52 protein-coding genes and 1 tRNA gene (1 of these 53 running past the window's edge) are annotated in these 56,461 nt (G+C 38.4%); 43 read left to right on the top strand and 10 right to left on the bottom strand.

Features of this window, described 5'->3' with window-relative positions:
- The 3 genes from B2V22_RS08250 to B2V22_RS08240 form a co-directional block, all read right to left on the bottom strand.
- The coding region (locus tag B2V22_RS08250; protein WP_290491863.1) for a PTS transporter subunit EIIC at window positions 1–1,187 on the bottom strand (1,187 nt) is incomplete at its 3' end.
- A gap of 435 nt (window positions 1,188–1,622) precedes the next feature.
- The gene (locus B2V22_RS08245; RefSeq protein ID WP_290491861.1) at window positions 1,623–3,038 is read right to left on the bottom strand and encodes a putative glycoside hydrolase; all 1,416 of its coding nucleotides are present in this window, start codon (window positions 3,036–3,038) and stop codon (window positions 1,623–1,625) included.
- A 29-nt stretch (window positions 3,039–3,067) separates the two neighbouring features.
- Window positions 3,068–3,691, bottom strand: a complete 624-nt coding sequence (locus B2V22_RS08240; protein ID WP_290491859.1) for a YkyA family protein — start codon at window positions 3,689–3,691, stop codon at window positions 3,068–3,070.
- Between the two features lie 292 nt (window positions 3,692–3,983).
- Between B2V22_RS08240 and B2V22_RS08235 the strand changes: the two genes are divergently transcribed.
- The 3 genes from B2V22_RS08235 to B2V22_RS08225 all read left to right on the top strand — a co-directional run bounded on the left by B2V22_RS08235 (window position 3,984) and on the right by B2V22_RS08225 (window position 6,824).
- On the top strand, window positions 3,984–4,997 hold the full coding sequence (locus tag B2V22_RS08235) for an alpha/beta hydrolase (protein ID WP_290491858.1): 1,014 nt from the start codon (window positions 3,984–3,986) through the stop codon (window positions 4,995–4,997).
- A gap of 61 nt (window positions 4,998–5,058) precedes the next feature.
- Window positions 5,059–5,757 carry a zinc metallopeptidase gene (locus B2V22_RS08230; protein ID WP_290491856.1) on the top strand — a complete coding sequence of 233 codons (699 nt, stop codon included), beginning with the start codon at window positions 5,059–5,061 and terminating at the stop codon, window positions 5,755–5,757.
- Between the two features lie 233 nt (window positions 5,758–5,990).
- Window positions 5,991–6,824 carry a DUF975 family protein gene (locus B2V22_RS08225; protein WP_290491854.1) on the top strand — a complete coding sequence of 278 codons (834 nt, stop codon included), beginning with the start codon at window positions 5,991–5,993 and terminating at the stop codon, window positions 6,822–6,824.
- A gap of 259 nt (window positions 6,825–7,083) precedes the next feature.
- Here the strand turns inward: B2V22_RS08225 and glnA are convergent, their stop codons facing one another.
- The gene (gene glnA, locus B2V22_RS08220; RefSeq protein WP_396159041.1) at window positions 7,084–8,424 is read right to left on the bottom strand and encodes a type I glutamate--ammonia ligase; all 1,341 of its coding nucleotides are present in this window, start codon (window positions 8,422–8,424) and stop codon (window positions 7,084–7,086) included.
- A gap of 203 nt (window positions 8,425–8,627) precedes the next feature.
- On the opposite strand from glnA, the gene B2V22_RS08215 reads away from it, so the two are divergent.
- The 18 genes from B2V22_RS08215 to B2V22_RS08130 all read left to right on the top strand — a co-directional run bounded on the left by B2V22_RS08215 (window position 8,628) and on the right by B2V22_RS08130 (window position 26,322).
- Window positions 8,628–9,320, top strand: a complete 693-nt coding sequence (locus B2V22_RS08215; RefSeq protein ID WP_290491850.1) for a DUF554 domain-containing protein — start codon at window positions 8,628–8,630, stop codon at window positions 9,318–9,320.
- A 67-nt stretch (window positions 9,321–9,387) separates the two neighbouring features.
- Window positions 9,388–9,993, top strand: a complete 606-nt coding sequence (locus B2V22_RS08210) for a cyclodeaminase/cyclohydrolase family protein (protein ID WP_290491849.1) — start codon at window positions 9,388–9,390, stop codon at window positions 9,991–9,993.
- Window positions 9,994–10,349: 356 nt separating this feature from the next.
- Window positions 10,350–11,885, top strand: a complete 1,536-nt coding sequence (locus B2V22_RS08205) for an AbgT family transporter (protein WP_290491847.1) — start codon at window positions 10,350–10,352, stop codon at window positions 11,883–11,885.
- A 125-nt stretch (window positions 11,886–12,010) separates the two neighbouring features.
- A complete protein-coding gene (locus B2V22_RS08200; protein ID WP_290491846.1) occupies window positions 12,011–12,691 on the top strand; it encodes an NAD(P)H-dependent oxidoreductase in 681 nt (226 codons plus the stop codon).
- Window positions 12,692–12,704: 13 nt separating this feature from the next.
- Window positions 12,705–12,917, top strand: coding sequence for a hypothetical protein (locus B2V22_RS08195; RefSeq protein WP_149358105.1), 213 nt, complete (start codon window positions 12,705–12,707; stop codon window positions 12,915–12,917).
- A 560-nt stretch (window positions 12,918–13,477) separates the two neighbouring features.
- A complete protein-coding gene (gene tyrS / locus B2V22_RS08190; RefSeq protein ID WP_290491843.1) occupies window positions 13,478–14,743 on the top strand; it encodes a tyrosine--tRNA ligase in 1,266 nt (421 codons plus the stop codon).
- 186 nt (window positions 14,744–14,929) lie between these two features.
- Window positions 14,930–15,451 carry a C40 family peptidase gene (locus B2V22_RS08185; RefSeq protein WP_290491841.1) on the top strand — a complete coding sequence of 174 codons (522 nt, stop codon included), beginning with the start codon at window positions 14,930–14,932 and terminating at the stop codon, window positions 15,449–15,451.
- Window positions 15,452–15,657: 206 nt separating this feature from the next.
- On the top strand, window positions 15,658–17,676 hold the full coding sequence (gene metG, locus B2V22_RS08180) for a methionine--tRNA ligase (protein WP_290491839.1): 2,019 nt from the start codon (window positions 15,658–15,660) through the stop codon (window positions 17,674–17,676).
- Between the two features lie 62 nt (window positions 17,677–17,738).
- Entirely contained in the window at window positions 17,739–18,536 is a 798-nt protein-coding gene (locus B2V22_RS08175; protein ID WP_290491837.1) for a TatD family hydrolase, read from the top strand.
- A complete protein-coding gene (gene rnmV / locus B2V22_RS08170; protein WP_290491835.1) occupies window positions 18,537–19,166 on the top strand; it encodes a ribonuclease M5 in 630 nt (209 codons plus the stop codon).
- 9 nt (window positions 19,167–19,175) lie between these two features.
- The gene (rsmA, locus tag B2V22_RS08165) at window positions 19,176–20,072 is read left to right on the top strand and encodes a 16S rRNA (adenine(1518)-N(6)/adenine(1519)-N(6))-dimethyltransferase RsmA (protein ID WP_290491833.1); all 897 of its coding nucleotides are present in this window, start codon (window positions 19,176–19,178) and stop codon (window positions 20,070–20,072) included.
- Between the two features lie 119 nt (window positions 20,073–20,191).
- Complete coding sequence (locus B2V22_RS08160; RefSeq protein ID WP_003143068.1) at window positions 20,192–20,425, top strand: Veg family protein; 234 nt, start codon at window positions 20,192–20,194, stop codon at window positions 20,423–20,425.
- Window positions 20,426–20,591: 166 nt separating this feature from the next.
- Window positions 20,592–21,473: a 4-(cytidine 5'-diphospho)-2-C-methyl-D-erythritol kinase gene (gene ispE / locus B2V22_RS08155; RefSeq protein WP_290491814.1), complete on the top strand. Its 882-nt coding sequence runs from the start codon at window positions 20,592–20,594 to the stop codon at window positions 21,471–21,473.
- A gap of 148 nt (window positions 21,474–21,621) precedes the next feature.
- Window positions 21,622–22,611: a metal ABC transporter solute-binding protein, Zn/Mn family gene (locus B2V22_RS08150; protein ID WP_290491812.1), complete on the top strand. Its 990-nt coding sequence runs from the start codon at window positions 21,622–21,624 to the stop codon at window positions 22,609–22,611.
- A gap of 32 nt (window positions 22,612–22,643) precedes the next feature.
- Window positions 22,644–23,339: a metal ABC transporter ATP-binding protein gene (locus tag B2V22_RS08145; protein ID WP_290491811.1), complete on the top strand. Its 696-nt coding sequence runs from the start codon at window positions 22,644–22,646 to the stop codon at window positions 23,337–23,339.
- Entirely contained in the window at window positions 23,297–24,097 is an 801-nt protein-coding gene (locus B2V22_RS08140; RefSeq protein WP_290491809.1) for a metal ABC transporter permease, read from the top strand. Before B2V22_RS08145 ends, B2V22_RS08140 begins: the two co-directional genes overlap by 43 nt.
- A gap of 161 nt (window positions 24,098–24,258) precedes the next feature.
- Window positions 24,259–25,080, top strand: a complete 822-nt coding sequence (gene purR, locus B2V22_RS08135) for a pur operon repressor (protein ID WP_290491807.1) — start codon at window positions 24,259–24,261, stop codon at window positions 25,078–25,080.
- 198 nt (window positions 25,081–25,278) lie between these two features.
- A complete protein-coding gene (locus B2V22_RS08130) occupies window positions 25,279–26,322 on the top strand; it encodes an acyltransferase (RefSeq protein WP_290491805.1) in 1,044 nt (347 codons plus the stop codon).
- Window positions 26,323–26,365: 43 nt separating this feature from the next.
- Here B2V22_RS08130 and B2V22_RS08125 read toward each other — a convergent pair whose 3' ends face one another.
- Window positions 26,366–27,481: a glycosyltransferase family 4 protein gene (locus B2V22_RS08125; RefSeq protein ID WP_290491803.1), complete on the bottom strand. Its 1,116-nt coding sequence runs from the start codon at window positions 27,479–27,481 to the stop codon at window positions 26,366–26,368.
- 172 nt (window positions 27,482–27,653) lie between these two features.
- On the opposite strand from B2V22_RS08125, the gene B2V22_RS08120 reads away from it, so the two are divergent.
- The 10 genes from B2V22_RS08120 (at window position 27,654) to B2V22_RS08075 (ending at window position 38,893) form a co-directional block, all read left to right on the top strand.
- The gene (locus B2V22_RS08120; protein WP_290491801.1) at window positions 27,654–28,820 is read left to right on the top strand and encodes a nucleotide sugar dehydrogenase; all 1,167 of its coding nucleotides are present in this window, start codon (window positions 27,654–27,656) and stop codon (window positions 28,818–28,820) included.
- Window positions 28,821–28,960: 140 nt separating this feature from the next.
- Window positions 28,961–30,130, top strand: a complete 1,170-nt coding sequence (locus B2V22_RS08115) for a glycosyltransferase (protein ID WP_290491800.1) — start codon at window positions 28,961–28,963, stop codon at window positions 30,128–30,130.
- Between the two features lie 42 nt (window positions 30,131–30,172).
- A complete protein-coding gene (locus B2V22_RS08110) occupies window positions 30,173–31,459 on the top strand; it encodes an O-antigen ligase family protein (RefSeq protein WP_290491798.1) in 1,287 nt (428 codons plus the stop codon).
- Window positions 31,460–32,569 (top strand): hypothetical protein, encoded by a 1,110-nt coding sequence (locus tag B2V22_RS08105; RefSeq protein ID WP_290491796.1) that lies wholly within the window; start codon window positions 31,460–31,462, stop codon window positions 32,567–32,569.
- A 12-nt stretch (window positions 32,570–32,581) separates the two neighbouring features.
- Window positions 32,582–33,343, top strand: a complete 762-nt coding sequence (locus B2V22_RS08100; RefSeq protein WP_290491795.1) for a glycosyltransferase family 2 protein — start codon at window positions 32,582–32,584, stop codon at window positions 33,341–33,343.
- A 36-nt stretch (window positions 33,344–33,379) separates the two neighbouring features.
- Window positions 33,380–33,452, top strand: a tRNA-Arg gene (locus tag B2V22_RS08095).
- A gap of 37 nt (window positions 33,453–33,489) precedes the next feature.
- Window positions 33,490–34,857 (top strand): polysaccharide biosynthesis protein, encoded by a 1,368-nt coding sequence (locus tag B2V22_RS08090; RefSeq protein ID WP_290491793.1) that lies wholly within the window; start codon window positions 33,490–33,492, stop codon window positions 34,855–34,857.
- 44 nt (window positions 34,858–34,901) lie between these two features.
- The gene (locus tag B2V22_RS08085) at window positions 34,902–37,526 is read left to right on the top strand and encodes a YfhO family protein (protein WP_290491791.1); all 2,625 of its coding nucleotides are present in this window, start codon (window positions 34,902–34,904) and stop codon (window positions 37,524–37,526) included.
- Window positions 37,527–37,535: 9 nt separating this feature from the next.
- Complete coding sequence (locus B2V22_RS08080) at window positions 37,536–38,486, top strand: glycosyltransferase family 2 protein (protein ID WP_290491789.1); 951 nt, start codon at window positions 37,536–37,538, stop codon at window positions 38,484–38,486.
- 2 nt (window positions 38,487–38,488) lie between these two features.
- Window positions 38,489–38,893: a GtrA family protein gene (locus B2V22_RS08075; RefSeq protein WP_290491787.1), complete on the top strand. Its 405-nt coding sequence runs from the start codon at window positions 38,489–38,491 to the stop codon at window positions 38,891–38,893.
- Window positions 38,894–38,972: 79 nt separating this feature from the next.
- Here the strand turns inward: B2V22_RS08075 and B2V22_RS08070 are convergent, their stop codons facing one another.
- The 4 genes from B2V22_RS08070 to B2V22_RS08055 form a co-directional block, all read right to left on the bottom strand.
- Window positions 38,973–39,290 (bottom strand): hypothetical protein, encoded by a 318-nt coding sequence (locus B2V22_RS08070; RefSeq protein WP_290491785.1) that lies wholly within the window; start codon window positions 39,288–39,290, stop codon window positions 38,973–38,975.
- A gap of 49 nt (window positions 39,291–39,339) precedes the next feature.
- Window positions 39,340–40,587: an aminopeptidase gene (locus B2V22_RS08065; RefSeq protein ID WP_290491935.1), complete on the bottom strand. Its 1,248-nt coding sequence runs from the start codon at window positions 40,585–40,587 to the stop codon at window positions 39,340–39,342.
- Window positions 40,588–40,603: 16 nt separating this feature from the next.
- Entirely contained in the window at window positions 40,604–41,059 is a 456-nt protein-coding gene (locus B2V22_RS08060; protein ID WP_003143035.1) for a flavodoxin, read from the bottom strand.
- Between the two features lie 106 nt (window positions 41,060–41,165).
- Complete coding sequence (locus B2V22_RS08055; RefSeq protein WP_290491783.1) at window positions 41,166–41,873, bottom strand: GntR family transcriptional regulator; 708 nt, start codon at window positions 41,871–41,873, stop codon at window positions 41,166–41,168.
- Window positions 41,874–42,109: 236 nt separating this feature from the next.
- Between B2V22_RS08055 and map the strand changes: the two genes are divergently transcribed.
- The 6 genes from map (at window position 42,110) to B2V22_RS08025 (ending at window position 49,263) form a co-directional block, all read left to right on the top strand.
- Entirely contained in the window at window positions 42,110–42,865 is a 756-nt protein-coding gene (gene map / locus B2V22_RS08050) for a type I methionyl aminopeptidase (RefSeq protein ID WP_290491781.1), read from the top strand.
- Window positions 42,866–43,077: 212 nt separating this feature from the next.
- Complete coding sequence (locus tag B2V22_RS08045) at window positions 43,078–44,691, top strand: LCP family protein (RefSeq protein WP_290491780.1); 1,614 nt, start codon at window positions 43,078–43,080, stop codon at window positions 44,689–44,691.
- A 69-nt stretch (window positions 44,692–44,760) separates the two neighbouring features.
- Window positions 44,761–45,753 (top strand): LCP family protein, encoded by a 993-nt coding sequence (locus tag B2V22_RS08040; protein WP_290491778.1) that lies wholly within the window; start codon window positions 44,761–44,763, stop codon window positions 45,751–45,753.
- Window positions 45,754–45,877: 124 nt separating this feature from the next.
- Window positions 45,878–46,774, top strand: a complete 897-nt coding sequence (gene rbsK, locus B2V22_RS08035; RefSeq protein ID WP_290491775.1) for a ribokinase — start codon at window positions 45,878–45,880, stop codon at window positions 46,772–46,774.
- Between the two features lie 345 nt (window positions 46,775–47,119).
- Window positions 47,120–48,088 carry a GMP reductase gene (locus tag B2V22_RS08030; protein ID WP_003143027.1) on the top strand — a complete coding sequence of 323 codons (969 nt, stop codon included), beginning with the start codon at window positions 47,120–47,122 and terminating at the stop codon, window positions 48,086–48,088.
- Window positions 48,089–48,273: 185 nt separating this feature from the next.
- Entirely contained in the window at window positions 48,274–49,263 is a 990-nt protein-coding gene (locus B2V22_RS08025) for a DNA/RNA non-specific endonuclease (RefSeq protein ID WP_290491773.1), read from the top strand.
- Between the two features lie 53 nt (window positions 49,264–49,316).
- Here B2V22_RS08025 and B2V22_RS08020 read toward each other — a convergent pair whose 3' ends face one another.
- Entirely contained in the window at window positions 49,317–50,837 is a 1,521-nt protein-coding gene (locus tag B2V22_RS08020) for an FAD/NAD(P)-binding protein (RefSeq protein ID WP_290491771.1), read from the bottom strand.
- A gap of 260 nt (window positions 50,838–51,097) precedes the next feature.
- Between B2V22_RS08020 and brnQ the strand changes: the two genes are divergently transcribed.
- From brnQ to B2V22_RS07990, 6 genes are all read left to right on the top strand, one after another.
- Window positions 51,098–52,453, top strand: a complete 1,356-nt coding sequence (gene brnQ, locus B2V22_RS08015; RefSeq protein ID WP_290491769.1) for a branched-chain amino acid transport system II carrier protein — start codon at window positions 51,098–51,100, stop codon at window positions 52,451–52,453.
- A 384-nt stretch (window positions 52,454–52,837) separates the two neighbouring features.
- Window positions 52,838–53,707: a DegV family protein gene (locus B2V22_RS08010; protein ID WP_290491767.1), complete on the top strand. Its 870-nt coding sequence runs from the start codon at window positions 52,838–52,840 to the stop codon at window positions 53,705–53,707.
- 92 nt (window positions 53,708–53,799) lie between these two features.
- Window positions 53,800–54,672, top strand: coding sequence for a DegV family protein (locus B2V22_RS08005; RefSeq protein ID WP_290491765.1), 873 nt, complete (start codon window positions 53,800–53,802; stop codon window positions 54,670–54,672).
- Between the two features lie 11 nt (window positions 54,673–54,683).
- On the top strand, window positions 54,684–55,139 hold the full coding sequence (locus B2V22_RS08000; protein WP_290491763.1) for an NUDIX hydrolase: 456 nt from the start codon (window positions 54,684–54,686) through the stop codon (window positions 55,137–55,139).
- Window positions 55,140–55,342: 203 nt separating this feature from the next.
- Window positions 55,343–56,119: a tyrosine-protein phosphatase gene (locus B2V22_RS07995; protein ID WP_290491761.1), complete on the top strand. Its 777-nt coding sequence runs from the start codon at window positions 55,343–55,345 to the stop codon at window positions 56,117–56,119.
- Window positions 56,120–56,190: 71 nt separating this feature from the next.
- Window positions 56,191–56,461, top strand: the 5' portion of a protein-coding gene (locus tag B2V22_RS07990) for a polysaccharide biosynthesis protein (RefSeq protein WP_290491760.1). The gene runs 1,565 nt beyond the window's last position; 271 of the gene's 1,836 nt are visible here — the first part of the coding sequence; its start codon is at window positions 56,191–56,193; its stop codon lies beyond the right edge, outside the window.

Raw genomic sequence — 56,461 nt, 5'->3', positions numbered from 1 at the left:
ACTGCAGTAATCATAGGTTTTTTTAGACGGAGGTTAGCCCCATATATGGCAGGTTCTGTAATGCCAACTAAGATTGCAGAAATAAAGGCAGAATAACTGATACTTTTTAAGTCTTTGTTTTTTGTTTTCAACGCTACCCCTAGAACGGCGCCACCTTGGGCAAAGTTTGCAGCTCCAGCAAATGCGAGGAGATTTTGTCTACCTGTTAAAGCAACATCGTTCAGACCAACGGGTAAAAGTGCACGATGGGCTCCGAAGATAACGAAAACACCCCATAAGCCTCCAACCATAGCACCACCTAACGTTGGACTGAAATCAATAATAGCGTTATATGCAGTTTGAATCATATTACCCAGATATATTCCAATAGGTCCTGTAACAGATAACATAATTGGTAGCATAATAATGACAGACAATCCTGGAACTAATATAATTTGAAGAATCTCAGGTGTAACTTTCTTTAAACCCTTTTCTAAAAAGTAGAGTGCTATTACAGTTAAAATGATAGGGATAACAGATTCTACATACGAAAATACACGCACATTATCTCCAGTTCCCCATGCACCTTTAATAAAGGGTAGTCCGAAAATTGAGGTTTGGGTTTGATAATCTAACATCATCTCATTGATTTGTGGATATACAAGAAATCCACCTAATAGCATTGCCGTAAATTTATCAGTTTTTAAAGCTTTTGCAGTTGTGTAAGCCAAAAAGATCGGCATGAAGTAGAAGATAATTTGACTAGCGGCAAATAATAAAATGTAAGTATCAGATGTCGAAATGTCTATAGAAAAATATATTGACAACAGCATATTTGCAGCAGTTAGTAATCCTTTAATTAGCCCTGAAGCGGCAATAGCAGGTACAATTGGGGTGAAAATTTGTGTAATTAGGATGAGCGTTCTATCTAAGACTGATTTTTGAACGTCCTCAGTCTTAAGATCATCGAGTGCCTCTTGAACAGCGTTAAATACTTTCTCAACTTTACTTCCTATGACAACTTGATATTGCCCACTACTATAGACAGTTGAAATCACCCCCTCAACTTGGTTAAGCAAAGCACTATCCGCCTTATCTTTATCTTTTAACTCGAATCTTAAACGAGTGAAACAGTGGGTTAGGTCATTGATGTTTTCTTTACCACCAACACCCTTTATTATATCGCGACCAATTTTATTGTAATCCAAAACGATACTTCCTTCCCGAAGGTTTATCAGAAGTATAGCATATAGAGTTCTTAATTTTACAAAAGCACTTTATATTGGCAATTATTTCATGAATTCAAAAATTCACTCTTCAAACAGTTTCTCTAACATAAACTCAAAATATATTAGTAAGAAGAGATGTGAGATAAGAGAGGATTAGAATAATTTCAGGGACATTTGGTTTTCACGCCTCATTGTAAAGAAATCAATTGCAAGAACATTGGCTGCATTTTCGTTAACCTCAGACAATTCGCTATCATGTTGAATATTATTTATATAATAGGTTAATTCCTTAAAACCTGACGAACCCATTTTTTTAGCTAGTCGAAAGATATTGTTTTAAAATCAAAATCTTTAATGTAAAACCAAACAAAAAACTCGACGTCAGCTGGCGTCGAGTTTTAGCTACCATAAGTTCTATTTGTAATCTACACCTCTTGTGTAGGTGTTTGAGGCATCCCAAAGTAAGTATTCGTTGGCGCCACTTTCAATGACGGCGTTGATTTGTTCTTGTACTTCGTTCGCACCATATTCGGCGTAAGTGCCTTCTGCTAGGTATGAGGCGGTAAAGTCTTGTAACCAAGGTCTTGATACTGGTGCTTCTTCAAGCTCAGCGTTTAAAGCATTTTCTTTTTCCATATATGCTTGTACAACTTCATATGGGTATAAGTCTGGGTAGTCTAAGCCGAAGTAGCCAGGACCCCAGTGAGAAGGGTAGATCATTGATGAAATGACATCGACATTTTCTGCAATCATGTTGTAGTTTTGACCGATACCAGGTGTTGCGACAACATCTGTCACGTATCCAAAGATATCTGCAGAAACATCTACGCCGTATGGCTCAAGCTCTTCGTGGGCATAAGCTAGGAAGTCAGCGATAACCATTTGACGGGCTTCAGTTGAAGCTTTTCCATATTCAGCGTAGTCACCCATATCGTAAGTTAGGGTTTCACCAAAAGTTTCAAATCCTTCTGGGAAGCGGACATAGTCAAATTGGATATCTTTATAACCAGCGCGAGCGGCTGATTTAGCGACTTCTACAAGGTAATCCCAGTTATCTTTGTTGTATGGGTTTAAGAAGGCGTCGCCACCACCGTTAGTCCATACTTCACCAGATGCTGTTTGGAAGGTACGTGATGGATCAGCATTGGCTAGGTTGGTATCTTTAAAGGTTGTGATACGAGCGATTGGATAGATTTGTTTGTCTTCGAAGGTTTGCATGATGCCTTCGCCGTCAATGCTATCTGTTTCGTTGTTGTTGACCGTATCGTCTTCTGACGGTAGGTCCATAGTGATGTTCCCGTAGTCATCTTTAACATCAAGTACAACTGAATTTAGATTTGTTTCATCTAATAGGGCCATATTCTCATCAAACAGAGCTTGGTCAGTGGCACCGGCTGCTGATAGATAAATTCCTTTTACCCCATCTTCAGGATAGGCAATGTCATAACCTGAATCGTATTGGAATTTTGAGGGTAAATTTTTTGGTTGGTTTAATAAAGTGGTTGCTTCTGTAGAAATATTTGGTAGTTGTGCGCTGTCACCTTCACCGCTTGTTGCTGCAACGCTAGCATCTTCACCACTTTCTTCACCAGATTCACTGGTAGCTTCACCATTTTGTTCAGACGAACTTTCATTACTTGCTGTTTGTTCTTGGTTATTTTCATTGGCTAAGCCATACCAGTCTGTTCGAATCCCAAAGATTAAGGCTAAACCTAGCACAATAGCTGTGAGTAAGCTTAAAACGAGCTTCCAATTGAATTTCGGCCCTTCGTTTTTTGGGTCTAAAGTTTTCTTATTATCCGGATTTGGATTAGATTGATTGTCTTTCAAGGTTCTGGCCTCCGTTCTATTTGATTTTATTATGATTGATTTTCTGTTTGAGAAAGTTTGGCTAATGCCGTTAAGTCAGGCAACATTTCAGATAAAGCTGTTTGTGACGTTTCAAAATTGCCGTTAATTTCAGCTAGGCCGTCAGAGAAGGCTGCTGAGTCACTATCTTCAGCCGCCAAACTCGTGTAATAAGCATCTTCTTTTTCCAAAACCGCTTGGTAGTTTTCAATATATGCGCTCATTTGCATGTTGATGCTAGCAGCTAATTGGCGAGACGCATCAAAGTTGGCGAAATCTTCCTCAGCAGTGAAATCAGTTTCGTCAAATTCATTTAAACTTTCAACCTGACCTTGGAAATCTTCAAAAAATGATTTTAATTCATCAAATTCTGCTTGTCTTGTTTGTAAGTTTTCCCGTGTTGCACCCGTACCTGATTCAGCGAAGTTAGCTAGACTTTCGTCAGCTGCCAAATCTGCTTCAAAAGCATCTTGTAAGGCCATTTCCTGCTTCTGGATGGCCTCTAATTGGCCCATCATAGCGTGGGCGTTTTCAGATGACTTCGTCACAACTTGGTCTGGTGTGGCTGAGCAAGCTGCTAATACCCCAATACTCGCTCCAACGATTGCAAGGGTGGGTAGTTTCTTCAATACCATTATCTATCTCCTTATTCTTTTTAACTTTGTTGATCAATGAATGCCATATGCATTTTGGCATAAAGTAACCCAATGATAACCCATAAAGTATAATGCTCCCTTAATGATACGAGACTTAAGCAAATTACTCAAGAAATTAATATAATTTTTAGAAAAAGCTAAGTAAAATGTAGGAATTCTTTTGCCAGAAATTAGGACTTTAGTCCCTATCCAAAGCTTGGTGTTCGGTTATAATAGACTAAAGAACTGGTGCAAGTTTTATGATAAAGAAAGTGGGAAGGAGCGTGCGAGAATGAGTAAGAAGGACAACAACCGACTGTGGCGACTGGGGTTAGCAGCTGCTGCAACAGGCATTGGCTATGTTTATCATGCCATGAGTCAAGAGCGGTCGGTGCGCAGCAAAGTGATACAAGATGGTATGCGGCTTATGCGAGAAGCCAATCGCCTAACCCCTGCTATTAGTAAGAAACAAGCAACTGAAGACCTAGCTAAACGTAGTATTAATCACGAAAACTTATTCTTTATTACCCGAGACCATGCTTCAAAGATTCACCGTGGCCAGAAGGGTGTCATGGTCGAGATGACGGATATTGATACGGAACCAACCTTGGACACTCAAGGTGATTCCCAAGAGACAGGCAATGCCTGGATTATTTATTTCCATGGTGGAAGCGGGATTCATACCTTACAAGAGCGTGAATGGGCCTTCGCCCGAAAAATAGCTAACCGCTTTGAAGATGAGGCGAAGGTGTCAATTCCCTTGTTGCGTTCATTCGCTAATTACGACTTAGCTAGTGAAACAGGACGGTTGACCAATTTGATAGAGGAAATCGCTAAAAAAACAGGGCGTTCTCTTCGAAATGTCTATTTCCTTGCCTCAGACACTGGCGCGATTCCAGCCTTACTGGTTGCGGATCGGATGGACCAAATAGGCAGTCCAGTGAAACGGGTGATTTTACTATCACCATGGTTGAATACAAGCTTTGATGACGTCAATATCAACCCAAACGATGTTCAATTTGATGCCACCAAGGTCAATGCCTTAAAAACTATCTGGCTAGAGAAAAATCCAGCTCTAAATTATGCTAAAATGCCAACTGACTCAATGCCAGCAGTCGATTTTATTAACGGAACCCATGACAGCCACGCCTGCGACGGCCGTTGGTTACACCGCCGATTACGTGCCCATAATCATACTAGTAACTACTACCAGTTTGATTACATGCACCATGAATTTTACCTGAATAACCTACCAGAAAGTCAGGAAGTTATCGACATCATCTACCAACAAATTATAAACCCCTAACCAGCATACGCATTGGTCAGGGCGGCGTTAGCTGTTATAATATAAAAGAAGGAGTGATTCAATGTTTTTCCCCATGATGTTTGACTGGACTTATATCTTAATTATTATTGGTGCTGTAATCGCGTCAATCGCAAGTGCCAACGTAAATCGAACATTTACTAAATATAGTAAATATGCCACTGCAAAGGGGATGACCGGTACCCAAGTTGCCGAATACATCTTACAATATTCAGGCATTACCAACGTTCGAGTTGAGCGTATTTCTGGGAACTTAACCGACCACTATGATCCAAGCAATAAAGTATTGCGTTTATCTGACGCCACAGCCGATTCAAAATCGATTGCTGCTATCGGTGTTGCGGCCCATGAGTGTGGCCATGCTGTTCAAGATGCCCAAGGTTATTTCATGATGACCCTACGTCAAAAAATTGTACCTGTTGTGAGTATCGGTTCAAAACTGTCTTGGCCAATCTTAATCCTTGGTGCCATGGCTGGGTTTAACGAGACCTTTATCAATATTGGGATTATTTTGTTCTCCCTAACCTTACTTTTCCAATTGGTGACTTTACCAGTCGAATTTGACGCCTCTAAACGTGCGTTACAAATTATGGAAGACGGGAATGTCTTAACTGCAACGGAATTACCATATGCCCGTAAAACCCTAAACGCTGCGGCCATGACTTACGTTGCTTCAGCAATTGCAGGTGCCTTGTCACTACTACGTGTCTTGATATTGTTTGGCGGTCGTTCTCGCGACTAAGATGTAACCATTATTACAGGCAAAAAGACGGCCTTGAGTACAGCGGTATTCAAGGCTATTCTTTTGTTTGAAATAGGTCCTAAGGTGGATGGCGAAACTTTAGAATTTGATAAAATACTTATATAAGGTTAGCTGGTCTGAAAGGCAATTATTGGTGTCTACCAGTTCATCGATCAGATAAGTATTATATGCACATAATCAATTGATAATTTTTAATGAGGAGGTGACTGTGATTGAGAAGAAATCTGAAAGCGAAAGCTAAAGAGACATTAAAGCAAAATACAGGGTGGTTTGTCTTATTTACCATTATTTATTGGGCAATCGTTTGGATTATTGGAACCGTACCAACAGCGGTGTCCTTTGTCCTTTTCCCCATCAGCATCCTGATTATTATCATCGAGATCGTTTTTATTGCCGGAGCTGAAATGGCTTATCTACGGTCATTAATGGTGAAGAACAACCAACGACCGATACGAATCCACCGTGACATCATTGGACCCATTATGCGTGATTCAATCAAATTTGCTTGGGCAGGATTCCTACGAGGCTTTTACCTACTTATGTGGTCATTGTTGTTATTTTTTCCAGCGGTTTACAAAAGTATAGGATATGCATTGACCGATTATTTAATCGTCGACTTCCCAATCCTAACAGCCTCTGAGGCCATCACAGAATCTCGCCGGATGATGCGCGGCCGGAAATGGCGATTTATCTGGATAAACCTACGCTTCATCGGATGGTACCTATTGATTCCATTCACGCTAGGATTAGCCTACTTCTACGTCAAACCCTACCATAGCCTAGCCTTAATCAACTTCTATGAAGAAGCATTAGATGAAACTGGCTACCCAGAAAAAGTATCCCGACTTAGTAAAGCTAGAAAACACCGGACCAAAGAAGTTCTTGTAGAAGAAGACGAGTGCACGCCGAGATCAAACCACAATGCTAAAAAACAAGGCAACACATACCGCGGATTTACAAGAAAAGAAAAACCGTCCATATACAAAACCAACCACAGTTTTGTGGATGACAAGTATACAGACGATAAAAACTGGAACGACTTTTAAAAAGAGGGTGCGAGCTTTGGCGTTTAGGTAGCACTGGAAGACTAGTAACGTGACACACACCGGGTGGTGCAAACTAGTCTGAAGTGGAGACCTGACTGCCAAAGTGAACCCGACTAGGGTGCGACACAAACTGTTAAGGAATGAATAACCTTAATTTAACACATGATCTGGATTCCTTTCTAGGTCATGTGTTTTTTTTATTCGTATACAATAAAAAACACGACCTAGCTTTCGCCAAGTCGTGTCCATTTTAACTAAATTAGTATTGTTCTAAGTATGTATTCAATTCCCAGTCAGTTACTTGGTGTAAGTATTCTTGGCATTCAATACGTTTGCTTGAGATGAAGTTTGCAGTAATGTGTGCACCTAAAGCATGTTGTACAACGTTGTCGATTTCTAATTCGTCTAAAGCGCGAGATAGAGAGCTAGGTAATTTATCAATGCCACCGTTAACTAATTCATCAGCAGTCATTTTGTATACGTTACGAGAAATTGGTGCAGGTGCAACTGTTTCGTCTTCGATACCTTTAAGACCAGCACCTAAGATAGCTGCAAGTGCTAAGTAAGGGTTAGCAGCTGGGTCAACTGAACGTAATTCAACACGAGTTGATTTCCCGCGAGCTGCTGGGATACGGATTAGTGGTGAACGGTTACGTGCAGACCAAGCAATGTTTACGGGTGCTTCATAGCCTGAAACTAAACGCTTGTATGAGTTTACAATTGGGTTAGCAACTGCAGTGATTGCTTTAGCATGTTCTAAGACACCAGCGATAAATTGCATAGCTGTTTCAGATAATTGAGTTTCAGAATCTGCATCAAAGAAGACGTTTTCGCTTCCTTTGAATAAAGACATGTTACAGTGCATACCAGAACCATTGATACCGTAAATAGGTTTTGGCATGAAAGTAGCATGCAAGTTGTATTTACGCGCAACAGTTTTAACGATTAACTTGAATAATTGAATCTTATCGCAAGCATCTACAACATCAGTGTATTTAAAGTCGATTTCGTGTTGGCCAATCGCAACCTCATGGTGAGAAGCTTCTATCTCAAAACCAAGATCTTCAAGTACCAATACGATTTCACGTCGACAGTTTTCACCTAAATCAACAGGCGCAACGTCAAAGTAACCGCCAACATCATTTACGCGAGTCGTTGGGTTGCCGTCTTCTGCAAGTTTGAACAAGAAGAATTCTGGCTCAGGACCTAAGTTGAAAGCAGAAAAACCTAAATCATCTAATTTTTCTACCATACGTTTTAAGTTACCACGAGGATCACCTGCAAATGGCTCACCATCAGTTGTATAAATATCACAAATCAAGATGGCAACTTTTCTGTCATCAGAACCCCAAGGGAAAACAGTCCAAGTATTCAAGTCTGGGTGTAGCTTCATATCAGCTTCTTCGATACGGACAAATCCATCAATAGAAGAACCATCGAAGGCCATTTCGTTATCTAAAGCTTTGTCTAGCTGTGAAACAGGGATTTCAACATTTTTCAAAATTCCGTTAACATCTGAAAATGCTAAACGAATAAAATGTACATTTTTCTCTTTTACGTCTTCAAAAATTGCTTCTCTAGTCCATGTTCGCATAAAAATTGCTCCTTTTTTGTCGTCCTAAATTTAACTACTTTTTTATTATGAATGTATTTTTAATAGAATGCAAGGGCAAATTGACGTTTTGTGTCATAAAATATCACATGAAAACCGGGTTTAACAAAATGTTAACAATTTCCACATAAAATTCTCATTATTTGTTATAATCAAATTCAAAAGAAAACGAAGATAAGAGGAGTTAGGACATGGTCATATTGGGGGCAATTGTGAACGCAATTAGTGTAATATTTGGGGCAGGTGTAGGGACGACATTCGGTCACCTCTTAAAAAATAACACACGAAAAGGCATAATGACAGCTGTCGCGTTGGTCGTTATATTTATTGGTATCCAAGGTGCCCTTGAAACAGACAATCTAATCGTCATGGTGCTGTCCTTAGTGATTGGGACCTTAATCGGTGAAACAGTTGACTTCGACGGGAAATTTAATCATTTTGCCTTAAAACTCCAAGAAAGAGTAGCTGACGAAGGTGAATCTACCTTTCAAGAGGCCTTTGTATCGGCCACTTTATTCGTTGTAGTCGGCGCAATGGCCATCATTGGGTCCCTGCAGTCTGGTTTATTTCTAGACCACAACACCATGTACGCCAAATCTATCTTAGACTTTGTGTTCGTCTTTGTCTTGTCTTCAACACTTGGGATTGGGTCAGCCTTTGCCGCTATCCCATTATTTATTTATGAAGCAGCCTTATCGCTACTATCCGCATCCATCGCGCCCTTATTAGGAGACGTCGTAACCTCAGAAATCGGTGCAGTAGGGTCCCTCATTATTATGGGCTTAGGATTCAATCTCTTACAAATTACTGACATTAAGGTCATGAACATCGCACCATCCATGTTTGTACCAATCGTTTTAATTCCACTATTCAACTTGTTTTAACACTATTCTATAATAGAAGAAATTATTCAAACATCACTCAAAAAATGATTAAAAGGGAGAAAATATCATGGAAATGTATACTTATATCGAAGCATTAGCCTCAAGCCAATCAGCACCAGGGGGCGGGTCAGCAGCAGCATACGCCGGCACAATGGGCGCTGCCTTAGGTAACATGGTCCTAAATATTACTATTGAAAAGCAAAAAGGGGCGGATATTAATTTGTTGGCGGGTCTAGTCAATCAAATGACTAGCCATCAAGAAGCACTGTTCGCTTTGGTGCAAGGGGATGAAGAAGCATCAAACCAACTATTCGGTGCATTCAAATTGCCAAAAGCTACTGACCAAGAAAAGGCTGAACGCGTACAAGCGATTCAAGCGGGCTTAAAAATTGCCACAGAAGTGCCATTGGAAATCATGGACCACGCAACAGAAGCCTTAGAAATCATGACTCAAGTCGCAAGCCTAGGACGCAAGTCAGTCATGGCCGATGTTACCGTTGGGACAACTATGCTGAAAACGGCTATCCAAGCAGCTAACGAAAATGTTGAAGAAAACGTCTTATTATTAAAGGACGAAAACCTACAAGCAACATTGGGTGCCAAAGGAAAAGACTTGATTCAAAGAAGTGAAGCCGCAATTCAAACAATCACAGAAACCGTAGCTAACCGCTAAAAGTTCTATAATTTACAAACACCTCTTTCACAGGAAATACAAATCCAATAATGGAAAGAGGCGAGTATTATGAATAGAAATAATTGCAAATCATTAAGATCCATACATCAATACGGTAGGATTGAAACAAGTACAAGGTACTTATACTAAAAAACGGTATTTAGCCGTCAATAAATCTAACAAATAGATCCATATAAAGGTGATATGGGTCTATTTTATTTGGGAAAATGGAGATTACCTTCCAAGAAAAGGTTAAAAATTAACAAACACTTGAAGAATTTTAATCAAATCTTTATAATTTAAAAAGAACAGTGAAAAGCTAGGCAAGAATTACAATAAGAAAAGAGATGAAATAAGTGGAAGAAAAACAACAAGAAACACGGTTGCTCCGTATTCTTAACGGAATTGAGCGTGTAGGGAACAAAATGCCTTCACCAATTATGATTTTCATTTACCTGAGTATTCTAGTCATTCTAGCGTCATGGGTAATGAGTATGTTAGGGGTCTCGGTTGTCAATCCTATAGATAATTCAGAGGTTGCAGTAAATAACTTGTTAACTGGTGAATACTTTGCCCGCATGATATCAGAAGCAGGGGCCAACTTTGCTGGATTCCCAGCCTTGTCAGCCGTATTAGTTATTATGCTTGGTGTTGGTATGGCTGAGAAATCAGGTTACTTTGAAGCCGTTTTAACTAACGTAGTGGAAAAAGCGCCCAAGCGATATATCTTACTGATCATCATTTTTGCAGGGGTAATTGCCAACATCGCTGGGGACGCTGGTCCAATCGTATTGCCACCGTTAGTAGCCTTAACTTTCTTGAAAATTGGTTTAAACCCAATGGCCGGTGCAGTGCTAGGTTATGTATCATCACTTGCGGCCTTTGCGGCCAACGTGATGTTGGGGATGTCTGATGCCTTAGTATTCCCCTTTACAGAATCAGCAGCACAGACTATTTTGCCAGACATTGAACTAAACGTTGCGATGAACTACTATTTCATCTTTGTTTCAACATTTGTATTAGTACCAGTTATTTACTTGGTACTGACTAAAATTTCATTACCACAAATGGGTGAGTACCAACCTGAATTTGCCGACGAGAAATTACCAGCAGTTCACAAAGGTGGCTCATTATCAGACCAAGAAATCAAAGCAGTCAAATATGCAAACTGGTCATTACTAGCGACAATCGCTATTGTTGCAGTTTTAGCCTTAATACCAAATTCATTCTTAGCAAACGCTGAAACAGGCTCATTAATTTCTGATTCGCCATTTATGGACGGGATCACTGTCTTGATGACAATTATGTTCTTTGTCCCAGGTTTCGTGTACGGTAAGATGACCGGTCAAGTCAAAGACTCACACGACTTATCTCGGATGTTATCTACATCAATGGCTGATATGGGAAGCTTCATCGTAATCATCTTCTTCTCAAGTCAAATGATGGCATACTTCTCATGGTCTAACATGGGGACAGTCATTGCGATTTCAGGAGCAGGGTTACTAGAAAGCACCAATGGTATCGCCTTAATCATCGGATTCATTTTATTATCAATGTTCGTTGACTTCTTCATTGGTTCAGCTTCGGCAAAATGGGCAATCCTGGCACCAATCTTTGTCCCAATGTTCATGCTGTTAGGTTACCACCCATCATTCACGCAAATGCTTTACCGTATTGGTGATGGGATTATTAACCCGTTAACACCAATGCAAGCTTACATTCCGGTGGTTCTAGCCGTATTATATAAATACGACAAACGTTCTGGTTTAGGAACTTTAATGTCTAACGTATTACCTTACTCAGTAGCTATCGGTCTTGTGTGGATTATTATGGCAGTCATCTGGTACCTAATAGGCATCCCAGTTGGGCCGAATTCACCAGTTTTATTATAAAAATCGTTCAATATAAATTTTGCAAGCAGTCTACTTGGTTAGGCTGCTTTTCTTATGTAGAATAGACTTGTGATAAAATGACAAGAAGTGCATGATAAAGTATAAATGAGAAAGTAGGCGAATCAATGGCAAGCGTGATCTTTGGTGGTCATCCAGAAATGGAAACATCAGCGTCCCACCAATTTCTGTATGAAGCAAGACCAAATACCATTCCCTTTATCCAAATTGAACGACCATTGACAGATGCAAACGTGACAGCGTATCAAGAAGCTATCCTAGCATCAGACAGATGGTTGCTTCAATTTCCATTATTCTGGTATCAAGCACCCGGTTTAGTATCGGACTTTATTCAAGAAGTCTTTAACAAGGAATTTCTAGATACCTATAGTACAAATTTGAAAGGTAAAGAATTTGGCGTAATCATCTCAGTGGGTGTGCCTTTAAGACAGTATCAAGCAGGTGGCCGGGAACAAGTAACCATTTCAGAGTTACTTCGACCTTACCAATCCTTTGCACGAGCGATTGGCTTGAATTACTTACCACCATTTGTCCTTGCCCAACACTCCTACCAACCAGAACATATCCAGCAAGACAACTTAGTCCGTTTTAGACAATACCTAGAACTGCCAACCCAGGCAAAATTTGCTGAGCGAAACGCTTGGTTGATCGCCCAATTAAAAGACATTGCAGGCGATTTTGACCAACCATTACAAGCGCAACTAAATCTGGTTGCTGAAGAATGGGCAGATGAAATGGACAATCTAGGCGACATTGAAGCGCAACTACCTAAAACAAGTTGGCGTTAAGGGGGCACATCATATGACCGCATTAAACAAGGAGACTAGAACCGGAATGGAAAATGACTTGAAATGGACAGAGGCGATCATTGACCAAGCCATCGAAACGGCAACAGACTATGCAACAATCGCCATACTAAAAAAAGTGAAAGCTGAAATCGCAGAAACCGACAAACGCTTATTACAAGCCCAAGGCAAATTAGACGGCTTAGCATGGAACCACGAAGAATGGTAGTTGGATAGGAGAAATAGCGTATCAGTATCATTCATAGTCGGATTTTTTTCTGTAAAATTTGAGAAACATCCTATTTTAAGTAGTTTACTGAGCGTGTATAGGTTAATGATAGATATGAGAAAGCCATGGCTTATGCTTTAGACATATGGAAAAGCAGAGTAAAGATCGTATTCCTGATCTACTGGAAAAAGACAGCAAAACTGCTTGACTTATCCAATGACTTTGATAAAATTCAGTGAGAAGCGAAAGTTTCACACGCAAATAATCTTGTGCAAGGAATGCACTATGGCATCAAGTCAATTGATGGAGTAGCGATGAATCTGGACATTAGCGAACTAGTGGTGGGTGAAAACTAGTCAAGGATTGATAGTGAATTACACATAGCAAAATAAATTCCGCCGGCTTGTGCCCGATAACGCACAAAGAGAGGTTATAAACTAGAAGTTTATAGCAATTTGGGTGGTAACACGGTAATTGATCGTCCCTGTCTAGGCTTTTCCAATTGGAAGAGCTTAGGGCAGGGGCTTTTTTTTATATAAAAGGGAAAAGGAGCGAAAAATATGAACATTATTGAAGAATTAGAATGGCGTGGCGCCATCAACCAGCAAACAGACGAAGACGGTCTAAAAGCCTACATCAAAGACAACAAAATCAGCCTATACTGCGGTGTTGACCCAACTGGTGACTCACTACATATCGGTCACTTAATTCCATTTATGGTCCTTAAACGATTCCAATTAGCAGGACACCGTCCAGTTATCTTAATCGGTGGGGCAACTGGTTCAATCGGTGACCCATCAGGTAAATCGGAAGAACGTAACCTACAAACTATGGAACAAGTAGAAGATAACGCCCGCAAATTAGCTGGCCAAATGGAAAACTTATTCCTAAAAGAAAAGGATGCCGACTTCCGTATGGTCAACAACTACGACTGGACCAAAAACCTGACTTTACTTGATTTCTTACGTAATATTGGGAAACGTTTCAATGTGAATACCATGATAAAAAAAGACATCGTTGCTTCACGTTTAGAAACAGGGATTTCATTTACAGAATTCTCATACCAAATCCTTCAATCAATGGACTTCTTACACCTTTTTGAAAACGAGGACGTTCGTCTACAAATCGGTGGGGCAGATCAATGGGGGAACATCACATCAGGTTTAGAATTAATCCGTAAAGAAGCTGGAGCAGACGCAGAGGCCTTTGGATTAACTATTCCATTAATGTTGAAATCGGATGGCACTAAATTCGGTAAAACAGCCGGTGGTGCGATTTGGCTAGACCCAGAAAAGACGTCTCCATACGAATTCTACCAATTCTGGTTAAACCAAAACGATGCTGACGTCGTGAAATACTTGAAATACTTTACCTTCTTAAGCAAAGAAGAAATCGATGCCCTAGAAGAAAAAGTAGCCACTCAACCAGAAAAACGTGAAGCACAACGTCGTTTAGCAGAAGAAATGACTACTTTTGTTCACGGTCAAACAGGCTTACAAGATGCCCAAACCATCACAGAAGCCTTATTCTCAGGCAATATCCAAGACCTATCAGCCAAACAAATTGAACAAGGTTTCGGTAACATGCCAGGATCAACAATGCCTAAAGAAGGCAACAATTTAGCGGTTTGGTTAGTAGACGCAGGCATCGAAGGATCACGGCGTCAATCACGTGAAGACATCAACAATGGTGCCATCTACATCAACGGTCAACGCCTACAAGACGTCGACTACGAAATCTCAGCAGCAGACGCCATCGAAGGCAAATACATCGTCGTTCGTCGCGGTAAGAAAAAATACTTCTTAGTTACTATCGAAGGCGCGTAAAAATTAATATGGAAAAGATGAAAGACTTGAACCCCGGTTCAGGTCTTTTTTTGACGCATTTTGCCCATAATCCGTATACGTGAAAACACCCAAAAAATGCTTGGTAAAACTTGTGTAAAGCCTATAGCAACAAGGATTTTAACCTGATATGATAGCCCTGTTATAACCAATAAAGGAGTGATTAATATGTTTAGAAAAAGAAGTCTCTTGTACTTGCTGGCCGCCTTATTCACAGTGGTTGCACTGGCCTTTCCCGAACAAGCCATTGATGCCAAGGGGAAGGGCACAATAGCGTCACTACAAGCTAGTGATCAAAATGCATACCTACCATTCAAGTCCGCAACCACTAAACGGCAAGCCATCCTGACCACAGCCAATGACATGATTGGCATTCCTTATATTTGGGGTGGCAATGATTTATCTGGTTTTGATTGTTCTGGTTTTATTGAATATATTTTCAAGACAAACGGCCTATATATGCCACGTACAACCAATCAACAGCAATATTTTGGCCAGCCTGTAGACTTAAAAAATGTTCAACCTGGCGACCTATATTTTTTTGAAGAAGGCGACCAGGTTTACCACGTCGCCTTGGCCCTTGAGGATGGTTATTATTTACACTCTCCAAGTCCAGGAAAGGCTGTTTCATACGGCCATGTTGGCCGATTTGCCCCACAGTTCGCTAACCGAGTGATTAATGATCTGTAAATAATTAGTCTAGTAAGTAGATAAGTAGGTAGACTAGTGAATCAGCTTAGGGCAGATTTGCCATTTTTCAAATTGAATCATTAGCATATTATCAATTATTCGTTACACGAGTGATCGTAAATGTCGTCGAACCCCATTAAAATACTGGTAAATTATGATATACTATTACGGAAAGAGAATAGACAAATATTAGGGGGCACTCATTCGTGGCTGAAAATAAAGAAACATTTTATATTACAACACCGATCTATTACCCAAGTGGTAAATTACATATTGGAAATACCTATACAACAGTAGCATCTGACACACTTGCGCGTTACAAACGTGCAAACGGTTTTGATGTGATGTTTTTAACTGGTGCCGACGAGCACGGACAAAAAATCCAACAAAAAGCTGAAGAACAAGGCATTTCACCGCAAGAATACGTTGATGGTATGGCGGCTGGCATGCAAGAACTTTGGAAGACAATGAAGATTTCAAACGATATTTTCATGCGTACTTCAAGCCAACAACATATTGAAGCCATTCAATACATCTTCGAACGCTTATTAGAACAAGGCGATATTTACCTAGGTGAATATGAAGGTTGGTACTCAGTTTCTGATGAGGAGTTCTTCACTGAAACCCAATTAGAAGAAGTTTACAAAGATGAAAACGGCAAAGTAATCGGTGGTAAAGCGCCATCTGGTCACGACGTAGAATTAGTGAAAGAAGAATCTTACTTCTTCAAGATGAGTAAATACGCTGATCGTTTACTACAATACTACGAAGAGAACCCGACATTCATCCAACCTGAAACCCGTAAAAATGAAATGATCAACAACTTCATTAAACCAGGTTTAGAAGACTTGGCGGTTTCACGTACATCATTCAACTGGGGAGTGCCGGTTAAATCTAACCCTAAACATGTTGTCTACGTTTGGATTGACGCTTTAGCCAACTATATTACAGCTTTAGGCTACCCAAATGCGGATGCCGAAAACTTTGACAAATACTGGCCAGCAAATATCCATTTTGTAGGGAAAGAAATCGTTCGTTTCCATACGATTTATTGGCCAATTATGTTGATGGCATTAGACTTACCACTACCAAAACAAATCTTTGGCCACGGTTGGTTATTGATGCAGGATGGTAAAATGTCTAAATCTAAAGGGAACGTTGTTTACCCAGAAATGCTAGTTGAACGTTACGGTCTAGATGCCTTACGTTACTACTTGATGCGCGAAGTGAAATTTGGTCATGACGGTATCTTTACCCCTGACAACTTCATCAACCGTATTAACTATGACTTGGCCAATGACTTAGGAAACTTATTGAATCGTACTGTTTCAATGGTTAACAAGTACTTGGGTGGTCAAGTGGGTGCTTACCCAGGTCAAATTACTGACTTTGATGCACCATTAGAAGATTTAATCACATCTGAAGTAGCTACATACCGTCAATCAATGGATGACCTACAATTCAGTGTAGCCTTAGACCACGTTTGGGAAATCATCTCTCGTACCAACAAATATATTGATGAAACAGCGCCTTGGATCTTGGCCAAAGATGAAGCAGAAGCAAGTAAACTACAATCAGTGATGTACCACTTGGTAGACTCATTACGTGTGATTGCCATCCTAATCCAACCAGTTATGGTTGAAACACCAGCTAACATCTTTGAACAATTAGGTTTAGATTTCGACGCTGACGCAGGCTTTGAAAATGCCAAAGTTGGTTTATACCCAGAAACAGCGAAAGTAGTTGAAAAAGGGCAACCAATCTTCCCACGTCTAGACCACGATGAAGAAGTTGCTTATATCCAAGCGCAAATGGCTGCCAATAAACCAGCTGGCGACGAGGAAGAAGATGAAAGCTTCAACCCTGAAGAAACTGAATTGGTATCCGTTAAAGATAGCCAAATCAAATATGATGTATTCGATAAGGTTGAAATCAAGGTTGCTGAAGTGATTGATGCTGACTTCGTTGAAGGGGCAGACAAATTATTGAAATTCAGATTGGATGCAGGAGACAAGGGTCACCGTCAAATCCTATCTGGTATTCGTGAATTCTATCCAGATCCAAGTGTTTTAATCGGGAAAAAAGTTTGCATCATCGCTAACTTAAAACCGCGTAAGATGAAGGGTGAAGTTTCTCAAGGAATGATTCTTTCTGCAGAACACGAGAGTAAACTACAAGTTGTATTTGCACCTGAAGACGCTGCAAATGGTAGTGAAATAGCTTAATGATAACGTGATGAAGGGGCTGGTTGTCACAGCCCCTTTTTCTAAGTTAAGAAAGGAAAAATATGTTATTTGATACGCACACACATTTAAATGTAGATGATTTTGATGACGACCGCGATGAAACCATCACTCGGGCTAGACATGCTGGGGTAAAGGGATTTGCCCTAGTAGGTTTTAACTACAATACCATTAACCGAGCCCAAGAAATGGTCAAGGAAAATGGGGACATGGTAGGGATTTACGGCTGGCATCCAACTGAAGCGGTGGATTACAATGCTGATGCTGAAAAATACCTATTATCTACTTTAGAAGATGAACGGGTAGTGGCGGTTGGGGAAACAGGCTTGGATTATTACTGGGATACTAGTCCCCGTGACGTACAAGAAAAAGCTTTCCGACGTCAACTAGCGATTGCCCGCGAATTACAGTTGCCTATTGTCATCCATAACCGGGAGGCGACGGCTGATTGCTACCGCATTTTAAAAGAAGAAAAGGTGGGCGACTTCGGTGGCATTATGCATTCCTTTGGTGAAACGCCTGAATGGGCCGAGAAATTCCTAGATTTAGGCATGCACGTCTCTTTTTCCGGGGTATCGACTTTTAAAAAGACAGTCGAAGTGCGGGAAGCTGCTAAATTGGTGCCTGATGATAAGATTTTGATTGAGACGGATTCGCCGTATTTAGCGCCGGTACCAAAACGAGGCAAACGTAATGAATCAGCCTTTGTAGCCTATGTGGCAGAGACTTTGGCGGCAACTCGTGAAAGTTCAATTGCAGACTTTGAAGCGCAAACCTTCCAAAATGCTTTGGATGTATTCGCACTGGATTTTGATGGCCAACAATTGGTTAAGAGAAAGTAGATGCGTGATATGACGGCTGAAGACAGACAGGTAGAGATGGCGAAAGTTGAAAAAACCTCTTCCGAACAGAAGAAACAGATTAAACAGGTGATTGTGGTTGAGGGCAAGTCAGATACCCAACGGTTAAACCGGCTCTACCAAGTCACAACTATTGAAACTAACGGGTCAGCGGTTGATGAACGGACCTTGCTTGAAATCAAGAAAGCTCATGAACTCCATGGGGTGATTGTCTTTACAGATCCAGATATCTCAGGCACTAAGATTCGTCAAGCTGTTGTGGACGCTGTACCTGGTGTTCAACATGCCTTTATTGAACGAGATGAGGCGAAGCCAAGTCATAAGGGGAGTTTAGGGGTTGAGCATGCCTCTGATACAGCGATTGAAAAGGCGCTGGCCAATGTTTACCAGCTGGCTGATCCAGAAGGAAACGCGGTTGAACCTATCGCACAAAAAGACTTGATTGCCTTAAGGTTGATTGGGGCACCGGATGCCAAAGACAGAAGAGAATACTTATCTAGCCAGCTACACTTGGGTTATGTCAACGGCAAACAGCTTGCGAAACGGTTAGCCCTTTTCCGGATATCGTTAGACCAAGTGGCAGCAGTGCTTGAAAATTACCAAAAGAAATAGGTGAAAATTATGAATGAACCATTTAAATATATCGCAACGCCTTCAAGAACGGGTGCCATCTTAAAGAAATTCAATTTAGATGCGAAAAAGTCTTTGGGGCAAAACTTCCTGACTGAACCGCAAATCCTACAACATATGGTGGACGTAGCAGGGGTGGACAAGGATACCAACGCCATTGAAATCGGACCGGGGATTGGTGCTTTAACGGAGTTCTTAGCCATCAACGCCAAGGAAGTATTGGCTTTTGAAATTGACCAACGCTTGTTACCAGTTTTAGCCGATACCCTAAGTGATTATGACAACGTAACAATCAAGCACCAAGATATCTTGGAAGCGGACTTGAATGCGACAATGGCGGCTTTCCCACCTGCTGAGCGGACGGTTGTAGTGGCTAACTTGCCGTATTATATTACAACGCCAATCATCTTCAATTTACTTGAAGCTAGCTTCCACTTCGACCAATTCATCTTGATGATGCAAAAAGAGGTGGCAGAACGATTGACAGCAGCTCCAGGAACGAAGGCTTACGGGTCATTATCAGTAGCTATTCAATACTACTGTGACGCGGAAATCGCCTTTACCGTACCGCGGACTGTTTTTAACCCGCAACCTAACGTAGACTCGGCTATCTTGGCTTTAAAAAAGCTGGAGAAACCAAGAATCACTGTTGAAAATGAAGCATTTTTCTTCCAATTAGTACGGTCTAGTTTCAAACAACGACGTAAGACCATTTGGAATAACTTACGGGCTGCCTTTGGAAAAGAGGAAGCCGTTGTTGAAAAAATGTTAAAAGCCCTTGAGATTGCAGGTATTGACCAAAAACAACGGGCAGAAACGTTAACGATTGCAGATTTTGGACACTTGGCAGACGCCCTGTATAAAGAAGACTTAATCTTCCAAGATTAAGATTATCTGGCTAAAATTCTCACCTATTTCTACCATTATAATTGTTGACAATAAAAGACAAAAATGGTATTTAAATATCTTGCATTTTATGGTATACTGTGTGGTAAAGAGGTGAGGGCATGCCAAATAATATTGCAACTATTAAAGCGGAACTTGAAGGAAAAATCGGTGAACGCGTCCATCTAACACAACAGATTGGTCGTAAACGCGTGATGAAACGCCAAGGGGTGCTAAGTGACACTTTCCCTGCTGTTTTCGTGGTTGAACTAGACCAAGAAGAAAACAAATTTGAACGCATCTGCTATAGCTATTCCGATGTGTTAACTGAATCAGTCGAAATCGAATTCGAATAAGCGATTGAAATGATATATATATATTATATACGACATTGAAAACCGTCAGTATCTAGCTTCATCTGTGAAGTGCTTGATATTGTGGTTTTTTTCTTTTTAATCCGTGATATTTTTGGTAAACTTATTAGTAATTATACGGAAAAAATATTGGACGGGAGGTTTGCTTATGATCGAGGGAGAAGTAGCACCGGCAAAGATCAACCTTGCTCAAGATATATTATTTCGTCGTTCAGACAATTACCATGAAGTAGCCATGGTGATGGCGTCAATCGATTTGTCAGATTACCTAACTTTTGAGCTCATCCCAGAAGACAAGATTATCGTAGAGACGAGTCGTGCCTTTTTGCCAGAAGATAACCGTAACCATGCCTATCAAGCGGCCCAGCTCATGAAAAAAGTGGGCAATATCAAGACGGGTGTTCATATTTCGATTGAAAAGCGGATTCCTGTCGCAGCAGGTTTGGGGGGAGGGTCAACGGACGCAGCAGCAGTATTTCGTAAACTCAACACCCTATGGGATATCAACTTGCCCTTGAAAGAATTGCAGGCGTTGGCTAATCAGGTTGGGTCTGATGTGGCTTATTCGATTGCGGGCGGCACGGCTTTAGTTGAAGGGCGAGGGGAAAAAATCCGCCAAATTCAACCAGCTCCTAAATGTTGGATTATTTTAGCTAAGCCAGCTATCTCGGTTTCAACACGAAAAATTTTCAACCAACTAGATGTTGAACGATTAAACTATGAACCCAATGCGCCAAAAGTACTGGCAGCCCTAGAGTCAGGGTCTTATGAAGACCTGATGGCAGCAATTGGCAATTCCTTGGAACCGGTGACTTTTAGCCAACACCCGAAATTGGCCAAGTTGAAACAACAGATGCTCGATTTTGGTGCAGACGGGGTTACGATGTCTGGTTCAGGTCCAACAATTATTGGCTTTACCCAGGTTTATAGCCGTGGTCAACGGATTTATAACGCCTTAAAAGGTTTTTGCCAAGAAGTTTATATGGTACGTGTGATGCCTGAAATAAATGAAGCATTCAAAGATAGATAAATTTTAGGGGAAGGGTCGAGCTAAAACTCGACCTTTTTTACTTGCTAGCTTTTTGTAAGTATGCTATATTAGTTTTTGTCAAATCGTATCGGTTACGATTTAATGAAGAAGTATTCATATATATAGTAATTTTTAGAAGGAGAACAGTGTGAATAAATTTAAACGATTTTTTGGACTGCTAGCTTTATCAGCCATCGCCTTTTTGGCAGCATGTGGCAATGAGGCGTCGACATCGAGTGATAATAACAGCTTACAGATTGTAACAACTTTTTATCCTATGCAGGCTTTAACCAATGCGGTGGTTGGGGATAGTGCTAAGGTAACGGTTATGATGGAGAATGCGGATGCCCATGAATATGAGCCGAGTGCGCAAGATATCGTGACTTTAAATGAAGCAGATGTTTTTGTGTATAACAGCGAAGACATGGAAACATTCGTACCAACTTTATTAGAATCGATTGATAACCCAGACTTAGTCATTATTGAAGCTGCTTCAGAAGTAGAATTGATCGACGGCGACGTGGAAACAGTCGGAGAAACGACTGAAGAACATGTAGATGAGGAAACTGATGCTGAAACTCAAGAAGACCATGACCATGAGGGCCACAGCCACGAAACGGACCCACATACCTGGTTAGATCCTGTCAATGCGGTCACTGAAGCACAGACAATTGCCAATGCATTGACGGAAGCAGATCCTGATAACGCTGAAACTTACCAAGAAAACGCGGGACAATTTGCTAGCGATATGATGGCTGTCCACGATGAATATGCAAGTATTTTTGAAGCTGCAGAAACAAAAACCTTCTTAACGCAACATGCGGCCTTTGGTTATTTAGCCAATCGATATGGTTTACATCAAGTAGCAGTTACAGGGGTAACTGAGTCAGCTGAACCATCGCCTAAACGCATTGCGGAAATCGTTTCATATATGGAAGAGAACAATATATCTGTTATCTATGGGCAGAAGGGCGGAGCTACTGAAATTGCCACAACAATTGCCTCAGAAGTGGGCGGTACAGTAGGTGAATTGCAGTCAATGGAGAGTGTTGATACCAATCAATATCCAGCTGACGGTGACGGCTTTATCGCTATTGTGAAGGCCAACTTAGAAAGTTTAGCTGAAGGCATTCAATAGACAGTTTAACCACAAAGAAATGGAGGGATACCATGCACTACATAGAGGTGAAAGATTTAGGCTTTTCATGGGATAACGAACCCGTATTAAACGACATTTCCTTTACCGTAGACCAGGGTGAATTTGTCATCCTCACCGGGGAAAATGGCGCCGCCAAATCAACTTTATTACGCAATATACTTGGCCTTTTATCACCTGATCAAGGGTCCGCTACAATTTCTAAAACCAATGACTCGGGTCAAAAATTACAAATCGGCTATGTGCCGCAAACTTTGAACAGCTTTAATGCTGGTTTTCCAAGTACAGTCTATGAATTTGTGGCTTCTGGTCGTTTCCAACAAGATCGTTGGTTTAAAAAACTAGATGACAATGACAAATTACATATCGAAAGAGCCTTAAAATCAGTCGGTATGGAAGAACAACGCAATAAAAAAATTGGGGACCTTTCTGGTGGACAGAAACAACGTGTAGGTTTAGCGCGCGTCTTCGCGACTGATCCAGATTTATTCATTTTAGATGAGCCGACAACAGGGATGGATAAGAATTCCCGCGCGGCCTTTTATGACCTATTACGTCACAACACAGAAAAACATGGGAAAGCTATTTTGATGGTAACTCATGATGACAATATTATTGATGAATACTATGATAAACGTGTGCATTTAGTTAGAGAGGAGAATTCGCCGTGGAGATGTTTCAGTACGAGTTCATGGGACGGGCATTCATAGCCGCGACCGCTATTTCATTTATTTCCCCAATCCTTGGTCTCCTATTAATCATGCGCAAGCAATCATTAATGGCGGATACCTTAGCCCATATTTCATTAGCCGGAGTGGCTTTCGGTTATTTACTAGGGGTTGAACCAACCATTACGACCATCTTGTTCGTAGCGGCAGCTGCCTTAATCTTAGAATACTTGCGGGTCGTCTATGCCCATTATTCAGATATATCGGTTGCTATGATGATGTCTGGTGGGATGGCTTTAGCCTTACTACTATTGAACCAAGTGGATTCAGCAGCCTCTATTAACGCCTACCTCTTTGGTTCTATCGTGACCGTTTCGTCACTACAAGTCTATATCTTGGTTGGATTAGCGGTGTTTATTGTAGCTGGCTACTTAATTTTTAAACGGCCCTTATACCTCGTTTCATTTGACGAAAACACCGCCTATACGGCAGGTTTGCCAGTTCGAATGATTTCAGTCATTTTTTCAATTATTACTGGGATGGCAATTGCCTTAATCATGCCAATTGCAGGGTCACTACTGGTATCTGCGATTATCGTTATGCCAGCAGCCATTGCGTTACGACTAGTGAAAAACTTTGATTCAGTCATTATCGTCGGTGTGATTATTGCTATGTTTGGGATGTTTGCTGGGCTGACAACGTCTTATTATTTAGACACACCACCAGGTGCAACAATCGTCGCCATATTTGTTTTGTTATTCATTATCGAAAGTGGTTTTCTTAAAATCACCAAAGGCTAATTACGAATGTTTAGGAAATGAGTCAGTTTTTTCGAGAATTGGCTCATTTTTTTATCGTTTACAAAAAATAAACGAACATTATTTCAAATAATCCTTTCAAATTGACCATTTTCAATATATAATAAATATGAATATAAAAGAATTTTGAAAGGTTGGACTATATGAAAATCAAACGTAGCCCGCGACTAGTGGACATGACACAATATTTATTATCACACCCACATAAGCTAGTGTCTTTAACGTTTTTTGTGTCACGTTATGAATCAGCGAAATCATCCATTTCTGAAGATTTGACGATTTTAAAAGAACAATTTGAATTAAGTGGATTTGGGAGAATCGAAACTGTAGCTGGAGCTGCTGGTGGTGTCATCTATATTCCAACAATGTCAAAAGAAGACGCGATTGTTGAAGTTGAAAATCTAATTTACCAATTAGAAGCTGCCGACGACCGGATTCTACCAGGTGGATACTTCTACCTAACTGACTTATTAAGTGATCCAGATCAGTTACGCAAAATAGGTAAAATTATTGCAAGCTATTATGCAGAATCAAAAGCAACAGCTATCATGACAATTGCAACAAAAGGTGTGCCAATTGCACAAATGGTTGCACTATACCTGAACATTCCATTCGTTATTGTGCGTCGTGATTCAAAAGTAACTGAAGGCTCAACAGTCTCTATCAACTACGCAACTAAGGGAACTACCCGTGTAGAGAAAATGGAACTGACGAAATCTTCACTACCTGAAGGCTCACATGTATTAGTAATCGATGACTTCTTAAATGGTGGGGGAACCATCACAGGGATGAACTCAATGCTAAAAGAATTCAACTCAACATGTGCGGGGATTGCTGTATTATGTGAATCAGATACACCAGACCGCGAAATCGACTTTGATTACCAATCATTGATTAAAGTGCAAAAAGGCCCTTCATTTGCCAAAGGATTCGAATTAACACTAGGTACCATGTTTAAAGATTAATGACAATTGCAAGAGACCTGTAAATCATTGTGGAAACAAGGATTATAGGTCTTTTTTCTGGCTATTTTAATAGGAATTAAAAATCCAAATGCCATTGTATTTTGTGAAATATATGTAATATTCTATATTTTAGCTATTTAAAGTGATAGACTATTTTATTATAAAAACTAATATTTCAATGTGGAAAGGTATGTGGAGATGAAAGAACGACAACAGAACTTTGAATTGCTTCGAATTATTGCGATGTTTATGATTGTAGTTTCGCATGTGATCACCCACTACATCATGAAGGTAGAGTTAGAAGTAACGGGCTTGAATAACTTCTTACTAACCTTACTTCGTGCCATCATATATGTATGTGTAAATGTCTATATTATTATCTCAGGCTATTTTTCAATTAATGCTAAACAACTAAAAATTAAAAAAATTATCCATGTAGCCATGCTACCAGGTTTTGTTTCAGCCATTTTAATCACCATACTAATGGTGTTTGGCGCCATCGATTTTAATATTTGGCGGATTTTAGGTAAGTTATTTGCCACATTTAGGGGAGAGTACTGGTTTATATCGAATTACTTTGCCTTGTACCTATTCATTCCTTTCTTAAATAAAATTGTTCATATGATTAGTAAGAAAGAGTATCAACATTTCTTATTCTTATCGACTTTGGTGGGGGTTGTATGGCCATTTTTTGTCAACAATCAGGAAATTATATCAATTAACTCAGGTTTTTCATTAATTTTCTTCGTGTATTTATATTTTGTAGGCGCCTATATCCGCCTACATGGCGCATTTATTAAAGACTTCACCCGTAATCAATATCTAATAGGGTATCTAACATTAACCTTGATTACGGGCTTTTTGCAATATATCTTACCCGAAGTAGACTTTTTAAACTACAACGGGCCCTTTGAATTTATCATGTCCTACTGCATCTTTATGTATATTCGACAAATCAAAGTGAAGTCAGTAAGGATCAATACCATAGCAGCCTATACTTTAAGTGTTTACTTGGTTCATGAGCAATCTGAGGTACGTGAATTTATTTGGAATCTACCAATTATTCATCAGATTATACAGTGGTCGCCAATTACATTTATACCGGCTATTATCTTTGTGGCAGTTATGGTATTCACAGTATCATGGATTATCGGCTATACGCTAACTAACTTATATAACAAAGTTGAGCAGTTTGTGTTTTATTTATTAGAAACTAGAGTGGGCAATCCGACAACTGAATAAATAAAGAAAAATGTGCGTTGGCTAACGACCAACGCACATTTTTTTAGTTTTGTAATATTCTATTATAGATATCGATGTAGTCTTGATGAATATCATCCCATTGGAATTTTTTAGACTCTTTTAAGGCACTTGCGGAAATATCTTGGTAGTATTTTTTGATATAGTCAACTGCCTCCTTAAAGGCATTTACATCAAAACGGTCTACAGAGACACCAACCTTTTTGTTAGGGAAGAAACCGTCAAAACCTTCACCACGGGTATAAATGACTGGTAAGGCTTGGCTCATTGCTTCAACATAAACTAATCCAAAGGTTTCTGGAGAAGATATCAGGGCAAATATATCTGCTGTTCGGTAAAAGGCAATTAATTGATTTTTATCCATTGGCTGGTGGTAATTCACGTATGGTTTTTTTAATAATTCATCAAAAATACCCTGGTCCCAATTAGGACCGATAATATGTAATTCAGCTGGCGCTATATCCCGGTTATAGGCGGCAACATAATCTGCTAAAGTAAGTAGGTTTTTTGCCTTTTGAACTTTTGCGGTCGCAACAATTTTTAATGGCTCGTTTAAAGTCCCTTGGCGATTTTCAAAGGCATGTTCATGCCAGAACTGATCGATACCGTTTGGCAAGACCAAAGTTTTTGCTAGTAATTCTTTTTTGAGCCTTTTGGGAATATATTTTTCAAAGGTATTCTCAAAATTATTTTGTGAGATAAAGATAATTTGACTAGCGTTTTTTAGAATATTTAAACCAATGGGTCTTAACCAAAAAGCTTTTCTGAAGAAGTCAGCAACTTCATTGCTTCTAACGGCTACGACATAGGGTGTACCATATTCTTTATGAATTTGGTAGGCCATATAGCCGTTGGTAAACAGGGAATGTGCGTGAATTAAGTCGTATTCGCCCGTTTTATAGCGACTTTTTAAATCTTGATAGATTTTATTTTGTTTATAGAAATAGAAAAAACGTTCAACCTGGTTAAATGTACGAACAGTCTCTGCATATGGCGCTTTAGAAGCAATCCGTTCTTCAGGATACTGGTTTGAAATAGGGACGTATACATCAATATCATGTCCGTCAGCTACTTGACGATCAAATAGTTGCTGAAACAAGGGTGATGTTGAATAGTAAGAACAAGTATGTAAGATTCTCATGGGTAAAACTCCTCAATTTATGCTATATCTAGTATACCAAAAGGCTATTTAATTTTTTTTTAAATATTGGGAAAGTATAGGTATGATATAATTTATTTCAAAGCATTAACGACAAGTGTTACAATGAAATATGTAAAAAATTAAATATTTCCATACACAGGAGGCAATTTGAATGAAAATTACGGTAGTGGGAGCGGGATATGTAGGATTGGCAAATGCCATTTTACTAGCACAAAACAATGAGGTAGTAGCATTAGAAGTGAACCCTATAATTGTAGACATGTTAAATAATAAACAAGCTCATATTGCTGATAAAGAAATTGAGCAATACTTAGCAACAAAACCTTTAAACTTACGAGCAACTTCTGATAAAGACGATGCTTATAAAGATGCTGATTTTGTTATTGTTGCAACACCAACTAATTACGATGAAACAACAAACTCATTTGATACATCAACAGTTGAAGGTGTAATTGACGATGTCTTAGCACAAGATACTAAAGCGCCAATTATTATTAAATCTACAATTCCAGTTGGCTTTACCCAAGAAATGCGTCAAGCTAAAGGTACAGACCGTATCCTATTCTCACCAGAGTTCTTACGTGAAGGACAAGCCTTATACGATAATTTAAATCCTTCTCGTATTATTGTTGGGGACCACACGGATGAAGCGAAACAATTTGCTAACTTATTAGCTGAAGGCGCTGAAAAACAAGATATCGATATCTTGTTTATGGAACCAACTGAAGCTGAAGCCGTTAAATTATTTGCAAATACATATTTAGCGATGCGTGTATCGTTCTTCAATGAATTAGATACTTATGCACAAATGAAAGGTTTGAATAGCCAATCTATTATTGATGGTATTTCATTAGACCCACGCATTGGTACACACTACAATAACCCTTCATTTGGGTATGGTGGATACTGCTTACCAAAAGATACGAAACAATTACGTGCGAACTTTGAAGGCGTACCAAATAACATTATTTCAGCTATTGTTGAAGCAAATAAAACGCGTAAACACTTTATTGCGGATGCAGTTGCTGAAAGATCACCTGAAACAGTTGGTATTTTCCGTCTAACAATGAAATCATCATCTGACAACTTCCGTGAATCAGCTGTTCTTGATATCATGCGTCAACTTGAAGCGAAGGGTCTAGAAGTCATTGTCTACGAACCAACTTGGAAAGAAGCGACATACGATAACTATCAAGTAGTTGGGGACTTAGCTGACTTTAAAGATAAAGCGGATGTTATTATTACAAATAGAATGACTGATGAATTAGCTGATGTTCCGAACAAAGTATTTACACGGGACGTTTACCACAACAACTAATTTTTAAATGGATAGATTAAACAATGTATCTAGAGTTTTCTAGATACATTATTTTTTATCCGTTTATACTTTTTAAATGTATAGTATAATAGTTAAGATTCTGAAAATGAGCTTTAATAAAACTCTGAGAGGAGTATCAGATGCAAGAAGCGAAAAATAAAAAACAATTACGCATTTTACATGTGATGAGTGGCTTTGGTGGAGGCATCTCCTCGTTTATTTTAAATAAAGCCAAGCAAATGCCTAAGTATAATGTGACCTTTGATGTGGCCACCTATGATGAATGTAGCGAAGAATTTGAACAAGCTATTCAAGCGACTGGCGGCCGAATTTTCCGTCTGGATAATCCAAAGAAATATGGGTTCAAAGCCTTTAAATCTTCTTTTTCAAAACCATTTGAACAGGAGGTATATGATTTAGTTCACTGTCATATTGAAGGCTATCGTGCAATTCCTTATTACCGTATAGCAAAAAAATATGGCGTTAAGCGGTTCTATATTCATGCCCATCTAGTGAATGATTATAAAATCAAAAATAAGAAAGACCAATTGGTTTATGGTTTTAATCAAAAACTAAACACCCGGATTTCAACTGATATTGTTGGTTGTGGTCGCTTAGCCATTAAATCCGTATTTGGTCCAAAGACCAATTTAGATACTTCTATGGTTATTCCAAATTCTATTGATTTGAAGGAGTATGCGAATCCGGATAATGTCTATGCACAACATAGAGAAGCGGGGCGCAAGCGATATAACTTTGATGAAAATACCCTTGTAATAGGCCATGTTGGGCGTTTAATGCCTGTGAAAAATCACGATAAAACATTTGAAATTGCAAAAGCCATTCAAGAAAATAATCTGAATGCAAAGATTCTAATTATTGGGTCAGGCAACTTAGAAGAAGAATTGAAGGCGAAAGCAGCAGACTTGGATATTCTAGATACCGTTATTTTTACTGGTAGAATTAGTCCAATTTCTGAATTCTATCCAGCTTTAGATGTTTTACTGCTACCGTCCTTTACTGAAGGCTTGCCAACAACTGTTGTGGAAGTGCAAGGTGCAGGTGTGCCAACTGTTATGTCAGATACGATTACTCCTGAAGTTGACTTAGACTTGGGGATGGTTGCTACTTGTAGCTTAGACGATGATGGACAGGTATGGCTTGAGTCATTACAACAAATGGCTAATATATCAGTTCCATCAGTAGATAAACGTTTAGCTGCTTTGGAGAATAATTATTTTTCAAATGAGGCATCAGCGAAACTGTATGTAGATTTCTTTGTGGAGAAAATTGATGACTTTAAACTTTAAAATTCATTATCGTGCTTTAAATAGTAAGGAGGCGATTAAACCTTGCTAGCATATCTTATTATTTTGGTGTCTAGTGTTTTCCTTGGATCCAATTTAATTGCCGTTACTTTACCAGTAGGTCAGATTTCAATATATCGGATATTTTCGCTATTAGTGATTCCGATGGTCATCTTTTTCTTAGTTAAAGATAGAAAATCCTTTAAAATCCACCGTAATTCCTATGCTACCGGAATGGTAGCTGTTTATCTACTTTGGTGGGTGTGGGCCTTATGCTCGGTCCTTTGGGCGATGAGCCTAGGGTCTTGGCTTCAAGCGATGGTCTTGTTGACTTTAGGGATATCCAGTATCGTTGGTATCTTTTTATGGACTAGAGATTATGTCCAATGGCGGACTTTAATTAAAGCGGTATGGGTCATGATGACCTTTTTAAGTATTTGGGGATTATTTGAAATCACCACAAATATTTATTTACTTGCCGATCTGGGTAAATTGGACAAATATTCGACCTTCGTGACGCAACCGTGGACGAGGATACCAATCACTTATCTTGCCAACCAAAATGACTATGCAACAATATTATTAGCGACATTACCAATTAACTTAATTCTTATGAATACAACGAAGGATAGTTTGAAGAAATTATTAACGCTTTTATGTATGCTTTTATCAACGTTTTTAATTTTCCAATCCGGCTCACGGATGAGTTTACTAATGGCACTGGCCTTTTACGGTATATATGTCTTGTTAGGCGTTCGTTGGGATTTCACAAGAAAGCAAGTGTTAACTACCGGAAGTATTGTCTTAACACTAGCTATACTAGCTTTTGCTTTCGTCCCGCCAATTAGAGGGATGGTTACTGACTTAATTTATATTTTACCTAGACCGGTAATTTCTGGAGATGTGGCTAGGATGAATATGTGGCGAAACGGGTTAATGTACTTAGGTAAGACTTTCGGTCTTGGTGTAGGTGCTGGTAATATAGAAGTGTGGATGGAGATATTTGGACCATTACCAACCAATAATATCTTTAATATTCACAATTGGTGGTTAGAAATACTTGTGGGCTATGGCGCCTTCATATTTATCGCCTATGTCTTAGGATACGCCTTAATGATATATCGTCTATTCAATTTGAAAAAATTTGTCAATAGAATGCACCAGAAGGTTATGAATGCATTCATTTCATTTTTACTTGTTTTTATTGGTGCAAGTATTACAAGTGCTAATAATATGTTAATTGAATGGCATTGGGTATTCTTCGGATTAATTATTGCCTACATTGGTATTATGGAAGCACAAGTTTTTGGAAAGAAAAAGAGGGTAGAATAAATGAGTTTATTAACAATAATTGCTGAACTATGGCGATTTTTCATCAATAACATCATCAAAATTATAATCGGCGCAATCATTGTCATGGGATTGACCTTAGGCGCACGGATGCTTTTAACCAATTACATTGAAAACTCTGCAATTGGTGAAGCCACTTCTGAAACATCTGCGAATGCAGAGTTAACACCAGAAGAAATCGAAGCATCATATAACTATTTAGCGACGGTGTATGAGCAAGAGCCAGCAGAATTCTCTTTTGTGGCCATCAATCCAGAAGGGTTAATTTTAGGTAATTCCTTCATTTTAGATGAGTTCTTGTCTCGTCCAGATATTTTGGCTGAGTTAGAAGAGATTTCTGGCGTCGATATTGCCGCTACGCTAGAAGCTCAAGAAAATGTTGGACTAGAAAAATCACGCGACTTCCGCGGAGGACTTGCAGCCGTTCGAAATACCTCTACGGATGAAATCACTATGCGTGTCTTAGTGGGGAAAACTGCAGAAGAAAACTTAGCTGTAGCAGAAGCTATCTATCAATATATTATTGATGGCAATGTACCAATTTATGAAAATTATGACATTATTTTCTTATCTACACCAGATATAGGTGAAGATTTAATTGTTGAAGAGAATATTATGATTCCAACGCCTGAGACATTATCAGGACTTCAACCACAAGAAACTGGTGGCTCATTAGTCATCTATGCTGTTTTAGGTGGCATCCTAGGTGTGATTTTATCAACAGTCGTATTATTTGTCTTACATTTCTTTAGTAAGAAAATTACCTATGCTTATGATTACACTTGGGATTTTGATGACTACCAATGGTTAGTAGACAGCAAAAAGGTTAATACAGAAAACTTAAATAACTGGTTAATGATTCCAGCTGATAAAAGTAGAATTGCCTTAGCGCAAACGACAGATAATGAAATTGTCCAAGCTTTCTCAAACGCACAGCTACCAGTTAGCAACCAATTAAATGTTGAAGATCAAGCACCTGAAGAAGTGATTATCTTTATTGAATCAGGCACTACTGATAAAGAATGGTATCAAAATCAATTTGAATTGAGTAAGCTGTATGAATCAAGAGTGAAGATTATTCACTTGAAATAGGAGGCAAAGCAGATGACTTTCCAATCCAATTTAATTTCAATAGTAACACCGGTCTATAACGCTGAACGATTCATTGGTGAAACGATTAAAGGTGTTCAAGCCCAAGAGTATGCTAATTGGGAGATGTTACTAGTGAATGATCAATCGACAGATAACAGCCTGGAAATTATCGAACAGTTTGCAACAGAAGATAGCCGTATTAAAGTGATTAATTTAGCCGAAAATAGTGGTGCCGCTGTAGCTCGAAACACTGGTATTAAAGCGGCCCAAGGTCAATATATTGCCTTCGTCGATTCAGATGATGTGTGGGATGAAGATAAATTAATCAGACAAATCACATTCATGAAAAAAGGTGACATCGCCTTTTCTTACACGGACTTCCGTCTTGTTGATGAAACGGGTCAAGTGCTGAAAGAAAAAGCCAATGTACCCATTTCCTTAGACTATACTGGTTTATTGAAAAATACGGCTATTGCTTGTTCAACAGTGATGATTGATCGAAATATCATTGGTGATTTCCGGATGCCTCTTGTACGAAAAGGTCAAGATACTGCAACTTGGCTGCAGATCATGCGTGAAACGGGCATTTCAGCCTTTGGTATTACTCAACCTTTAAATTCTTATCGACAAGTTGTAGGTTCAATTTCTAGTGATAGAGTAGGTGCCTTAAAACGTACTTGGAATACCTATTACAATTTAGAAAAATTACCACTACCAAAAGCAAGTTACTATTTCGCTTCCTATGTTGTCAATGCGATATTAAGAAGATTATAATGATGAATGTAAGTGGCCTGGTCACTTACATTATCTGGTCTCGTAGCTCAGGGGATAGAGCACTCGTTTCCTAAACGAGGTGTCGGAAGTTCGAATCTTCTCGGGACCGTTAACAAAATTAAAGCAGAAATATTGTGAGGATAAAAATGAAGACTTTAAAGAACATTTTAAGCGTTGCAATGTCTAATATTGTCGGTTTCGGAACTAGCTTTATCGTTGGTTTCATCTTGCCGGGGATCTTGACTGTCGCGCAATACGGGTCTTATAGGCAATATACCTTGTACCTGAGTTTTACCTACCTTTTCCATTTAGGATTTGCGGATGGAATTTATATTAAGTATGGTGGTAAGGAATTAAATGACTTAGATCAAAATGTTATCAGAGATGAACATAATTTTGCCAACTTTTTCCAATTTATTATGTTTGTAGGGATGTTTCTGATTTCTTTAATCACAAAAGATCCGGTACTGATTCTATTTTCTATCGTTACTTTCTTTTCTAATGTGACAACGTATCAATCAAATTTTTTACAAGCAGTTGGTCAATTTAAAACATTTACCGTAGCATCAATGTTCCGGTCAGTATCTTATATCGCACTGTTGTTGATTGGAATTTTTATTTTTAAATCGGAAGACTACGTATTCTATATCATATTAAATGTATTGTCTTATGTATTAATGTACATCTATTATGAATTCCGATTTGTTAAGCAATTAGGTTTTAATCCCGCCTTCACTGTCAAAGATAAATTTGAAATTTTTAGAGTTGGATTCTTAATTTTATTAGCCAATATGTCATTGACATTCGTTGGTAATATTGGTTCTTGGATTGCAAACTGGGGATTCCCAATTGAAGAATTCGCCCAATATTCTTTCCAAAACTCAGTGTTAAATGTCATTATCCTAATTGTGAATGCTGTCGCTTTAGTATTCTACAATTTAATTTCAAAAACAGACTCTCCTCGAGTAGCCAATATCATTAAACAATTGACATTGTTACTTGGTATTTTTGGTGGATTAGGATTCTTTGTATTTAAGTGGATTATCGAATTCTTCCTTCCAAACTATGTGGCATCAATCGAGTTATTATCCATTACCTTTGTATCGATTCCATATATTATGATTTCAAAAATCGTTGTGGCCAATCTATACAAGGCTAAACGAAGTGAACGAAAATATATCCGCGACTCAATTTTGTATGCGGTATTGGCCTTTGCTTTTGTAGGAATCATATTCTTTATCACTAAATCATTATCAGGTATCGCATGGGCTACTACCTTATGTTATTTCTTGTGGTACCTATATGCTTCACGGCGTGAATTTAAGGCTATGAAGGGCGATGCCAACGAGTGGTTATTGATTATTAGTCACGTTCTCGTATTCTACTTTACTGCGAATACACTAAATACTTATCTTGGATTCTTTGTTTACGCTGCTTTCTTAGTTATTATCTTAGTAATGAAGCGGGTAGAATTACAAGACATCTTCCAACAAATTGTAAAGATGGAAGATTAGAAAAGATGTTTTCGTAGTTTATTTTTGGGGGAGAAAAAGAATATATGAAAATAAAAAAAATAAATAAGCAGATAATTTTTAAAGAATTTTTTGTGATTTTATTATTGATAAGTGCATCAATTTTGATGCATTTTTTCTTTATTAACAATCAATGGCACAATAATTTATTGATGGCTGGACCGAGTGATCAGACGCAACAAATGTTAGTTTTCAAAGATTTCTTATATAAAGAATTTACTAAAGGTAATTTTTTCTACAGTTTTAACTACAGTGGAGGCGGAAACTTTCTGACCAAATTAAGTTATTATTATACAACGTCTATATTTTATTATATGACGGTATTGGTAACTTGGATATTGGAAAAATGTCAGATAATCAGCACTCCAGATATTGTATACTGGGGAGAAATCTCCTTATACCTTTCGGTTATCAAATCTAGCTTAATTGCATATTTCGCAAGTATAGTTATTTCGAAATTTAAAGTACGCAGATCCGTGTCTATCTTTGCAGCTACATTCTATGCATTTGCTCCTATTTATTTCAGACATGCTGTTCTCTGGGATTTTTTTACAGATGCCATGTTATGGTTACCGATTATCTTGTTAGGAGTAGAATGGATTTTTGAAGGCAAAAAGGGTTGGTTATTTAGTTTAGGTGTAGCTTTGACCTTATTTAATAACGGATACTTTGCCTTTGCAAATTTATTGTTATGTGGTTGCTATGCAATTATGCGATTGTTCATACCATTAAATAAAGATGAAATAGCCTGGGATAAGAAATTAAAGAAAATAATAATATATGGGATGCTTGGAGTAGGTATTTCATCTATAGGTTTTATAGTATTTGTTAAAGGATTTCTCGATAACAGTAGAAGTAGTGTAGATGTAATCGCACCACTTTGGGATAAAGAGAATTTTTCATTTGAAAGGATATTAATTTCAGACCCCATACAAGTTGTTTCTTTTATATATTTACTCGTAATTTTTAATGTTAAAAATTATCGATCAAAAATATTTCAATTTTTTAGTTGTTTCACGACAATATTAATTATCATTCGTTATAGCCCTAAAGTGGCTAGTATTTTCAACGGATTAAGTGCACCTCAATATCGGTGGCACTACATAACGTATTTATTTATTGCTATTACAATTGGCCTAGGTATTGAACAAATATTGAAACATAAATCTCTAAAATCAAGTATCTTCGCTTCTGGGCTTACACTATTGATTTATTACAGTACTTTAAAATCTATGGATAATAGTTATGACATTAATAAAAAATATTTTATGGTACTTATAGGTATTGCGATGTTATTCTATGTAATTCTTAGTTATACTAAACAAACTAGGATTCAGTACGGAGCTTTGATGGCGATATTCCTTTTAACAGTACCATTCATTAATCAATTTAATACGCGGTTATTTGAGCAGTATAGTCTGAAAACTGTTTCAAAAGACTATCTATATGATACTTTTGAAAATCCAAACACGAATATATCACAAGCTATTAACTTTATTGAGAACGATGCTAATGGTTTTTATCGTATAGAATATGTAGGCATGGCTAATTTGGGCATAGCATATGAGCAAAGTACCTTTAATAATTACTCAAGCTTTCAAAATAAATATGAACAGGATTTCATAGATTTTTTTGGTTTAACTAATATTAAGGATAACAGTGTATCAATTGATGGCCTAGGTGCTAGACAGATAACAAATAGTTTATTTCAAATTGATTACGTTATTGCTAAAGACAATGAACAATACATTGTACCTGCTGGATATGAGAAGGTGAAAAGTTTCGGTGAATTATCCGTTTATAAAAATAATTATCCTCTTGCTTTTATACATCCAGTAAAAAATCAATATCAAATAAATAATTATACATCCCTTGACTTCAAGGATTTACAATTAATTGATGGCGTATATACTACTTCTAGTAAAAATCAGCCGCTATCTATAGACCTAGAAAATGACCTAAATTTTAGTATAGAAAAGAATAATTTCTATCACGATAATTATATTTCAAAATCGGATGAAGGTATCGAATTAGTTGCTAACGTCGATGCGAGTCAAAATTATGACGAGCTTATAATTGATTATACGTTAAAAGCTGATACAGATTATTATACTGGTAACTATAACTATTCTATAAATGGTGCAGAACTTCAAATGAGCTCACCAAATGATAAATATGCTCTGCAACAATTTCATCACCAAGTCTCTATCCCATTTAATGACCAAATTTTATTTGATTTTGCTGGTGGTAGCGGCTACGATTTTGAAATCAATCATATTTATGGACTATCATATGATCAGTTGGAAGCAAGAAGTAATGAAGATAAAAAATTAGATTACAATTTGGAACTAGCACAAGATAAATTAGAGATTAACTTTGATAATAGTGATGGTTATACCTATTTAGTATTACCAATATTCTATGAAGACGGTTGGCAATTAGAGATCAATAATGAAAAAATCACAATAGAAAATGTTAACAATGGTATGATAGGATTTAAAATACCAAAAGGCCAATTAAATATCAAAATGAAGTTTGTACAACCATATCTGTACAGTTCAATGTTTATTAGTATTGTATTTGTTATAGTATTAGTTTTAGTAGATACTAATATGATCAAAAAGATGAAAAAAAGGATTGTAAAAAGTTAGGTGGAAAATATGCTTTCAATTATTGTACCGTGTTTTAATGAAGAAGAATCTATTCATCTTTTCTACAAAGAAATGGAAAAGGTAAAGCCATTGATGGATCAAGATATTGAATATATTTTTGTGAATGATGGTTCATCGGATAATTCTTTAAATGAAATGAGAAAGCTAGCCAAGGAGAATGATAAAGTACGTTATATCTCATTTTCAAGAAATTTCGGTAAAGAGGCAGGGATTTATGCAGGTTTAAAACAAGCAAAAGGGGACTTTGTTACCTTAATGGATGTTGACTTACAAGATCCACCTGAATTATTGCCAATAATGCTTGATAAATTATACCAAGATCCCACGCTTGATTGTGTTGGGACAAGAAGAGTAGACCGTGATGGGGAGCCGCCTATCCGTAGCTTCTTCGCTAAACAATTCTATGCACTCATGAATAAAATTAGTGATACTGAATTTGTAGATGGCGCACGTGATTATCGGTTGATGACCAGACAAATGGTGGATGCTATCCTTAAATTGACAGAATACAATCGTTTTTCAAAAGGGTTATTTTCGTGGGTAGGATTCAATACTATCTATCTAGAATTTGAAAATAGAGAAAGAGTCGCTGGTAATACTACTTGGTCGTTCTGGAGCTTGTTTAAATATTCAGTTGAAGGAATTATCAATTTTTCTGAAATACCTTTATCAATTGCTTCATATTCTGGCGCCTTGATGTTTGTCATTTCTATTATTGCAGGATTGATTATAATACTACGTGCTTTAATATTCGGAGATCCAACTGCGGGGTGGCCTTCTCTAGTAGTGATTATCTTGTTTATCGGTGGTATCCAATTACTCTGTCTCGGTATCATTGGTAAATATATCAGCAAAATTTTCTTAGAAACTAAAAATAGACCCATATTTATTATTAAAGAAACCGAAGCAGATTTAAAGAATGAATTGAATGAGGACTAATGATGGCATTTATAGATAAGGTGAAGAAACAGTTATTTAATCAAGAATTTGTTATCTATGTAGTTTTTGGCGTATTAACAACATTAGTCAATATTGTGTCATTCTTTCTGATGAGACAAGTATCAAGTCTTTTTGTTTCTAATACAGTGGCTTGGATTTTATCTATTATATTTGCTTATATTACCAATAAGATTTGGGTGTTTAAAGCAAAAAAATGGTCAGTACGTATTATTCTTAAAGAATTTTCCAGTTTTGTCACTTTCCGCTTATTATCTTTTTTTATCGATATGTTGTTAATGTTTTTATTAACCTATCTAAGTATAGGAGAAGTTTGGGCAAAACTTGTCACACAAATTGTGGTCGTCTTGTTGAATTATATTTTTAGTAAAGTATTTATATTCAAATAAATTATGATGTTCATCACTAAAAAATCGCTACCAATGTACCTAGTTTCCTAGATACTTGGTAGCGATTTTGTTGTTTATATTAATTATTAGCTTCTTCTATGCTTTCTACTTGGCTTTCCAAGGCTTCGATACGGGTTTCCATTTCCTGGATTTGAAGATTGATTTCTTCTGACCTACCGTTTGTTGGCGCCACATCTTCATTCGGGTTCATTACCATAATTAACCAAATTAAAAGAAAAATAATGGCAACAGCAAGGGTGATGTATAACCAGTTTAATTTTGGTGAACCTTTATCTAGGTATTCAAGGGTTTCGTCAACTTTTTTTCGGTCCATATTCTTTAAACGATTATACAGTTCATTCAAGTCGTTTTCGTTATTTTTTTGATTGTGCGACATGGTCAACCTCCTTTAATTTGTGTGTAAAAAGTAATTAATGACTAGATAATTAGAAAGCCCATTCTCCTTGACGGAAGATAGGGAATACATTACCATCTGCGTCGATACCATCGATATCCATTTCAGCTGATCCAATCATGAAGTCAACGTGGACATGGCTACGGTTGATACCAGCTGCTTGTAATTCTTCTTCTGACATTTCAGTTCCGCCTTTAACGGTAGTTGGGTAAGCAGCACCGATTGCCAAGTGGTTTGAAGCATTCTCATCAAATAGAGTATTGTAGAATGTTAGGTTACTTTGAGAAATTGGTGATTGATGTGGCACTAATGCAACTTCACCTAATCCTTGGGCACCATCATTGTTGAAGACTAAATCTTTCATGATTTGCTCACCTTTATCAGCTGTAACGTCTACAATTTTACCGTCTGCAAAGGTTACTTTGATGCCTTCAATCGTAGAACCCGCGTAAGATAGTGGTTTTGTTGAAGTCACATAGCCATCCATCACGTTTGTATCTGGTGCTGTGAAGACTTCTTCAGTTGGCATATTAGCGATAAATGGTGAACCTTCAGGGTTAAAGCTTTGAGCAGATACCCAGATGTGACCTTCAGGTAAACCTAATGTTAGATCTGTACCAGGTGCAGTGTAATGTAATTTTTTGAATTGATTGTCGTTTAATTTTTGTGCTTTTTCGTCTAACAAGTCACGGTGCTTGTTCCAAGCTTCTACTGGATCAGCTTCGTATACACGACTAGCTTTGAAGATAGCATCCCATAATGCATCTGTCGCTGCTTGTTTATCATCAGCTAATTCAGGGAAAACGTGTTTCGCCCAGCCGTAGTCAGCCGCTGCTGCAACTGTCCATTTAACTTGATCGTTCATTGTCGCATTACGGACAACTTTTAATTTCTGACCGCGACTTGTTTGAACGGTATCAATTTTGCTTGGGTCAATACCATTCAATAAATCTGGGTCACCAGAAACGATAGAAAGGCGTGATACTTTTTGATTTAAAATTAAATCTTCTTGGCGGGCTACAGTATAGTCTGCAACTTCAGCTAAATCTTCTGTAGTTTGGTATTCGAAGTCTAAACGATTAGTGTAATCATCTTTCCAAGTAAAGTGTACACGGCGAGCACCGTTTTCATAAGCATGTTTTGCTAAGAAGTGGGCTAGAGGGGCTTGGTCGACAGCAATGTAAATCATTACATTGTCACCTTTTTGTACGTTAATGCCTTTTTCGATTAATAGGTTTGCATATTTGTCTAATAATTGGTCAAAATTTTTCATATCAATTAAATCCTCCTAATACTTATTGTTGTTTTTGATAGGTATTTACACATTGCTGAGCCAGTTGTTCAATTTCAGGAATATCTTCATCTTCTGGATATAATTCAATTTTCACAGCTTCACCAGCTTGAATAGCACCGGCTTGTTTGAATTGTAAGGTAAAATCGTCAACGGATTTACAGAACTCCTCATAATCATACTCACCAGACCCTAATGTTGCGAATATTTTTCCTGTTAGATCTACATCCGCCAATTCTTCATAAAGATCTACAATTTCATCTGGTAAATCCGCTGCAGCACCATAGGTATAGGTGACGACAACACAGATATCTTCTTCTAGAAAATCCGTCGCATATACAGATTGGCATTCTACCATCCGTGCATCTACGCCCAAATTAACTAGGGATTTGGTCATAATATTTGCTATTTCTTCATCGTTTCCTGTTAAAGAAGCAAAGGTAACTAGTGCCTTTGGCAATATGGTTCGCTCCTTTCAATTATAATTTTCATTCCAAACTAAATTATAGCAAAAAAAGCACTCTTTGACGATATAGAGTGCTTTCATTCAATATATAGACGATTGTCTAAGCCAAACGATAGCTATCAATGTTTTCAAATGCTACTTGAGTCTCTTTGGGTAGTTGAGTTTTTAAATAGTTAAAGATAATCTCAAATAATACACGAGCATCGTTAAAACGGTTTTCTCGAATCAAGCGTACTAAGTCACCGAGGTACATCATGAATGGATACATATCCAAAATGAAATCAGTAGGTTCATCTGACCGGTATCTTTCTAAAATTGCCGTCATGACAGTTCGAGAGCATTCTAATGCTTCTTTGACTAAAAAGTCATGGTTACCGAGGTCCAATATTGTTTTCAATAATGCTTCACTAGTAGTTAAAAAATCGTCGAAGTTTTTTTCATCGTAAGCTTTTCTAACCGCGTTCACTTTTTCTTCTAAGAGGGCCTTGTAGTCTTCACCCTTTACTTTTTGTTTAATCATTTGGTCTAACATTCTGTAGCTAATGATTAGTTCATAGCGTAAACGATGGGCAACAAAATCAATTTTGGGTGGGTTCTCGGCTACAAAGAATCCACGATATGGAATCATGTCTACATAACCTTCATCCGCTAGCGTACTTAAAGCAGCACGAATCGGACTACGACTAATATCTAAGTCTTCTGAAATAAATGCTTCAACAATATGGAATCCTGTTTTCCAATTTTCGCTAAGTATTTGATCTTTTATGTGTAAGTAGGCAACTTGTTCTAGTTTCTGTATTTTTCCCATGCCATTCACCTCGCTCAGACCGTTGGTTGATACGTTTTATATTTGCCTATTAAAAATATGCAAAAACGTTTTATTACTAACTTAATCATACCAGTTTAATAGGGTAAAAGCCAAATATTATCACTAAAAGTTATAAAAAATAAAACGGTTACATGATATAATGGATGATTGATTAATTTTATTCCGTTTGATTTTAGGGTATAATGAACGTGAATATAAAGGAAGGACGAGAGTGAATGATAACATTAAAATCTGCCCGTGAAATAGAAGGCATGAAAAAAGCAGGAGCTTTACTAGCTAGTATCCATGAACAATTGCGTCCAATGATGGTTCCTGGTGTAACCACAATGGAAATAGAAGCCTTTTTCGATAAGAAAATTACTGAAGCAGGTGCTATTCAGGAACAAGTAGGCTTTGAAGGTTATGAATATGTAACTTGTATTTCTATTAATGATGAAATCTGTCATGGCTTTCCATTTCCTGATCGCGCTTTAAAAGATGGGGACATTGTCAGTGTAGATACTGTCTTATCTTTAGATGGATACTTTGCCGATTCTTGCTGGACTTATGGTATCGGTCAAGTGGATGAAGAAGGTCAGCGTTTAATGGACGTTACTAAGAAAGCATTAGCAATAGGTATTGAACAGGCACGTGTAGGTAACCGTATTGGTGATATTGGTGCGGCTATTCAATCTTATGTCGAAGGGGAAGGTTTCTCTGTGGTACGTGAGTTTGTGGGTCATGGTATTCAACCAACTATGCATGAGGGTCCATCAGTACCACATTTTGGTGTGGCTGGAAAAGGGCAACGTTTACGTGCCGGCATGACGATAACCATTGAACCAATGGTAAATACTGGTAAATGGCAATCCAAAATGGACGCTAACGGTTGGACTGCCCGCACAATTGACGGCGGACGTTCAGCACAGTATGAGCACACCTTAGCCATCACTGAAGATGGGCCAATTATTTTAACGCAACAAAAAGATTAAGTACCATAACGGAACCATTAAGGGCAGTCTTGCAAACTTAATGGTTTTTTTGGCATAAATAATTATTAAGATTATTTAAATTGAAATGAAGTTAAATTTCATTATGCTATAATGTAAATTGGTATAGATTGCTTAAGTTTCACAAGATAAACCAGATATTTTTAGCAAAGAAAACCCAGCAATTTTCCTAATAATTCTCCAGAGGAGCGCTTATGACAAAGCAAGATAATCAAAACAATCAAGCCCCTAGTCGCCGCAATAATAAAAAAGCGAATTCATTCAGTTTAAAGACCCTTACATCCTCAAAATGGATACCCAAAGAAAAGAAAACCTATTGGATTTTAGGTGCTGCAGCTGTGGTAGTCGTTATATGTGCGAGTGCATTTAAAGTATATGCTGATATTTCTGGATTCGGTTCTGATATTTATGAGGATGTGAATTCAGCGCAACTTCGTGATGCAGATGCCCAATTAAAATATGGCGAACCGATTACGATTTTACTAACAGGTCTTGATAGCGGAGCGCTTTATTACGAGGATGTTGAGGAGACGCGGACGGATGTAATGATGGTCTTCACCATTAATCCAAAGACTAACGAATCAACTGTCGTATCTATTCCAAGAGATGCCTTAGGGGTCCAAAGTGATACGGATGAATTTGATAAATTAAACCATGCTTATATGAATTATAATGGGATTGAAGGGACAATCAACTCCCTACAACGCTATTTAGATATACCAATTGACTATTATGTGAATGTCAATATGCAAGGGTTTATGGACGTAATTGATGCCTTGGGAGGCGTCGATATTACGCCAACCTTAACTTTTACACAGAATGATGTAGAGTTTACAGAAGGTGAAACACGTACGCTATCTGGTTTAGAAGCCATGCAATACGTCCGAATGCGTAAATCGGATCCTGAAGGTGATATTGGCCGTGAAAAACGACAACAACAACTAATCGAAGCGGTTGTAGATAAGGTCATTTCACTTGGTACCATAACCAATTACAATGACATCTTAGATGCCGTAGGTGATGATATTAAAACAAATATTACAGTGGATAATATGTTTGCCTTACAAGCCAATTACCTGCCAGCTATGGATAATTTAAATAAATTAGTCTTTGATGACTATGTTGACCTAAACCTTGATTTTGGTTACTACATGCTAATTCCAGAGCTAGAACGTTTAGAAAATGTATCCACCATGCAAGACAACATCGATTATGAAGGAACTAATTCTGCCATCGTTTATCCTGTAGAGTATGGGGTTGCATCAACCTACTTCCCAGTGTCTGACTTGAATTGGGACGGCGTCTTAACAGATGACGAGATGGCCATTCAACCAGGGGTATATTCAAGAGAAGACTTGAATGAACTGGTCAAATATATCTTTGGTTATTCAATTAATGACTACTTAGAATCAACAGGGAACACAGACTTGATCGATGAAAATGAAGATCAAACGATTCCAACCACCTTAGATGATGAATTGCTAGAACACATTACCGCTGGCTTTGACCCAAGTGGCACTGTGACTGAGGATATAAGTAGTGAGTTAGATACATACAGTGACACAACTATGGAAGAAGACACGGGAACATATTACGATTCATCTACTTATTCAGAAACATCAGATTATACAGATACTTATAGCGACACTTATAGTGATGAAGCGCCGGCGACATCAGAATCAACGAGTGTACCTGAAGAAAGCGTGCCGGAGATAGGTCAAGAAGTACCTGCCACTTCAGAAGCGCCGAGTACATCTGAAGAACCTGTGACCGAACCGCCTGTTGAAGAAAGTACCATTACTGAATAAATCATAGAATACTAATGAGCATAAAATTTGTAAATGTTTTTATATCTATCTTTGAGGAGGAGGGATTATATGGCAAATAGAGAAAGTCGCCATCGTAGAAGTCAAGGGGAAGCGTATCATGAGGAGCGTCCTCGTAAGAAACGCCGTGGATTATTGGGTTGTTTTGGTTGGGTTTTGTTAGCTTTTTTAATTATTGGTGGTGGGATTCTTGCATATTCATACTACCGAATTGACCAAACAGGAGACGCGATTTACCAACCAGCGGACGCTGATGGTGCGGAACCGGTAGAAGAAGTCCGTGATAAAGAAGTGACTGTTTCGGATAAAGAGCCAATTTCTATTTTACTTATGGGAATGGACTCAGGGGGGACAAGAACGACTGGTGAACAAAATACTGACGTCATGATTCTTGTGACCATTAACCCGAATACACAAACTGCTAAGATGGTATCCATTCCACGTGATACTTACATTTCAAGTATTGATTTCAAGATTAACGGTGCTTATGCCATGGCCGGTGGGGCGTCTGGTTCAATCAATGCAGTCCAAAACCTATTGAACGTACCGGTTGACTACTATGCCTTAGTCAATATGACTGGTATGATGAACATCATCGATGCAATTGGTGGGGTATCCTTATACAACGACTTCACTTTCTCTCAAGATGAATATACCTTCCCAGAAGGGCAAATTACCTTGGAAACTGGTGCTGAAGCTTTAGCTTATGTCCGTAACCGTTACGATGACCCAGATGGGGATTATGGTCGTGCTGACCGTCAACGTCAAGTCCTATTAGCTATCTTAGATAAGTACTCTGATGTGTCTAATATTGGTAGTCTAGGTAGCTTGTTCGACACAGTACAAGCCAATGTGACAACTGACTTAACTGTTTCAGATATGACCCAATTAGCCTGGAACTACCGAGTGGATTCTGAAAATGTTGAATCTACTACCTTAGTGGGGACTGGCGATATGTCGACAGGTATTTACTACAATATCTTATCTGAATCACAAATTTCAGAAACCTCTGCAGAACTTAGAGAACATTTAGAATTAGAATAGTTGAATAACTGTAAAATGGGAGTCGTATGTAGTGCACGGCTTCTTTTTTTTCGGAAAAATTCTGCCTTGCGGGCATTAATAACGTATAATATAGGTAAGAGTGATATATGAGGAGGAATTTTAAATGATTGGTGTAATTGGTAGTATTTCGACAGATTTCGTTGTAACGACAAATCGCGTACCAAAGCAGGGAGAAACTGTATACGGGCAAGCTTTTGAAACAACTTTTGGTGGAAAAGGAGCTAACCAAGCGGTAGCAGCTGCTAGACTAGGTGGTCAAGTTCAAATGTTTGGTTGCGTTGGTGGCGACCAATTTGGACTAGAAACGAAGGCGAATCTAGCAAGAAACGGTGTGGATGTGACAGCTGTTAAAACCATTGCAGATACCACTACAGGTTCTGCCCATATCACGGTTTTTGAAGGGGACAATGCCATCGTTTATGTACCTGGTGCCAACCAAGAAGTGACAGTTGATTATTTGAAATCAGTGGAAGCGGACTTGTTAGCATGTACATATTTCGTTATTCAAAATGAAATTCCCATGCCATCTATTCAATATTTGATTGAGCTAGCAGATGCGCATGATATTAAAGTAACTTATGATCCAGCGCCTTTTATTGAAATTGACAAGGGCTATTTAGAAAAAGTGGAATATTTATTGCCAAATGAAACAGAAGCTCAAGAAATGTTTGGTGATCAAGATGTTGATGCTTTATTGGGCAAATATCCAGCGCAATTATTGATTACCATGGGTGGTGAGGGTATTCGTTACCATGATGGGGAAGCAGCTGTCCATGTGCCAGCGATTAAAGGTGAGGTAGTGGATACAACAGGTGCTGGCGATACCTTCTCAGGTGCTTTTACCGTTGCCTTATCTAAAGGGAATAGTTTAGCTGACGCCATTCAATTTGCCTCAATTGCAGGTTCTTTATCAGTACAAAAATTTGGTGCCCAAGGTGGTATGCCAACGCTTGATGCCTTAAAAGCACACGAAACATTTAATGATAACTGGAAAGTATAAGCGTATCTTTTTTGTAAGAGGGAGACTAGTGATAAGCTAGTTTCTTTTTTTTTGAATAAAAATACTATGAGATATAAAGTTCGTCTTTCGATAAAAATTATGCGAGGGCAAATTTGCTTGTTTTGAATTTAGTAATGTTCAGGTGGGGTATCCGGTTTAATGTTCGTTAATAAACAGAAAAGATAGTTGATTTATGCCTTGTTTTAGATAAAATTTGACGAATTACTGAAAAAACGAATAAATTAAACTTGCAATTCAGAAAGTAAGTGTGTAGAATACGAATTGGTGTTTACGGACACCTTTTGTTGTTGAAGATATTGATAGAGAGAAAGGCGAGTTGAATTCGTGGAAACTTTTGATTATGAACAAGTCCAATTAATACCTGCTAAATGTGTGATTACAAGCCGTAGCCAGGCAGACACTTCAATTGAATTTGGAGGTCGTGAATTTAAAATACCCGTTGTGCCAGCAAACATGCAAACGGTATTAAATGAAGCGTTAGCTGAAGAATTGGCCCGCAAAGGTTACTTCTATATTATGCACCGTTTTGAACCAGAAAAACGTATGCCATTTATCAAGCATATGAATGCTGAAGGTTTATTTGCGTCCATTTCTGTAGGTGTAAAACCAGAAGAATATACTTTCATCGATGAAATCAAAGCAAGTGGTGAACGCGTAGATTACATTACTATTGATATCGCTCACGGTCATTCTGAGACTGTTATCGATATGATTAAATACATTAAAGAACAAATTCCAGAAACATTTGTAATTGCTGGTAACGTGGCAACACCTGAAGCAGTGCGTGATTTAGAAAACGCCGGTGCTGACGCGACTAAAGTAGGGGTTGGACCTGGTCGTGTATGTATCACTAAAATCAAAACTGGTTTTGGTACTGCTGGTTGGCAATTACAAGCGATTAAATTATGTGCGAAAGCAGCACGTAAACCAATTATCGCTGATGGTGGTATCCGTACAAACGGTGATATCGCCAAATCTGTAAGATTCGGTGCATCTATGGTAATGATTGGTTCACTACTAGCTGCCCACGTTGAATCACCAGGTGAAACTGTAGAAGAAGATGGTGTCACTTACAAAGAATATTTTGGTTCAGCATCTCAATTCCAAAAAGGCATCTACAAAAACGTTGAAGGTAAGAAAATGTTGATCGAAAGCCGTGGTAGCTTATGGCATACAATGCGTGAAATGGAAGAAGATTTACAATCAAGTATTTCATATGCAGGTGGTCGTGACCTAGGTGCTTTACGTACAGTTGACTACATGATCGTACCAACTATTTACAACGGTGACTAATTTTAAGCCCGATGTTATAACCATCGTTAATCAAAAAATTAAAGGTCTGTGGTGCAAAACCGCAGGCCTTTTCTCGACGAAAAAATTTGTTTAAATTGGCTTGTCAGCCATGAAAGTGCTGGCCCTTTTGCACAGAAAAAATGGAAATATGGTATGATAAAAGGCAGATATTTTGTGAGAGGGAGGTGTTGTTGTTGGCTGGTAGAAATCAAAATGGTCCTAAGGATAAGCGGTTATTTGCCATGCTGGTTCTAGCGGGATTAATCCTATTTCTATGGGTTGGTAACCGGATGGCGGAAGAGCGGTTGGCTGAGCCAGTTGAGGTGGCCAAAGAGGTATCCCGGACGTCGTCGATTTACCAGGAGATTTTGGAGGACCACCAATTAGCGTCTGAGTCGTCGCGGGTGCGTCAGGCTGAGGAAGGGAATAAGAACGACCAAGCATCTTCTTCTATAGAAGATAGTAGTGGGAATGGGGCAAGTTCTTCATCTGAATCAGAATCAAGTGGTGACTCGACATCAGAAAGCCAACAAGGGGCATCTTCGTTGGAAGAGGCTGAGGATTTAGGTCAGCTCTACCATCAGAACCCGCCTAGTGTGCCGGGCGGGCAGGCTTATGTTGAAGTGAATGACAATGTGCCGATTTTTACGGATGCTGATTTGACGGATGTTGAAGAATCTTGGGAGCGGTATAGCCCTCTGGATGATTTGGGTCGGGTGTCTGAAGCCAATGCCTTGTTAGGGGCGGACTTGATGCCGGCTGAATCAGAACAACGAGAAGCTTTGACCGCAATCACACCAACTGGTTGGCAACAAAATCGGTATGATATTGTATCGGCTGGCTGGTTGTATAACCGAAGTCATTTAATTGGTTTTCAGTTGACTGGTCAGCAGGATAATTTGCTGAACTTGATGACCGGGACCCGGTATTTCAATGTGGAAGGTATGCTACCTTTTGAAAACTATGTGGCTGCCTACGTGGAAGATAGTGAAAATCATGTCCGCTACCGGATTACGCCTTTATTCATGGGGGATGAACTACTGGCGCGCGGTATTTTCATGGAGGCTTATTCCATTGAGGATGATGGTGAATTGCAATTCCATGTCTATATCCCAAATAATCAACCAGGGATTGAGATTTATTATAGCGATGGGTCCAATCGATTAGCAGTTTAAAATAAAGAGTCTGACTTGATTTAAGAAGGATTGCAATCAAGTCAGACTTTTATTTATTTATATGCTGTTACTTGCCGATCTAGAAATTGTTTTGCGACTTGTTGTCCAAAGGCAAAAGACATTTTTGCATTGTTGTTTCCGTATTGTGTGGTCATAATCCAACGACCTGTCAAGAAGAGGTTGTCGAGCGTTCCATACCGTTGAGAAATGACTTGTCCTTGAGGCCAGGTGACTAGCACACCACCGTCTAAGGCAGGGGTAAATATTTCACGGTTAACCATGTTTTTTATGAATACAACTTGTTGTGTTGCCGGTAGTAATTGACTTTCAAATCCAGCTGCATTCACTAAAATATCCACATGCTTGCTTGAACCGTTCTCAAAAATCAATTCAAACCCCCCATCACTATATGGTTTGATGTCCGCCAGTTTATCGTGGAAGGTTACCTTACCCTCGTCATACCACTGCATAATATCCTCTAGGGCTTCATGCGTCATTTGACTTCTGAAATGTTCAAAAATAGGCATATATTCTTGCTTGTATCTATTGCGGTCCAGTACCGACATGCCCATGTATATATAAGGCAAATAAGGCGTGACAATACCCGCATAAATTTGGAATATATGTAAATCGCGATCATAGTGGGCTAATTCTTGACGAATCTGCGTGATAGAGCCACTACTATATCTGTCAATTACGCGTTTAACATCTACATCATTAACGGCCATATCTCCCATAAAAGTTTCCAAAATATTAGCTAGTGGAATATAACCATTATGGGCTGACTGCTGATTTTTAATCCAATCCATATTAAAAGTAGCCTGAATATAACCATCATATGGCCCTTGTTTAACAGAGGAGAATGGTGTAGATCGCGTAAAGAAGGTAATTGAACGAGCGAGTTGACCAGCATAGTGATATTGCAGGTAACGCATAACATCTAGACCAGTTAAGCCGGACCCAATGATGCCAATCTTTTTACTAGGATGAATGGCGGCAAGTTTCTCCATTACCGGGTAGGGGTCGTGAATGTATCCGCTATGCCCCATTAAACGGTAGTGATCCGCATAAGGTGGATGCCCGATATTTAAAAAAACGACGTTATAAATGGTATTTTGCCAATAACCATCAGCTGTTTGTAATTGATAGTAGTAATTCTTTTCTTGGTTGCCTGTAATATGATCACCTGTTTGATCTACAACTTGGATGTCTTGAATACGTTGGNNGATATGAACGTGGTCATTATCTAAATAATGTTTCATACGGTCCTTTAAATAATCACCGTACATTGCACGGGGGATAAAGGCTCCTGGATTACAGTATTCTTTGTGGTGGTATGACAACCAGTCTAATAAATCATTAGGATTATCTGCTTCGATAGATAAATCTTTCGCATATGAATTCATTACTAACTTATGGTCGTCCTCTTGATAGGGGAACCCATTGCCTAAGGACCTAGATTCATCATAAATATCAATTGTTAAGGGTTGCTTTGGATGTTGGTTTTTAAAATCAATCAGGGCTTTCAGGGTGCCATTTCCAGCTACACCTAATCCTACAATCGCGATTTGCATAGTATTCTCCTTAAATGTTGTTAAAAAATTTTTGTGCGGACGAAAGTATATTGAAATATATTTGATTATTGCGTTTACTTTCCCCATCCTATTAACGCTATAAATTATAGCATATTCCTATGTTTTACAAGAAAATTCCCTATGAAATATCCGTAATTCAAAAGAGGATAGGATTAAAATTCCCTAAATTTTATCTTAATGTAATGTTGTATTATGTTAGGATATGGTATTTTTGTTGAATACGAAAAGGAGTTATAATTATGAAACCAAATTTAAATAAACAGCTGACAATGCGCGAGCTCATTGTCGTAGCTTCCACGTTGTTTGGCTTATTTTTTGGTGCTGGTAATATTATTTTCCCTGTTTTAATGGGACAAATGGCTGGTAACCATGTTTGGCAAGCAAGTCTAGGATTTATTATTACTGCAACTGGGCTACCTTTACTAGCAGTAGCTGCTATGGGGATGACACACTCAGAAGGTGTCTTTCATTTAGCAAGTAAGATTTCTAGAAAATATGCATACTTTTTTACGGTAGCACTGTATTTAACTATAGGCCCATTCTTCGCTAGTCCAAGGACGGCATCTGTATCTTTTGAAGTGGGTTTTGCGACAACAAGTTTCGCTGAGTCACCTGTCGCTTTATTGATTTATTCAGCCTTATTTTTCGGTGTAGCCTTGGCATTATCACTTCGGCCATCAAACATTATGGATTATATTGGTAAGTTCTTAAATCCTGTGTTTCTTATTTTCTTAGCAATTATTTTTATTCGTGCATTTACCATGCCAGAAACGAGTGTGGCTGAAGTTGACGCGATTGGCAACTATACAAACCAAGCCTTTTTCCAAGGGTTCCTAGAAGGGTATAATACCATGGATGTCTTGGCGGCTTTAGCATTTGGGATTATCATTATCCGGTCAATCCGCAAATTAGGGGTTAACGAACCTAAAGCCTTGGCCAATTCAACCGTTAAATCAGGTCTGTTAACTGCTATATTAATGGGCTTAATTTACTTCAGTTTAGCCATCTTAGGAACACAAAGTCGTGGCTTTATTGATGTTCAGGAAAATGGGGGCGTCGCGCTTTCAATGATCACCCAACACTACTTCGGTACAGCTGGTTCAATCTTGTTAGCCATTGTGATGGTATTTGCTTGTTTGAAAACAGCTATTGGATTAATCGTAGCCTGTGCGGAAACTTTTGAAGAGCTATTCCCAAATAAATTATCATTAACACAATGGACGATTTTATTTGCTGGCTTATCGTTTATCGTTTCAAATGTTGGTTTAACAACGATAATCGGCTTATCAACGCCAGTATTAATGTTCCTATACCCACTGGCAATCTCACTAGTGGTTTTAGCCCTATGTGAACCCGTCTACACTAGTAAGCATGTCTATCGCTGGGTAACTGGCTTTACTATGGTGGCTGCCTTGTTTGATTTCATCAAAACATTACCAGATGGCATTTTCAACCTAATTGGTGGAGACGCAATCGGTCATTTCGCCCAAGCAGTTTTACCATTTTACGCCTACGGATTCGGATGGCTAATCCCAGGACTTCTTGGGCTCGTAATTGGTATTATCCTCACTGAAAAAGATAAAATAGCTAGTTAAACGAATCGATAACACCTCTACTTCTTGATTTGAAGTGGGGTGTTTTTTTGTTTTCAACATTCAACTATCGTTTATAAACTTTAGAGAGACTATTTTTTATCGCATATAGTAACTATTACGTATGCCAACAAAATAAAGTAAATGTATATTTTCTCATAGTGCCCTGATAACAGTATCTTTTAAATGCGTTTTATCTAGAGTAAAAATACTACTGAACTTGAAACGCGCTGCAATGGTTAATGAAACTTCACGAATAATCTAGTTACTATAACTAGTAAAAGGGGTAATTGTTAAAAGTTGCCCTTTTTTTTGACTCGCGGACATGGTAAACTATGTCGACACCATTTTTAGTACAATGATGTATTTTTAAGGAGAATCATATATATGAAAACAGCAATTATCGTTGACTCAACAGCAACTTTACCAGAAGACCTTAGCAACTTGGAAAATGTATTCCAGGTTAAACTGAGCGTTATTTTTCCAGACGGGGAAGTCTGTGAAGATTCTAGCGATCCCCAAGTGATTTCCGACTACTACAATCAACTAGAAACAATGACAGTGCTGCCTACAACATCACAACCGACAAACGGACAAATCTATGACGTATATGAAGAAATCGTCAAAGCGGGCTATGATCAAGTGTATGGCGTGGTCATTTCAGGTCAATTAAGTGGGACTAAATCGTCATTAGAAGCCGTGTCACGTGAATTTACTGACCAAGTAACGACACATATTATCGATGCTAAATCGACTTCAGGGGTATCGCAACACCTTGTTCACGAATGCTTACGTTTACTAGAAGCAGGCCACAAGGCGGAAAAAATCGTTCCTGCTTTAAACAAGGTAGCAAATGAGGCAGAAACTTATATTATGGTAGGATCACTGGATAACCTAGTAAAAGGAGGCCGTTTATCAGCTGCCGGTGCCTTCTTTGGTAACCTATTAAAAATCACACCTTTAATTAAAATTGACCAAACGGGTTCACTAGAAGTGATTGATAAAATCCGTACTGATCGTAAAATGAAAGAAAGATTCAAAGGGATTTACGAGGCTGCCTACGCTAAGTATGGTGACCGCTTGCATGTATCTGTAGCCCACTCAAACGCTTCAGAACGCGCCTTAGAACTTGTTGCCCATATGTCAGATGATATGGATATGTCACAAGTAACGGTCTCTGCTTTAACGCCGGTTGTAGGGACCCATGTAGGGAACGGTTCGATTGGGATCTTTTTAGTGGTAGATGCCGAATTGTAAAACGAGAGAAAAATGCGATTTATCGCATTTTTTTTGTTATAATATACTGTAAATCAACACAAGACACCAAGTGTTACAAGGAGGAAAACATTATGCGCTCAGCAATCATTGTAGATAGTACATCTAGCTTGCCTGACGAATTAAAAAACCATCCCGATGTGTACGAGGTAACTTTAAAGATTGCTTTTAAAGATGGCGAAGTGATGGATGATACCACTAACGAAATGAGTTTGAAACACTTCTACCACAAAATGGTGAGTGTAGCCGAATTGCCAACCTCATCTCAACCCGAACCCGCGGACTATTACCGAATTATGGATGAACTGGTAGCCAAGGGTTACGACGAGGTTTACGGGGTCTTTATGTCTAGTAAATTGAGTGGGACCTTCCAAACAGCTCGTATGGTCATGCAAGAATATCAAGATCGAATCAATGTTCACTTAATCGATACCAAGGCGGTATCCATTATTATTGCCCACGAAGTGAAAGAATTGATTCGTTTGATTGAATCAGGCTATAAAGCTGAACAAATTATTCCAGCCATCAACCAAATGATTCAAGATTCAGAAATTTATGTCTTTATTGAAGATTTAAACAACTTGGTCAAAGGTGGCCGGGCCAAGGCAGCCTCAGCCTTTATCGGCTCTGTATTAAAAATCTATCCTATCCTACGATTTGAAGATGACGGAACAGTAGATGTTTTTGAGAAGATCCGTACGGAAGGAAAGATTAAAAAATCTTGGTTTCGTATCTTTGAAAAAGCCCGTGCTCAATTTGGTGACCGTCTGCATTTAGGCTTTGCCCACGGTGATGCCTATGATAAAGCTATTGAATTCAGAGACTTTTTCCTAGAAAACTATCCAAATGAAGACATCATTATTAGATATTTAACACCCGTTTTAGGGGTTCACGCCGGTAAGGGTGCCTTAGGTATGGGATTACTAGTAGACGCTGACTTAGACTAAGTGGAGGCTTTATGTTATCAACACTTATTTACTTGGAAAATGATTTTGATCAATACTTGATGCTCCACCGGACGAAAAAAGCCAACGACGTCAACCATGGGAAATGGATTGGTATCGGCGGCAAATTTGAACACGGTGAATCACCTATGGAATGCTTGGAAAGAGAAGTCAAAGAAGAAGCTGGTCAAAACTTGAAATCAGCCGTTTTCCGGGGGATAGTCACTTTTATCTATGCGGACCAAGAACCCATGTATATTTTCTTATATACAGGTCGATTAGAAAATAATGAGGTCGGGCAAACCAGAGAAGGTGACCTAGCTTGGGTAGACAAGGACAAGATTTTTGACTTAACCCTTTGGGAAGGCGACCGTATTTTCCTCAAAGAATTGATTGGGTCATCTACATTGATGGATATTAAATTGGTATATGATGAAAATGATGTTTTAAAATTGGTTGAAAAGCGGTAGAGTATATAGTAGTTAAAAATGAATGATTGTTGTGAAATTGTAAGGTGACTTTACCCATTTTTTACATATAAATTGTTTACAAATAGTATATTGTAGAAATGTGAGAATGCCCTAATTACAAAAAAGATTCATGTATACTGAATCTTTTTTGTGTATATAGTGATCACAATACTTCAGTCACTAAATGAAAAGGAGGGAATGTAATGATAGATATCCATAATCATATATTACCTGGCGTGGATGATGGCGCCAAAGATATTGAAATGGCAATAGAGATGGCGAATGTCGCTGTTCAAGAAGGGATTACCCATATCTTAGCCACACCTCACCACCGTAATTCAGAGTTTGTTAATGAACGTAGCAAGGTTGAAGAAGCTGTTGGGCAACTGCAAGTAGAACTTGACCGCAGAGGCATTGATTTAGTTGTATTCCCTGGTCAAGAAATCAGACTCCATGGTGAGATGTTAGACCACATTGACCAAGGTGAAATTTTATTTACAGATTTAGATGGCCATTATGTTTTAATTGAATTTCCAAGTCATGAAGTACCGCATTATGCGGAACAAGTATTCTTTGATTTATTGTCACGAAATATCCGGCCGATTATCGTTCATCCGGAACGAAATCAAAAGATTATTGAAAAACCAGAAATATTAAAACGTTTTGTGGAGATGGGGTGTTACGCACAGTTAACAGCAGCTTCATATTTAGGGGAGTTTGGTTCAGGGGTTGAAGAAACGAGTCGTTTGTTGATTGAAGAAAATCTTGTCCATATGCTCGCTTCAGATGCCCACCGTCCACATGGACCTAGGGGCTTTAATATGGAGGCAGCCTTCAATAAAATGCAGGCTGAGTATGGGACTCGTATTGTATTTGATTTTAAAGCCAATGCGAAAAGTTTGGTGAATGGGGATCCAATGATTACCAATTTTGTTTTAGACCAACCAAAACGTAAGAAGAAATTCTTTGGTTTGTTTTAGTTTGTTGGATTATAGATTTAAATCAATTTATCAGGAAAAAGAAAAGCACAAGTTGGGAGCGTAAAGCGTAAATGAATTTTTCTAAATATCAAAAATATTCGATACTAGCGATTGCTGATTTTGTATCGATATTAGTCGCTGGTTTTGCCGCATATCTATTACTTGAAATTTATGTTGGTTTAACCTTATCAGTGACGGTAGGTTTATCTATTATCTATTTCATTACTTATATACTAGCTAGTTTAGGAACAAAAAACTATAATTTAATTATTCGTTATATGAGTTTTAAAGGGGCTTCAGATTTACTGATTACCCATTTTATTGCGTCAATTTTAACCCTAG

Source organism: Aerococcus sp. UBA6277 (assembly GCF_002440555.1).
Taxonomy (GTDB): Bacteria; Bacillota; Bacilli; order Lactobacillales; family Aerococcaceae; genus Aerococcus.
Note: the sequence above shows the minus strand (reverse complement) of the source record. Positions and strands in the feature narration are given on the sequence as shown.

Excerpts from the sequence above, each read along its gene's own strand:
- B2V22_RS08240 (WP_290491859.1), bottom strand. The coding sequence starts at position 3,691 with ATGGTATTGAAGAAACTACCCACCCTTGCAATCGTTGGAGCGAGTATT.
- B2V22_RS08235 (WP_290491858.1), top strand. The coding sequence starts at position 3,984 with ATGAGTAAGAAGGACAACAACCGACTGTGGCGACTGGGGTTAGCAGCT.
- B2V22_RS08230 (WP_290491856.1), top strand. The coding sequence starts at position 5,059 with ATGTTTTTCCCCATGATGTTTGACTGGACTTATATCTTAATTATTATT.
- B2V22_RS08215 (WP_290491850.1), top strand. The coding sequence starts at position 8,628 with ATGGTCATATTGGGGGCAATTGTGAACGCAATTAGTGTAATATTTGGG.
- B2V22_RS08210 (WP_290491849.1), top strand. The coding sequence starts at position 9,388 with ATGGAAATGTATACTTATATCGAAGCATTAGCCTCAAGCCAATCAGCA.
- B2V22_RS08200 (WP_290491846.1), top strand. The coding sequence starts at position 12,011 with ATGGCAAGCGTGATCTTTGGTGGTCATCCAGAAATGGAAACATCAGCG.
- B2V22_RS08195 (WP_149358105.1), top strand. The coding sequence starts at position 12,705 with ATGACCGCATTAAACAAGGAGACTAGAACCGGAATGGAAAATGACTTG.
- tyrS (WP_290491843.1), top strand. The coding sequence starts at position 13,478 with ATGAACATTATTGAAGAATTAGAATGGCGTGGCGCCATCAACCAGCAA.
- B2V22_RS08185 (WP_290491841.1), top strand. The coding sequence starts at position 14,930 with ATGTTTAGAAAAAGAAGTCTCTTGTACTTGCTGGCCGCCTTATTCACA.
- B2V22_RS08175 (WP_290491837.1), top strand. The coding sequence starts at position 17,739 with ATGTTATTTGATACGCACACACATTTAAATGTAGATGATTTTGATGAC.
- rnmV (WP_290491835.1), top strand. The coding sequence starts at position 18,537 with ATGCGTGATATGACGGCTGAAGACAGACAGGTAGAGATGGCGAAAGTT.
- rsmA (WP_290491833.1), top strand. The coding sequence starts at position 19,176 with ATGAATGAACCATTTAAATATATCGCAACGCCTTCAAGAACGGGTGCC.
- B2V22_RS08160 (WP_003143068.1), top strand. The coding sequence starts at position 20,192 with ATGCCAAATAATATTGCAACTATTAAAGCGGAACTTGAAGGAAAAATC.
- ispE (WP_290491814.1), top strand. The coding sequence starts at position 20,592 with ATGATCGAGGGAGAAGTAGCACCGGCAAAGATCAACCTTGCTCAAGAT.
- B2V22_RS08145 (WP_290491811.1), top strand. The coding sequence starts at position 22,644 with ATGCACTACATAGAGGTGAAAGATTTAGGCTTTTCATGGGATAACGAA.
- purR (WP_290491807.1), top strand. The coding sequence starts at position 24,259 with ATGAAAATCAAACGTAGCCCGCGACTAGTGGACATGACACAATATTTA.
- B2V22_RS08130 (WP_290491805.1), top strand. The coding sequence starts at position 25,279 with ATGAAAGAACGACAACAGAACTTTGAATTGCTTCGAATTATTGCGATG.
- B2V22_RS08125 (WP_290491803.1), bottom strand. The coding sequence starts at position 27,481 with ATGAGAATCTTACATACTTGTTCTTACTATTCAACATCACCCTTGTTT.
- B2V22_RS08120 (WP_290491801.1), top strand. The coding sequence starts at position 27,654 with ATGAAAATTACGGTAGTGGGAGCGGGATATGTAGGATTGGCAAATGCC.
- B2V22_RS08115 (WP_290491800.1), top strand. The coding sequence starts at position 28,961 with ATGCAAGAAGCGAAAAATAAAAAACAATTACGCATTTTACATGTGATG.
- B2V22_RS08105 (WP_290491796.1), top strand. The coding sequence starts at position 31,460 with ATGAGTTTATTAACAATAATTGCTGAACTATGGCGATTTTTCATCAAT.
- B2V22_RS08100 (WP_290491795.1), top strand. The coding sequence starts at position 32,582 with ATGACTTTCCAATCCAATTTAATTTCAATAGTAACACCGGTCTATAAC.
- B2V22_RS08090 (WP_290491793.1), top strand. The coding sequence starts at position 33,490 with ATGAAGACTTTAAAGAACATTTTAAGCGTTGCAATGTCTAATATTGTC.
- B2V22_RS08085 (WP_290491791.1), top strand. The coding sequence starts at position 34,902 with ATGAAAATAAAAAAAATAAATAAGCAGATAATTTTTAAAGAATTTTTT.
- B2V22_RS08080 (WP_290491789.1), top strand. The coding sequence starts at position 37,536 with ATGCTTTCAATTATTGTACCGTGTTTTAATGAAGAAGAATCTATTCAT.
- B2V22_RS08075 (WP_290491787.1), top strand. The coding sequence starts at position 38,489 with ATGGCATTTATAGATAAGGTGAAGAAACAGTTATTTAATCAAGAATTT.
- B2V22_RS08070 (WP_290491785.1), bottom strand. The coding sequence starts at position 39,290 with ATGTCGCACAATCAAAAAAATAACGAAAACGACTTGAATGAACTGTAT.
- B2V22_RS08055 (WP_290491783.1), bottom strand. The coding sequence starts at position 41,873 with ATGGGAAAAATACAGAAACTAGAACAAGTTGCCTACTTACACATAAAA.
- map (WP_290491781.1), top strand. The coding sequence starts at position 42,110 with ATGATAACATTAAAATCTGCCCGTGAAATAGAAGGCATGAAAAAAGCA.
- B2V22_RS08045 (WP_290491780.1), top strand. The coding sequence starts at position 43,078 with ATGACAAAGCAAGATAATCAAAACAATCAAGCCCCTAGTCGCCGCAAT.
- B2V22_RS08040 (WP_290491778.1), top strand. The coding sequence starts at position 44,761 with ATGGCAAATAGAGAAAGTCGCCATCGTAGAAGTCAAGGGGAAGCGTAT.
- rbsK (WP_290491775.1), top strand. The coding sequence starts at position 45,878 with ATGATTGGTGTAATTGGTAGTATTTCGACAGATTTCGTTGTAACGACA.
- brnQ (WP_290491769.1), top strand. The coding sequence starts at position 51,098 with ATGAAACCAAATTTAAATAAACAGCTGACAATGCGCGAGCTCATTGTC.
- B2V22_RS08010 (WP_290491767.1), top strand. The coding sequence starts at position 52,838 with ATGAAAACAGCAATTATCGTTGACTCAACAGCAACTTTACCAGAAGAC.
- B2V22_RS08005 (WP_290491765.1), top strand. The coding sequence starts at position 53,800 with ATGCGCTCAGCAATCATTGTAGATAGTACATCTAGCTTGCCTGACGAA.
- B2V22_RS08000 (WP_290491763.1), top strand. The coding sequence starts at position 54,684 with ATGTTATCAACACTTATTTACTTGGAAAATGATTTTGATCAATACTTG.
- B2V22_RS07995 (WP_290491761.1), top strand. The coding sequence starts at position 55,343 with ATGATAGATATCCATAATCATATATTACCTGGCGTGGATGATGGCGCC.